Source organism: Kiloniellales bacterium (genome assembly GCA_030064845.1).
In the GTDB taxonomy this organism is placed as follows: Bacteria; Pseudomonadota; Alphaproteobacteria; order Kiloniellales; family JAKSDN01; genus JASJEC01.
The window spans coordinates 1-47,295 of sequence record JASJEC010000089.1 but is presented as its reverse complement, the minus strand read 5'-3'; the positions used below and the strand labels follow the sequence as shown (position 1 = coordinate 47,295).

Sequence of the window (47,295 nt, the reverse complement as noted above, 5' to 3'; positions counted from 1 at the left end):
ACATGAGCCACGGCGGCGGCGGGCGCGCGACCGCGCAGCTGGTCGCGGAGCTCTTCCTGCGCCACTTCGACAACGCGCTGCTGGACCAGGGCAACGACCAGGCCTGCTTCCAGGCGCCCAGCGGCCGCATGGTGATGACCACCGACGGCCATGTGGTTTCGCCGCTGTTCTTTCCCGGCGGCGATATCGGCGCGCTCGCCGTGCACGGCACGATCAACGACGTCGCCATGGCCGGCGCCCGGCCGCTCCATCTCTCCGCCGCCTTCATCCTGGAAGAGGGATTCCCCCTGGCCGAGCTGGAGCGGATCGTGATCAGCATGGCCGGGGCCGCAAAGGCAGCCGGCGTGGCCGTGGTGACCGGCGATACCAAGGTGGTCGAGGCGGGGAAGGGCGACGGCGTCTTCATCACCACCACGGGCGTCGGCGTGGTGCCCGACGGGATCGAGATCTCCGGCGATCGCGCCGAGCCGGGCGACGCGATCCTGGTCAGCGGCAGCATCGGCGACCACGGCATCGCCATCCTCTCGAAGCGCGAGAACCTGGAGTTCGAGACCGAGATCCGCTCGGACAGCGCGGCCCTGCACGGTCTGGTCGCCGCCATGGTCGAGGCGGTTCCCTCGATCCATTGCCTGCGCGACCCGACGCGCGGCGGCCTGGGCACGACGCTCAACGAATTGGCCCAGCAATCGGGCGTCGGCATGCGGATCCGCGAAGCCGACATCCCGATCAAGCCCGACGTGGCGGCCGCCTGCGAGCTGCTGGGGATCGATCCGCTCTACGTCGCCAACGAAGGCAAGCTGGTCGCGATCTGCCCCGCCGCGAAGGCCGAGCGCCTCCTGTCGGTCATGCGCGCTCACCCGCTGGGCCGCGACGCCTCGGTCATCGGCGAGGTGGTCGCGGACGAACACGCCTTCGTGCAGATGGAGACCGGCTTCGGCGGGCAGCGCATGGTCGACTGGTTGACCGGCGAGCAGCTGCCGCGGATCTGCTGAGAAATGGGCGCGCCTTCGTCGGCGGCAGACACCACGACGGCCGAGGGCTTTGCGGTCCGCATCCGCGGCCTGGTCCAGGGCGTGGGCTTCCGTCCCAGCGTCTGGCGCCTGGCCCGGGACCTGGGGCTGGCCGGCGAGGTGCGCAACGACGGCGACGGGGTCCTCGTCCGCGCCTGGGGTCCGGCCAGCGGGTTGCAGGGGTTGCTCGATCGCCTGCCGCGCGAGGCGCCGCCGCTGTCGCGGATCGACCGCATCGAGGTCGCGCCCCTGGATCAGGCGGCCGAGCGCGCCGACTTCATCATCGTCGAGAGCGCGGGCGGCGCCGTCCGCACTGGCGTGGTCCCCGATGCTGCGACCTGTCCGGCCTGTCTGTCCGAGGTCATGGACCGGGGCGACCGGCGCTATCGCTATCCCTTCGCCAACTGCACGCACTGTGGGCCGCGGCTTTCCATCCTTCGCGCCATTCCCTACGACCGCGCCAACACCAGCATGGCCGCCTTTCCCCTCTGCGCCGACTGCGCCGCGGAGTACGGCAGTCCGGCCGACCGGCGCTTTCATGCCCAGCCCAATGCCTGCGCCGTCTGCGGGCCCCGTCTGTGGCTCGAGGATGAAGAGGGTGCGCCGCTTCGCGATCCTGACGGGCGCGACGCGATCTCACACGCTCGGGACCTCATCGCCGCCGGCGCGATCGTCGCGGTCAAGGGGATCGGCGGCTTCCATCTTGCCTGTGACGCCGCCAACGAGGCCGCGGTCGCCCGGTTGCGGCAACGCAAGCGGCGCTTCGACAAGCCCTTCGCCCTGCTGGCTCGCGACCTGGCAATGGTCCGTGACTACGCGCGGCTAAGCGAGACCGAAGCGGCGCTGCTGCGGAGCGCTGCCGCGCCGATCGTCGTGCTCGATCGCCTGGAAAGCGCTGCGCCCCTTGCGGCAGGCATCGCGCCCGGTCAGAACGGTCTGGGCTTCATGCTGCCCTACACGCCGCTGCACCATCTGCTGGCCCAGGACCTCGCGCGGCCGATCGTGCTGACCTCGGGCAACCGCAGCGACGAGCCCCAGGCGATCGACAACCGCGACGCCCGGGCGCGGCTCGCCGGCATCGCCGACGCTTGGCTGCTGCACGACCGCGAGATCGTCAACCGGCTCGACGATTCGGTTGCGCGCGTGGCGGGCGGCGTGCCGCGCCTGCTGCGCCGGGCGCGCGGCTACGCGCCGGCGCCCTCGCCCCTGCCGCCGGGTTTCGAGGCGGCCCCGGCCGTCCTGGCGATGGGCGGCGAGCTGAAGAACAGCTTCTGCCTGCTGAAGGACGGCCAGGCCATTCTCTCGCCCCACATCGGCGACCTCGACGACCCTTTGACCCATGGGGATTACCGCCGGTCGTTGGACCTGTTCCGCGCGCTCTTCGAATTCCAGCCGGATCTGGTCGCGGTCGATCGGCACCCCCAATACCACGCGACCGAGTGGGGCCGCCGGCTGGCCGACCAGGAAGCCGTCCCGCTCGCCGAGGTGCAGCACCACCACGCCCACCTGGCGGCCTGCCTCGCCGAGCACGGCAGACCGCTCAACGGCGGCCCGGTGCTCGGCGTGATCCTCGACGGGTTGGGCTACGGCGCCGGGGAAGATCTCTGGGGCGGCGAGTTCCTGCTCGGGGACTACCTGGGTTTCCAACGCCTGGCGAACTTCGCCCCGGTCGCGCTGTTGGGCGGTGCCAAGGCCATGCGTGAGCCCTGGCGCAACACCTATGCTCATCTCCGGCAGTTCCTCGGCTGGGAGGAAGTCGAGCGGCGCTGGCCCGATCTGCCGATCGTGCGCTTCCTGGCGAAGAAGCCCCGGCACACGCTCGATCGCATGATCGAGCGCGGAATCAACGCGCCGCCGGCCTCTTCGGCCGGGCGCCTGTTCGACGCCGTCGCCGCCGCGCTCGGTCTGTGCCGCGCGCAGGCCAGCTTCGAAGGTCAGGCGGCGATCGAGCTCGAAGCGCTGGCCGAGACCGCGGCGTCGGAGCGGCGGGCCTACGGCTTCGCCACCGGCGGTTCGAAGGGCGCCGAGCTCGGCTGGGCGCCGCTCTGGGAGGCCCTGCTCGACGACCTCGCGGCGGGCGTGGCGCCGGCCCGTATCGCCGCCCGTTTCCACAACGGGCTGATCGACGCCCTGGCGCGGACGGCGGCCGGACTGGCGGCCAGCCGCGGCGTGACCTCTGCGGTCCTGTCCGGCGGGGTGTTCCAGAACCGCATTCTGCTCGAGGGCGTCACCGCCGGGCTCGAGGCCCGCGGCCTGCAAGTCCTCAGCCCCGTGCAGGTTCCGGCCAACGACGGCGGGCTGTCCCTCGGCCAGGCCTGTGTGTCGGCGGCCCGCAGGCTTCGTGATGGCATAGCGCTCGACGGCGCGAGGTAGAGGCGTAGTCTGTTAGCCCTGGACTGGCATTGGTTTTCGCAGGGCCTGCCCGACGCATCAGCTCTCCGAGGCAGAGTGGACCTCAGTGCCATGAAGGCGGAGATCGCTGCAAAAAATCGGCTGCCATTGCCCAAGCAGACACACTGCTGCCTCAGCCAGATCTGGCAAATCTAGCCATGACCGGCCTTGCACTCATCGCTTCAACGCAAGATTTCGTCACTTAGCTCCTGGGGTATAGGTGCGTTAAGATCGCGGAGAAGGGAGCCCGCGCATGGAACGCCGACTCGCCGCCATTCTGTCTGCCGATGTAATCGGTTACAGCCGCATGATGGGCGAAGACGAGGCTGTGGCAATCGGCGTGGTCCGCGACCTCAAAGAAAAGTACCTGGAGCCCACTGTCCGCGATCACGGGGGTGAAGTACTCAAGCGCATGGGAGATGGCTGGATGATTGCCTTCTCCTCCATATCTGCGGCTGTTCAATGCGCAATGGAGACACAGACTAAATTAGTTGGAGTTCCGAGAATTAGATTGCGCATCGGGGCACATATCGGCGAGATCATTTTCGATGAGAACGACTTCCATGGAGCTGGTGTCAATCTGGCGAAGCGTCTGGAAACGGAAGCGCCGCCCGGTGGGCTCATGATATCGCAAGACCTACACAGGCAACTGGGAAGTGACCTTGCGAGAGAGTTCACGGACGCAGGCAGCTTCAACCTCAAGAACATTGCGCTGCCTGTGAATGGGTTCCAATGGCGACCGCGACGTCATGATTCAGCGGGAGCCGGCAAGGTTCCTAGCATAGCAATTGAAAGCTTCGACTTCGCTCCTAACGAACCTGACACGCGAGCGGTCGTAGCGGATTTGCGGGGCCAATTGATCCTCCGCCTGTCGCGTCGCACTGGTATCACGGTTCTCGACGAAAGCTCGGGCAGGATTGACGACTCGGACTATATTCTGCGCGGAAGACTTCGCCTCAAGGGTACCCGTGGCCGCTTTACACTCACACTAATCTTGAGGAGTGAAGCTCGACCAGTGTGGTCTGAGACCTATCAGGGCGACAGCTCAGATATCTTCGAGTTCTGTGATCAGCTGGTCAGAAGAGCAGACTCAGACCTGCGGATACAGACAAATGCGTTTGATGGAGACCGGATCGCTCATGTGCCCGACCATGAGCTTAGTGTATCTGAATTGCGATCCAGGGCCGCGAATTTGTTCTACAAGGTAACAGTTGAAAGCTGGGGTCAGGCACTGGTGCTCTTGGATCGGGCCTTGCAGCTGAACCCGGACGACGCGATGGCATTGGCTATGCACAGCGAGGCGATAGTGGCCTTGGCGTCGGCCCGATACGAAGAGCTGTCGGATCGGCAGATCAGAAGTCTCCGGGAGAACCTGGATAAGGCGGTCGAGCATTCCCCGCGTAGCGACTATGTCTTTTACGTACGGGGGTTGTTCCGCACCTGCGCAGAAATGGATCTCCCTGGCGCGTCAAGAGATGCGGAAAGGGCCTTGGCCATCAGCCCTGACTTCTACTACAACCACTACTTGTGTGGCCTTATCCAGCTCGCCTCTGGTGATTACGGTAACGCTGTAAAGGATTTCAGCAGAGCTGTTTCCATAGGCCGATCAGATCCGTGGCTAGCTCTCCATTGTTACCTAAAGGCCATTAGTCTTCTCTGTGCTGGTGATCCGGAAAAAGCCATGGATTCAATCCAGCAGGCAATACAGTTGCGTCCGAATCAATGGGCCTTTCATCGGCTACTAGCAATCTGTTCTCAGGAAGGGGGGAATGCTGAGGCCGCCAAAGAAGCCGAGACACGTGCATCGACCTTGCCGCGAAACCCTTCGATTCTGGCCCATCGGCCGCCTTTGCCTTCCGATAAGGCTGACCTGTTAAGTAGACTGTCACCACGTGGTGGTTAGTTGCGAGGCTTGCCGCCAAGGGTCCAGCGCGAGAGTCGGGGGCCTGTTCAGCCGGTCGGCAGCAAGCCGGCAAGCACGCCCTCTTCGAAGGCGTCTTCGGTGGCGGCCAGGCGGTCGATCAAGCGCTCCGCGGCCGACGCGACCGGCGGCGACAGGCGGCTCCCGAAGCCGAAAGCGGCGCCGGTGATGCCGATGACCACCAAATGATCGGGCAGGCGCCCTAGCGCCCGGCCGAGCGCGACGGCTTCCGGCAGGCCCAGCCGATGGGTTGAATGCACGAAGGCGGCCCGCGCGAATTCCGGGTCGTCGAGGTCGGTGAACACGCGGACGGTGCCCGCCGCTCCGGCGTCCGCCACGGCGTCGATCACGATGCAGGCGCGCCGGGAGTGCCAGCGGTCGAGCAGTCCGGTGCCGTCGCCCTCGTGGACCAGCGCCGGCAGGCCGCGTGCGCGCAGGCCGTTGGCGACGAAGGGGCCGACCCCGTCGTCCTGCCGCTCGGCGTGTCCGACGCCGATGAAGATCCCGGGTTCAGGCGCGCTCAATATCGAGCTTGAGGAAATGCGTCGCGCAGGAAATGCAGGGATCATAGTTGCGGATCGCCTGTTCGCAGCGCCACTGCAGATCGTCATCGTTCAGCTCATGGAACCGCTCGACCGTGCTGACCAGGTCGAGCTCGATCTGCCGCTGGTTCTGCGACGTGGGCGGGACGATGGCCGCGGAGACGATGGCGCCGTCCTCGGCGACCTCGTAGCGGTGGTAGCAGATGCCGCGCGGCGCTTCGGTGATGCCGTGGCCGACCCCGGCGCGCAGGGGCGCGTCGACGAAGCTGGGATCGGGCGGCGCATAGGCGCCGGCGAGCCGGGCGGCTTCCCGGAAGGCGTAGATCGTCTCGACCTGGCGGGCCAGCAGGCTCTTGAAGGGGTTGCGGCAGCCGGGAACGAGTCCGGCCCGTTCCGCGAGACCCAGGATATCTGCAGGGAGGCGGTCGGCGTTGAGGTTGAAGCGCGCCAGCGGGCCGACGAAGTAGGGCTGCCCGTCGACGGTCGCGCCCTGGAAGGCGTTGGAGTGGGGGACCTGGCGCTCCTCGAAGTGTTCGGAGAAGTTCTCGACGCCAATGTCGAGGCCGGCCGAGGAGACGATGCGTCCCTCGGTGATCGGATAGTCGGTCTCGTGCCGCATGGCGACGAAGAGGTAGTCGACCTCGAGGTCGGGAAAGTCGAAACCGGAGAAGGTGTCGAGCGCAGCCACGGAGAGCGCCTCGCAGCGCTCCAGCTCGGGTACCAGGGCGCGCACCTCTTCGGCTGACGGCGCGCGGTAGAAGCCGCCGACCCGCGTGTTGACCGGGTGGACGCTGCGGCCGCCGATCACCTCCATCAGGCGGTTGCCCATCTTCTTCGCCGCGAGACCGTTCTCCACCAAGGTGCGGTTCGACCGGGCCAGCTCGATCGAGTCCTGGAATCCGAGGAAGTCCGGCGCGTGCAGCATGTGGGTGTGCAGTACGTGGCTCTGGATCCATTCCCCGCAGTAGATCAGGCGGCGCAGCTCACCGATCGGCCGGGGGATTCGCCAGCCGAGCGCGGCCTCCATGGCCTGGCAGGCGCCCATGATGTAGGCGATCGGGCAGATCCCGCAGATCCGGGAGGTGACGTCCGGGGCGTCACGGAACGAGCGGCCCCGCAGCAGGCCTTCGAAGTAGCGCGGCGGCTCGAAGATGCCGAACTCCGACTGCACCACCTTGTCGCCCTCGAGGCGGACCTTGAAGCGTCCCTCGCCCTCGACCCGAGCGAGGGCGTCGACCTGGATGGTGCGCGTTCTATCCGTCATGGTTGCGACGCTCCGAGGCGAAGGCGGGCGCGCCCGCGGCGAAACCGCCGAACAAGTCTCTGATGGTGCGCCGGTCGGCGCCGAGCTTGGCCAGCTCCGCCGCCAGTGCCGCGGTGTTGGCGCCCTCCTTGGGGCCGAAGCAGCCGTAGCAGCCGCGCCCGATCTTTGGGCAGAGGTTGCCGCAGCCGCCCTGGGTGACCGGTCCCAGGCAGGGGATGCCCTTGGTGACCGTGACACAGGCCGTGCCCGCCAGCTTGCACTCGGCGCACTGGCTGTAGTCGGGGATCGACGGCTTGCGGCCCTTGGTCAGGGCGGTGATCGCCTCGATCAGCTGGTGCTTGTCGATCGGGCAGCCGCGCAGCTCGTAGTCGACCTCGACGTGGTCGGCGATCGGCGTCGAGGTCTCCAGCGCGTCGATAAACTGCGGGCTGGGATAGACCGACGCCCTGAGGGCGTCGTGATTCAGGGTATTGCGCAGCGCCTGGATGCCGCCCGCGGTCGCACAGGCGCCGATGGTGATCAGGATCCGGCTGTCGCGGCGGATCTCCCGGATACGTTCCACCTCGTGGGCGGTCGAGATCGATCCTTCGACCAGCGAGATGTCGTAGGGGCCCGGGCGCGTGGTGCGCGTGGCCTCGAGGAAATAGGCGATGTCCACCGCCTCGGCGATGTCGAGCAGCTCGTCCTCGCAGTCCAGCAAGGTCAGCTGACAGCCGTCGCAACTCGAGAACTTCCAGACCGCCAGGCTGGGTTTCGTCATTACAACTCCCACACAGTCATGAGGTCACGGACCGCCGGGTAGGGAAAGACCGGCCCGTCCCGGCAGATCAGGTGCGGCCCCAGCTGGCAGTGCCCGCACCAGCCTATGCCGCATTTCATGTTGCGCTCCATGGAGACGTGGATGTCGTGCTGCGGCACGCCGGCCTCGGCCAGTGCCTGCGCCGTGAAGCGCATCATGATCTCCGGTCCGCAGACCATCGCGACGGTCTCTGCGGGATCGCGCAGCATGGTCGGGATCAGGTCGGTCACCAGGCCGACACGGCCGCTCCAGTGATCGGCGGACAAGTCGACCGTAACGCCGACGCGCAGATCGGCCGTGTTCGACCAGCCGAGCAGCTCCCGCGCGTACAAGATCTGGTCGGGCGAGCGCGTGCCGTAGACGAGGTCTATGCTTTTCAGCCGGTCCCGGTTGGCGAGCGCCCAGTAGAGGATCGGGCGCGTCGGGGCTAGGCCCAGGCCGCCGGCGACGATCATCAAGTGCTTGCCGACCGCGCGCTCGACGGGCCAGGCCGTGCCCAGGGGGCCGCGCACACCGATCCTCTGCCCCTCCGCCAGTTTGCAGACCGCACGGGACACGGCGCCGACGCCGCGGATCGTCTGGACCAGGGTATCGGTCGCCGCGGGATTGCCGGAGACGCTGATCGCGATCTCGCCGACGCCGTGGACGTAGAGCATGGTGAACTGCCCCGGGGCGAAAAGCAGGGGCTCGCCGTCCGCCGCCGCCATCTTGAGCGTGACGCAGTCCGCAAGCTCCTGCTGCCGGGCAAGGACCTCGAAGGCCCGCGGCAGCATCCCGGCTTCAGCTGTCGCCGCGCGCTGATCGACCAGCGTGTCGATGCTCATTGCGCGCGGCCCACCTCGGTGGGCGGCGCATAGAGGTCGAGCAGACGCATCCTGGTGGATTCGAGCCGTGCGGCGATCACCGGCAGGAAGCGTTGCATGACCTGGTAGCCCAGAGCGGGCACGGCATCGCACTTGTTGCGCAGGCAGGCGGCGTCAACACCGGTGACCCTGACATCGTCCACGGCTCGCATATCGAAGCGCCAGTGATAGGGCGGCAGCATCCACGAGACGCCGACGAGTTCGCCTGGATGGGCAGTCTCGACGGTCAGCCTGCCGCGCCCGGGCATGCGCAGTTCGAAAGCGACGTCTCCCGCGCGCAACAGATAGAAAGTGTTGGCCGGCTCGCCTTCCTTGCCCAGATAACTGCCGGCCGGGAAGTGCAGGTTGCTGGCGCAACCGACCAGCAGATCGGTGATCTCCTTGTCGATCCCGGCGAAAATCGGATGGGCTGCCAGGATATCGGCCATCGACTTCATCTTGCTGTCAGCCATCAGCTCTTCTCCTCAGCGCGCCCTGCGCCCTGATCCGCGCTCGCCAGGGCCGCGATTTCGCTCGTGATATCGATCCCGACCGGACACCACCCGATGCAGCGGCCGCAGCCGACGCAGCCGGACATGCCAAACTGGTCGTGCCAGTGGGCCAGCTTGTGGGTAATCCACTGCCGATAGCGCGAGGCGGTTTCGGTGCGAACGGCGCCACCGTGCAGGTAACTGAACTCCAGTGTGAAGCAGCTGTCCCAGCGGCGCCAGCGCTCGGCCTCTGCGCCGTCCAGGGAGGAACGCTCCTCGACCGTCCCGCAGAAGCAGGTCGGACAGACCATCGTGCAGTTGGCGCAACTCAGGCAACGTTCGGCGACCTCTGTCCAATGGGGATGCTCGTAGCTGCGCTTGAGCAGCCCCTCGACGCCTTCGGGCAAACCCCGCTTCTGGGTTTCCGCGCAGGCGCGCGACCCCTCGCGGGCGGCCCGCAGGTCGGCCTCGCTCGCGGGCTCTCCGGGCAGCTCGCTCAGGATATCGCGGCCGCGGTCGCTGCCCGCCGCGACAATGAAAACGTGGCGCCCGGGCTCGATCACCTCGTCGATCGCCAGATCGAAGCCGTCCTCCGCCCGCGGGCCGGTTCCCATGGAGGCGCAGAAGCAGGTGCCGGCAGGTCGCATGCAGTTCACGGTGATCAGCAGCAGAGCCTCCCGCCGCCGGCGGAAACGCCCGTCGACGAAGGGCCCGTCCTCGAACACGGTCGTCAGGGTGTCGAGGGCCGCCAAGTCGCAGGGGCGGACCCCGAAGACGGCCGAGGGTGGCGCCTCGACCGGCTCCTCCCGCGCCACCATGTCCTCGCCGACCGTGTAGAGGCGTTCCGCGGCCGGATAGACGATGCGCTTCAGGCCCTGCATGGGAAGCGTGTGGTCGAAGAAGGCGTCGCGGGGCCCTTCGACAAGCCGGACCGCGCCGGCCTCCGCCGCCTCGACGCGGCCGCGAGGCAGATCGGCGGCGGTGTCGATCGGGTCGAGCCCGAGCGCGCCGTCGCGCTCCCGCGCGCCCCAGATCCGATAGCCCCTGGCCTTCAGGACGCCAATCAGATCGTCGAGTCCGCGAACCGTGATGAGGATGGGTGTCAAGGCGGCGCGGTCCACTCCAACCTGTCCTCTTGCGCGGTTACCGAAGGGCGGCCACTACTTCGCACGGCGGTCGCATGCCGAATATGAGATAGATCAATGGCGGGTCATGCAAGAAGGATGTGCCGGGTGCCGAAAAGCGCGCCAACCCGAGACTCCGCTCTCACTCCACGGTTAAAATCCGCGTGGCCTCGAGCGGCGCGTCCGCCACGGCGAGGGCTCTGTGGTCGTTGCTGTTTAGCGTGACCGTCACCGCGACCTCGCCTTTGGGAAGCGCGCCGAGGTGGAACCATGGCCCGTAAACGCGGGCGACCTTCCGGCCGTTGACGTAGGCGTGGGCGTGGCCTTCGCCTGCCCGGTGCGGACCGCTTGCGTTCCCCGGCGAGAAGCGGAAGTTCGTCGTCTCGATTCGGAGGTTCCAACCGCTCATCCGGTCCGGGATGATCTCGATCTCGAGGGTCGGGGCTTCCGGGCCCGGGGGCAGGGAGAGCAGCTTGCCGTGGTCATGGCCGCCGTCGCCGGCCTGCATCGCCATGGACCTCGCGCCGGCTCCGTGGCCGTGGCCGTCGGCGCCGCGGTCGGGGCCCTGGTTCGTCGATAGCGCCGCCAGGGCGACGCCGCAGACGCCGACCAGCCCGATAGCGCTCGCGATCATGGTCTTATGCATGGGCCTTATCGGAACCCTCGGCGAGCGACACCGGCTCGGGCGGGAGGCGCCCGATGACGCCCTTGCGAAAGAACGAGGGACGCTCGGCCATGGGTGGAACGCCGTGGGGCGAGCGTGAGACCGCCTTGGCGGCGGCGATCACGTCAGTGACGGCGCCGCTCGCCGGCACGTCGCCGACAACATAGCTCCAGCGGCCGAGAGCGCGGAACGCCAAGGTCACCGGGCGGTCGCAGACCGCGAGACAATCCACCGCGCGAACCGCGACCGACGGGTCACCGGCGCAGGCTGCCGCCAGCGCGTCGTGGAGTCGCAGGCCGTCAGGGCTTCCCGGCGACGTCGAGCCGCAGGCGACGCAGATATCGACAACCACGCCTACGGGCCCATCGGCGCGCGCATGCGACGCGACTTCAGCCGCGTCCGTCGGCGTCATGCGGCCGCCGGCTCCTCGCCGGCCGAGAGCCGCTCCCAGGTGAACCCGGCGACCGCCCCGGTCAGCGACCAGGCTACGGCATGGATCACGAGCGAGGCGGCGGCGAAGTGCCCGGACAGCTCCGACGGCACCGCGCTGGTGAACTCCTGCGGGTGCGGCGCGCCAATGACGTGCGGCGCGACGATCAAGGCCAGGCCGGCCGCGATTGCTGTCGGCGTGGAGATCCGGAGCGCCAGGAAAAGACCGGCCGCCGTCGCGAGCATCGTCCCGAACCACCAGAACTGCCGCGCGCTCAACTCCGCGGCCGCTGAGCCCGGCAGTTCGGGGCTGAGGCCGAGCGCGGGTGCGAGACCGGTCGCCGCGAAGGCCGCCGCGCCCCATATCAGCCCGTTGCGGGCGTCGATCCGGGCGCCGGCCAGCACCATGGCGCCGAGCAGAACGAGCGCGAAGCCGAAGGTCGTGCCGACCGAGGTCACCGAGGTATAAAACGTCCGCTCGAGCCCGTCCGCCGGGCCCCATTCGTTTTCGCCGTGCTCGGCGTCAATTGGCAGGGCCAGCGGCTCGCGCGGAGCGGGCGCAGGCCTCAGAACTGCCGGCTCGATGCCCCACCCCGTGACTGCCGCTTGAGGACCGCCTTCGTAGGTTTCGGCTTCGAGGATCAGTGGCGTGGTCGTCACCGCCTGGAGCAGCGCCACCGTGAGGCCGGCGACAATCCCCGCCGCCAGCGCAGACTTCGCAAGTCGGGTCAGCATGCTCGCGCCCCTAGTGGCAGGGGAACGCCATCGTATGGCGCGTGTCGTGAGCCGCGTTGTGCAGCGTCGTGGCGTTGGCGAAGCCGGTCACGTAGACAATTGCCAAGCCCGCGAGGAGCGCGAAGACAGCGATCAGCCGTGGCGACTGTGCTACGGCGGCGCTTTGGGCGGTGTTTGTGGTAGCGGTGCTCATCGTTCTCCTCCGATCCGCACAAAACTTTCGCCGGGGCTCACCCGGCCGCGTCGATCAATCGAAGGGGGAAGATCCACGGACTGTCGACCGAGACGCTTAACGGTCGGCACCCGCCAGACGCTCACCCCGTCGCCCGGTTCGTCTGCGAAGCCGGTTTCCCGGCGTCGCGTCCGTCGGCAGGTCTCCTGGCTCGCGGATCGTCGGTTCGGCCAGCCTTCCCAGGGCGAACCCCAGTGGTCTCTTCGGCCCAACCTCGCCGCTTACAGTTGCGGGGGCAGCCACGGCTTCGGCCCCATTCTCGGCGAACCTCACCGTATTCCCTCTTCGTCCCGGTCGTTGCTTCCCGGGAACCGACGGGAGCTATTTCAGCCTTCGAAAACACTCCCTGTCAATACGCGCCCTCGCGGGTCGTGCCTGATTGAAGCACGTCCTCGCGCCCGGCATTGACTTTGGGCAAGTGGGACTCATCTCCCCGGCCAGCTATGGCCTTATCATGACGCCGCTGCTGCACCCCTTTCTGGTCAACGACCGCTTCTCTTCGACAAGAGTGCTTTTTTTGATCTCGCGCGACCGGGCGACCCGGCTTCGGCCGGTCACTCTTGGACATGACGCATTGTCAGGGCCGCGGCCGCGCCGCACAGGGCCATCAAGGACAGCACGGCGACTCCGGCCAGAAGGCTGAATGCCATGATCCCGCCTAGCACGGCTCCGAACACGATCAGGAGCAGGCCGATGATCGTATTGCTGAGCGCAACGTACTCGGCCTTACGATCTCCGCTGGCCAAGTCCACCACGTGGGTTTTGCGGCCGATTCGCACGCCCGAATGAGCGAGTCCCAGGACAAAGAGAACAGCCGCATAGAATCCGATGTAACCGGTCCAGGAGGGGGCTAAAGCCAGGGCGAAGACCACGGCGACGCCCAAAAGGCCTGCCATGGCCGCGGCCATGGCCATGGCCAAACGGCTCGATCGGTCGGACAAGGCCCCCCAGAACGCGGAGCTCAACGCGCTCGCCAAGCCCGAGGCAATCATGAGCCAGCCGAGACTGTCGAGGGATTGGCCGGTCTCTCGTTGTGCGATGGTGACGTAGAGGGGGCCGACCAAAGCGGTGGAAATCATGAGGGCGCGGGCGACGAGGAACTTGCGAAGCTCTTCGTCGGACATCAGAAGCCTGACTTGGTCGAGAACGAGATCGCCAAGGCTGCGCCCGCCATCGGTCGCGCCCGCATACTCATTGATCAAGGCGAAGCTGGCCGCCGCGGCAAACCAACAGAGGCCGGCGGCCACGACGATCGCATAGAGCAGCCTATCGGACGGTTCACCTTGAGGGCTGATCGCCAGATATGCCCCGACCGCAAGGGCGACGAGGCCCGACAAGCTCGCGGCGTAGCCACTGATGCGGCCGCGGCGTCCCTTGGAGACGGTTTTCCCCAAGGTGTCCTTGGCGGCGATCGACGCGACTCCTCGGGCCAGACTGAAGACCGTGATGAGTACGATGATGGACCAGCCCGCAGAGGCCCCGCGAAGCCCCATGAAGGCAACCAAACCCACAAGGATGATGCAGAGCCCTTCGACCAGACTGCTGGCGATCCAGAATCCCTTTCGCACGGCGAAGCGGCGAATGAATCCGCCGATGAGGATTTGCGGCAAGAGAGCCAGTGACTCGCGGATCGGAACCAAGAGACCGATAAAGAACGCCGGCGCGCCGACGCTGCCCAGGACCCAGGGCAAGACGACCTTGCTGTCGGCAAGCACGTCGCCCGTCTTGCTCAAGGCCTGGGCGGCCACGTGACAGAGGAAGCTCCTCGGCTGCTCGCGACACTGTTCTTCGGGTATGTCGCGGCATAAGCGCGCGTCGTCGTCACCCGTGGCAAGGTCATAGACGCGAAAGGCCAGTCCGTCTTCGGTCTGCTCTTGAACTGACGGTTCTCCGGTCATGCGCGCAACCTCGAGGCCCTTCTCCGGCCCGCTCGTCGTGTCGTCGGAGTCGCCAGCCTAAACGATCGGCGGATCGTCGGTCAGTTCGGAGGTCAGCCCGACCTCGTATTCGGCCTCGGGTTCGAAGGCTTCCAACGAGCGAGCGACGATTTGGGTGCCCTCGTGATGGGCAATGTGAAAGAGCGCATCGCCCTCGTGCACGAGCGGCAGGTTGGTTCTCCCGATCACGACGCCGTCGCTGCCGCTTGTCACCGCCATCTCGTTCTCGCCGAAAGGGTCGGCGATCACGCCAAGGAGCTCGCCTTGCCTGATCTGACTGCCGAGACCGACGACGGCGCGCAGCAGCCCGCTCTGAGGCGCCCGTACCCAGTTGCTGGAACGGATGACGAGCGGCTCGCGCGCCTTTCCTCTCGCTTTTCGCGTCGGCAGCATTTCCAGTGATCGCAGGACGCGCACAATGCCCTTGACCCCTGCGCGAATGCAGGGTTCCGCGAATCGCAAGGCCTCGCCGGCCTCGTAGACGATGACCGGCACACCGCTGCGAGACGCTGCCTCGCGCAGGCTACCCTCCCGGAAGCCAGTGTTGACCATCAGGGGAACGCCGAAAGCCCGCGCCAGCCGCTCGGTTTCCGGATCGTCAAGGTTGCCGCGAACCTGCGGAAAGTTGTCCCTGTGGATCGCGCCGGTATGCAGATCAATGCCGTGCGTCGAATTCTTGACAATTTCGCCCAGGAAGAGGTGTGCTAGACGGCCGGCCAAGGATCCTTTTGGAGAACCTGGGAAGCTGCGATTGAGATCGCGCCGGTCGGGCAAGTAGCGCGACAACGATAGGAAGCCGGGCACATTCACGATCGGCACCGCGATGAGCGTGCCGCGCAGTCGCGTGAGCGCGCTCAATCGCAAGAGGCGGCGGATGATTTCCACCCCGTTGATCTCGTCGCCGTGCAGGGCCGCGCAAACGAACAGCTTTGGGCCTGTTCTTCGACCGTGAATGACCTGGACAGGCGCCGTCAGCGGGGTGTGCGTCGAAAGGTCCGTGATGCGCATGTCGATCGTGGCCCTGGTCCCGGCGCGAACCTCCACGCCGCCGATGACGATCGGCGGCTGTGGTGGGTTCGATTGGCCCCGACGTGTCGACGATGCTGGTTCTTCGGGGCCTTTGTCGAAAATCGCACTGTCCGACTGAGCCGTCCGGCCCTTTTCCCGCGACGTCCTCATAGCATCGACATCAGCAGGGTCGCGATTCCGAGGAAGGAGAAGAAGCCGGCGATATCCGTGACCGTCGTCAGGATGATGGACGAGGATTGCGCGGGATCCTGACCCAACCGCTTCAAGGTGATCGGTACAAGCGCGCCGGCAAAACCGGCTGCAACCATCGCCAGCACCATCGATGTTGCGATGACGACAACCAGTCCGAGGGACCCGCTCCAGACCAAGACGCCGATGCCGCAGGTCAGGGCGATCGCCAAACCGTTTATGAAGCCGACGTTGACCTCTTTGAAAGTCACGGCGAACCAGTGCCTGACGGTGATCTCCCGGAGCGCGAGGCCACGCATCGTGACGGCAAGCGCTTGCGCCCCGGCATTGCCTGATTGCCCAGCGACGACCGGTAGCAGAACGGCCAAGGCCGTCACTTGCGCAATCGTCTCCTCGAACAGACCGACCACCGCAGCCGCCAGAAAGGCGGTCAGCAGGTTGACCTGCAGCCAGGGCAGGCGCTTGCGGACGGCAAAGGTGACGGGGGAAAGTGCCCTTTCGTCCCTGCTGGCGCCGACCATTGTCTGGAGCGCGCCGCTGGCGGCCTCCTCCAGCGCTCTCACCAGGCTCGAGTAGCGGACGACGCCGACCAGACGGCCATCGAGGTCGACGACCGGTATGTTCGGCAGCCGCGACGTCTCGAGCACTTCGACGACCTCGTCGCGCGGCGCCGTGGCCTGAACCGATACCTTGATGGGAGACGAGATCTCGCCCAAGGTCTGGTCCAGCGCCGCGGTCGCGACGTCGTGGATCGCCACTTGCCCCGACAAGCGGTTTTCGTCGTCGGCCAGAAACAGCGTGTGCAGACCGCGCAGCGTCGACTGGCGGAGACGGTCCAAGGCCGTGGCCACCGTCATATTCGGGCGGAACACGCCGATCCTGGTTTCCATGAGGCGGCCGGCGCTGTCGTCCGGATAAGTCATGAGTTCCCGCAGTTCGTCTTGCAGAGAGCTATCGAGCAGCCCGAGATAACGCTCGCGTTCGTCGACATCGAAGTGGCCGAGCAGCGTCAGCGCGGCGTTCGGGCTCATGTCCATGAGCAAGCGCCTGGCCAGCGGCTCGGGCAGGTGCCGCATCAGATCGGCGGCGAGATCCGGCGCCATCCAGGCCACGAAGGGCGCGACAACCTCAGCCGGCTGTACCGCGAGCGTCTCCGCGATCTCGGCGGGCGGCATGTCCTCCGCTTGTCTTGCCGCATCGAGCGGAAAATCCCTCAGATAGTGTCGGTTGAGTGCGACCGACGCTGCTTCGGCAGGACTAGCCATTCAAGTCTCCTGACCTTCAGAGAGCCTCGTAATCTCCGGCTCGGCGATGGCGATGCGCAACAAGCCCGACAAGGTCACCAGGAAAGCCTGCGCGAGATGCGTCAGCATCACGTTCATCCGCGCAGCTCCAAGGGGGCTTTGATCGTCGACCAGGCCCTCGCGCAAGCTTTCGAAGTGGAGAATGCCGATCAGACGGCGGCCTCGCTCGCAGACCGGCATGGTGAGGGCGGTTTCCCAGGCTCTTGACGAGACAGCCGCAGCAAGCGTCGCCTGTGGAGCCAACCACTCGACCTCGCGCCGCATGATCTCGCCGAGCGGCGCCTGGTCCTCCGCGCTCAGAAGGACGTCGACCGCCACGAGCCCAAGCAACCGCCGCTTTTCGTCGACAACGCAAACCGAGGAGCCGAGCCGGCGCGCCGACTGGCGGACCGCGCTCAGGCAAGCTCCAACCGTTATGTCCGGGCCGAAGGTGGCCTGCGGCGCATCCATCCAGGCGCCAACGGTGCCTGGGTCGTGAGAGAGGAACCGGCGCAGAGCCGCGGATTTCCTCTTGGGAGCAGCCGCCAGGATGGCTTCCAGAGCATCCTTGGGCAGAGCGCGCAAGACCACGGAGCGCGAGGGCGTAGCCATTTCCATCAGCAGGTCGACCGCCGCCTGTGGTGTGCTCTGGGCCAGGATCTGGGCCGCCCGGCCGGTCTGCAAGAGGTTCAAGACGGGCGCCGCTATGTCCTCGGGCACCTGCGCGATGAAGGCCGCCGCTTCCCTTGGCGGCAGTTGATCCAGCACTCGCGCCGCAGCGGCGGGGTGCGTCTTGAGGAACGCGATGCTGAGCTGCGTTGATCTATTCATCGCCGTGAGCCTCAGTGAAGAGCAGGGTGGTCGCGTCGCTGAAAGCCTTGGCGGGAACAATGGCCCGCCCATTTTCCGTCGCTAGAATGACGCTGACCGGCGTCAGCTCGAGGATCTCTCCCTCGATCTCGCCCATTCTGGCCTGTTGTCCCGGCTTGAAGTGTTGCTGCAGGTAGTGCGCGCCGATGAGATTGCCGACGAAGCTGCGCGCGCCGAGGGCGAAGGCCAGGGCCAAGCTACCCGCAAGGGCGCCCACCAAGATTCCGATCAGCGTGACCAGCAGCGTCACGTCGATGCCGACTTGGTTGATGCCGAGAACCAGCGCCGTCACGAGGATCGCCGACTGGACGCCGCGGCCGAACAATTCGGCGTGGGGGACGCCGGCCGAGGCTATTGTGGCGAAGGTCAGGTCCCGCGCCAGCGCGCTGATCAGCACGCCGACCAAGATGATCAGGCCGCCTGCCAGGAGAGTCGGCAGATAGGCCACGACGCGGTCCAACCAGGTAGAAAAGGCTTCCAGGCCCAGCATGCGCGCGGCGGCCGTCACAAAGAACAGAATAATCAACCAAAAGGTCAGGTTGCCGAGCAGCTTGACGCCGGTGTTCGAGAGCTTCAGGTGCCGTGCCCGCTCCGGGCCGAATCGACGATCGAAGAAGCCGTTGAGCCAAAGGGCCAAGCGGACGCCTGCCGAACGGAAGAGCCGCGCCGCCAGCCATCCCAGCAGCAAGATGAGTATGGCGCCGAGGAGAACCGGTAGGTAGTCGACAATTCCGCCCACGAGGCTCGAAGCGGCTTCGCTCACTTCCTTCGCCCAAATGGAGACCTCATCCATGTTGCCTTCTCCTCAAGCAATCGCCCCAAAAAGGGGGAGTCGGACCGCGGAGATCCAGGGTCGGAGCCGATTGCGGCCCAAGCTCGCGTCTAGCCTCTACCGCGCGTCCTTGTCTTGTTCGGCTTGGCGTTCTTTTCCAGGAACCCGATGATCTGGCCGGCGACGTCGATACCGGTCGCTTTCTCGACGCCTTCCAGCCCGGGCGACGAGTTGACCTCCATGACCACGGGACCGTGGTTCGACCGCAGCATATCCACGCCGCAGACGTTCAGGCCCATGATGTTGGCCGCGCGCACCGCCGTAGAGCGTTCCTCCGGCGTGATCTTGATCTTTTCCGCCTTGCCGCCGCGGTGCAGGTTGGATCGGAAGTCGCCTTCGGCGCCCTGCCGCATCATAGAAGCAACGACCCTGTCGCCGACCACCAGGCAGCGGATGTCCTTGCTGCCCGCCTCCTTGATGAACTCCTGCACCAGGATGTTAGCGCGCAGGCCACCGAAGGCCTGAATCATGCTCTTGGCCGCGCCGGGTGTCTCTCCCAGCACCACGCCGATCCCCTGCGTTCCCTCCAGCAGCTTGATGACAACCGGGGCGCCGCCGAGAATTTCCAGAATGTCTTCCGCCTGGCTCGTCGAGTGGGCAAACACCGAGACGGGCAGCCCGATGCCTTTTCTGGCCAGGAGCTGGAGGCTCCGCAGCTTGTCCCGCGACCGGCTGATCGCCACCGATTCATTCAGCGGATAGACGCCCATGACCTCGAACTGACGGAGGACCGCGGTGCCGAAGAAGGTGACCGATGCGCCGATACGCGGAATGACGGCGTCGAAGCCTTCGAGCTTCTCGCCCTTGTAACGGATTTCAGGCCGATGGGAGGCGATGTTAATGTAGACACGCAGCGTATCGATGATCTCGATCTGGTGGCCGCGCTGCTCGGCGGCTTCGACAAGCCGTTGATGCGAATAGAGATTCGGATTTCGAGCCATGAGCGCGATCTTCATCCGACTTTTCCTTTCCTTTTCTTCGCCTGCGGTCTGCTGCTCTTGAACGAGCTTCCGGGATCGACGATGAAGCGTCTGCGCAATGCCTGTCGTCCGAGGAGCATTCGAAATCCCATTTCGTCACGGTTGGTCAGAGTGACCTCGATGGGCCACTCCATCTCGCCGACGCGAAGCTGGACCTTGACCACGTAGCGGTGCTCCTGCTTGCCGTTCGATGACGTGACGACCCGCTCGTCGATGACCGGCGCCTCGCACAGGATTTCCGGCTGTCGCCGACGCTGAACGGGGTGCAGGTAGAAACGAACGAAGCGCTTCCCACCGCGTCTGAAAGGCTTCACCCGATAGGCATGGAGCGCGGACGTTCGAGCACCGGTGTCGATCTTTGCCTTGATCTGCTCAATGCCGAGGCCAGGTAGCGAGACCCATTCGCGCCATCCGACGATGGCTTTCTCTGATCTCGATCGACGTATTTTTGCATGCTGCCCGGGGGAAGAACCGGGCAGGCCTGGCTCAGGCATGGCCGACGAGGGGGGGCGCTTCCCCGAGGCATCGGTCGCTCACGCGCCTATAGCTGACGAAGGTGCGCTGGGACAAGACAACGAAGTAGGACTCGAGATCGATCAAGACATAGCCCAGTTCATAGAGTTCCTCGCCGATCGACCGGATCACGTCTTCAGTGACGCGCCTTCGCCGCGTCAAGGCGCGCAGGTGTTTCATCGAGACTCTGTAGCGCCCGCGTTCCTTGCCGCCGAACGGGCGCTCGTAGAGCCCCGCGAGTTCTTCGGCGACCTGCCGCTCCATGGATTTCTCTGTCATGACGCTTCCTCTCACTGCGCGCGCTCCCTGAAATCACAGAAAAACCCCTTCATGTCAATAAATTTTTGACTATAGCAAAAAAAACTATGATAATTGGGACCTGGTGGACGACCGGCCGTGGAAACCCTGCGGAGCTCGATGGCCCTGACGGTGGCGATCGACTCCGACAAGTTCAGCGGATGGTGCTGCTCTTCAGAATAGGGTTGTCGCTTTCTCGCAGGCCTCTTTGAGCCTACTTCTTGCCGTCCTGGCCTTCGGCGCTCTCTTTCGTGCGCGGGCTCGTGGGCATGGACAGCACCTGGCTTGACGGCGGCTCTGCCTCGGCCACATCCGTTGGCCCGCTTGCCGGAATAACGTGCACATCGCGCTGCGGGAAGGGGATCACGATGCCGGCTTCCCGGAAGGCGGCGTCGATGGCGAACCGCAGGTCGCTTGCTACCGACAGGTAGTTGTCCATGTCACGAATGTAGAATCGCAACTGGAAGAGTAGCGCGCTGTCGCCGAAGTCCATAAACATGACGTTGGGCTGCGGCCGGGCGCTGACGCTGCTGTGCGACTTGGCGCACTGGAGCAGCAGTTCACGGACCTTCGCCGTGTCCGATCCATAGGCCACGCCGATCGGTATCTCCACGCGACCGGATCGGTCCTTGTACATCCAGTTCGTCACCCGGCCGGCGATGAGCTCGGAGTTCGGGACGATTACCGAGGCGTTGGAGAAGGTCTGGATCTGGGTGCTGCGCACGCTGATGCGTTTGACGTAGCCCTGGTCCTGGCCGACCACGATCCAGTCGCCCACCTGGATCGGTCGCTCGACCAGCAGGATCAGACCCGAGACGAAGTTGCTGACCACGCTCTGCATGCCGAAGCCAATACCCACCGACAGCGCGCCTGCGATAAGGGCGAGTCCAGAGAGATCGATGCCCGCGGTATCGATGGCGATCAGCGCCGCAATCAACACGCCGGCATAGCCGATCCCGGTATTGACCGCGTTGCGCACGCCCGCGTCCATGCGCGTCTGCTGCAGGACGCGCACGTCCAGGAAGCGCTGAATGAAGCGGATGAGGGCGAGGAGGATGATGAAGACGACGATGCCGAAGAGGACGTCGGTCAGCGAGAAGCTGCGCCCGCCTATCGTGAACCCGGTCATCGCCCAGGCGATGCGCTCGAAGATGTTCTCCCAGCGGCCGCCCCAGAGTGGCACCAGGAAGGAGACCAGCGTGACGACCAGGCCGATGTCGAGAAGCAGCACCGACCAGACGTAGATCGGGTTGGCCTTCTCGCCCGGGTCCGGCGGCCTCTCGTCCTCGCGCGTGAAGACGGCGACGACATCGCGCGCCAATCCGTGGAGAACCAGGGCGACCAGGAAAATGCCTGCGCTCGCGGTCAGTCGCGACGCGATGTGTTCGGAGAGAACGCCGTAGCCGGCGAGCCCTGTGATCGGAATCGCCAGCGCGAGCGTCCCAACCAGCACGCGGCCGGCAAGCCACCAAGAGCTCCGCTGTGCCGAATCGTCCAGCGCTGGGCTCGACGGCTGGCCGGCCCGGATGGCTCGCGCTTCCTGCTCGGGGGTCCGCCAAAGCCGTCTGTCGAAAACGATTGCCAGGAACACCGCAGCGAGAGCGCCGTCGGCGACGAAATAGTACGTGTATTGTAGCGTCAGCGAGGGATCGAGATTCCGAAAGGGATAGGTGATCAGCTGATCGACGCCGATGATCACAGCGAGTTCGAAGGCCCGGCGAGACCAAAGGCGCGCCGCAAGGTCGCCGACCCGGAGGAGCCGCCAATGCGGCATTGAGGGGGACAGCATCGCGCGGGGCAAGCCGCGCAGCGCGCTCACCCAGATCACAGCGGCCAGGATTCCCTGCATGATATCCTGGAACAAACCGAACAAGAGCCCACGGCCGGCGAGCACACCGTAGGCGACCACGACGACCAGGATGGGGATGGCGGTCATTGCCGTCGCCTCGGCGAGCGCGGCGAAGACGCGCATGCGGTAGCTCGGCTCCTCGACACCTGGCCGGCGGCCGAAACTCAGCGACAACCAGCGCCGCAGATACCAGCCGAGGACCGCCGCGGCCAGCACGGCGAGGGTCGCGAATGCAAGGTAAGCCGCGCCGACCTTTTCGTTCACCTCCGGCGACTGATACCACACCGTGGGCGAGGCCAAGATCCGCGCGCCCAGCTCGACGAACTCGCCCGCGGCGCTCCCCCAGGTGTCGGCGGAAAGCAGCGATGGTGTGCGTACGAGAAGCTGCGCCTTGAGTAAGTCGACCCGCGCTTCGGCGATGGCACCGTCGAGCAGATTGGTCCGCTGAAAGAGGACATTGAGCGTCTTCAGCCGGCCTTCGGGGACGCTTTTCTGCTGGTCCAGTGCGCTGCGCTGCGCAGTGACCTCCGCCGACTCTGGCGGCTCACCCTCCTGCGGTGGCGGGCCCAGCGCGTCGATGAGGCCGGCGATTCGCTCGACCTCCAGCCCCAGGGGCCGCCGGGCCTCGTCGACCTCCTTGCGCACCTTGTCGACCCTCTGCTCGAGGCTGCCGAGCAGGGCAAGCGATCGAATCCCCTCCGCGATCTGCGCTTCGGCCCGGTCGAGGACGCGGCTCCAGCGCTCGAGTTGCTTCGCGGCGGCCTCCTCGGCGGGGCTTGCCGCGGGCCTATCCGCAGTTGTGCCGGGCGTGTTCTTGGCCACGGCGGCTTGAGCGGCCGGGGCGGGATCCTGCGCGGTCTGGGCGAAGGCCGGGAGGTCTGTCGCCAGAAGAGCGGCCAGCAGGACTGGAATCAGCAAGGCGCGCAGCATTGTATCGGTCTCCCACTCGCCGGAATACCCATCAGAGAACCAAAGAAGCTGGTATCAAGATCCCACGACGCAAGTCCGAGTCCAGGCAAGAGGAGTCGTCATAGACCCCGCGGCCTGGGGCCGGGGAATAGGCCCCTGTGGTGTTTCTGGCTCTGCCCGGCGTTTCAGGCGGCGTGACGCATACATAAAAAATATCGCTATAGCAAAAAAAATTTGTCTATAGAGCGATCTTGCATATATATCACGATCAGACAAATCCCAGACGCCCGTTGTGGGGTGAGCGGCTGAAGGCGTGCGGAAAGTGGCAGCGCGGTCACATTGAGCTGTTATCAAGAGCAATGAAGCAACCGGCGAGGGCATAGCACCCACGTGCCAGCCTGAAGAGAGATCCCAAGGAGAACAGGATTCGATGGAACTCACACTGGACACGCCACAGCGCGTGGCGATCGTGGTCGAGAAGAATAAGGCCGATACTTGGAGCGTGAGCGCCTACTTGGTTACCGTGGACGGGCGCCGCGAACGGCGCCAGCTGGGCGTGTTCGAAACACATGACGAGGCGGCCAAGGGGCTGAAGCGCTCATGGCAATATGCGTCGCTCGGGCCACGGGATGCGCCGACGGAATGCTGAGAGGGAGGCGCAGGTCGCCTGGCAGAAGCCCAGCACGAAAAAAAAGAGGGGCCGGCTCTCGAATGGCGCTGCCTGGCGCTAGTCGAACAATGGACGAATGGAGAGTGACGGAGACTTGCCGCACTTTGGGGCCTTCTTGGAGGAATGATATCGATTGCAGCCTTGGTTGCGGTGATAGCGGCCAGGGGCAGGGGTCTGCTTTGGCCGGTCGAAGGGAATCGGCTTCAGGGCGATAGCACCAAGATCGATTATCACGCAGCGGGCCAAAGACCTTTCGCGCACTTGAGGCTCCGCCCAACGGCAGAGGTTTTCTCTCTGCGTGCTTCGACAGGCATCGCCGACGCCCAGTGAAGCCGGATCAGCGGAGCGTAGCCGATCCTGACTTGTCAGTTCGTGACGAGCCCAAGACCGCTTTCCCGGGCTCCAGCCCCGGCGAAGCGAACGTCAGCATAAGCTTAGATTTCCGACCGCACAGGAATTCCGGAGATTTCAGATCATGGAAAGTCTCGCGTCACTGATGGCCGATCCGACAGCATGGGTTGCTCTCGCGACGCTGATCGTCATGGAGGTCGTGCTCGGCATCGACAATCTGATCTTCATATCGATCCTATCCAACAAGCTTCCGGAGGGGCAGCGCAGGCGTGCACGGCGCATGGGCATCATGGCGGCGCTTGTTCTCAGGCTGGGACTCCTGGGCATGGTCACCTTCATCATCCAGCTCACCGAGCCGATCTTCACGTTGTTCGAGCAGGCGTTTTCCTGGCGGGACATGATCCTGATCGTCGGCGGGCTATTCCTGGTATGGAAGGCAACGAAAGAGATCCACCACAGCGTGGATCCGGATCCGTCGGACACCGTTTTCGCGCCGGGCGCGGTGTCGGTCAGCTTCTCGGGAACGGTGGTTCAGATCCTGGCCCTGGACCTGGTATTTTCGATCGATAGCATCATCACGGCCGTCGGCATGACACCCCACGTACCGATCATGGTGGTGGCCGTCATCGCGGCTGTCCTTGCGATGTTGCTTGCGGCAGAGCCCTTGGCAGATTTCATCCACGCCAATCCGACGGTCGTGATGCTGGCCTTGGGCTTTCTGCTGTTGATCGGGACGACTTTGATCGCCGAGGGTTTCGGCGTTCACGTGCCGAAGGGCTACATCTACGCCGCGATGGCGTTCTCGGCTCTGGTGGAAGGGCTTAACATCCTCGCGCGCCGGGCCAGACGAAGAAAGAGAAGCGAGGTCGAGACATGACCGCCGCAGTGGCACCTGTCGCAGCGCTTCTTGTCAGCGTAGCTCTGCTTCTCATGGGCAACGGGTTGCAGGGCACGCTGCTTCCAGTTCGGGCTAGCCTCGAGGAGTTCAGCGCCCTGGACATTGGCGTGCTCGGTTCCTCGTACTTCGTCGGGTTCGCCGCCGGCTGTCTTCTTGGGCCCCACGTCGTAAGGCGTGCCGGGCACATCCGGAGCTTCGCGGCCATGGTCGCCATCGCGTCGTCGGTCGCCTTGCTGCACGCGCTCGTGGTCGACGCCTACGCGTGGTGGATTCTGCGGATGACCACGGGTTTCTGTTTCGCCGTGCTCTACATGGTGATCGAGAGCTGGCTCAACGAGCGGTCCACCAACGAGAACCGAGGACTGATCTTCTCGATCTATACGATCATCAACTTGACGGTCATCACCATAGGTCAGTTGATGCTGATGTTGGATGACCCTTGGAGCTTCCCGCTGTTTTCCCTGGCTTCTATCCTGGTTTCCTTGGCGGCTGTTCCGATCGCCCTAACGACGGCTCAAGCGCCGGCGCCGATCGAGGCGGTCAGGATCCGCTTCGCCTACCTCTACAAGCTCTCGCCGGTCGGCGTCATGGGGTGTTTTGCCGTCGGGCTCGCCAACGGCGCCTTCTGGTCGCTGGCACCAGTCTTCGCGCAGACGGAGGACTCGAGCACGGCCCGGGTCGCGCTCTTCATGAGCGTGGCGGTGATCGCGGGCGCCCTCGGACAATGGCCGCTCGGACGGCTGTCCGACAGAATGGACCGCCGCAAGGTGATCGTCCTCGCGGCGTTCGGCGCCGCGCTCGCCGGGGTCGGGATGACCGTCTTCAATCCCTTCTGGGACTGGGCGATCTTCGTCTTCATTTTCCTGTTCGGCCTCTTCGCTTTCCCCATGTACTCGCTCTCGGTCGCTCACATGAACGATTTTGTCGAGCCGAAAGGCTTTCTCGAAGCGGCGGGCGGCCTGCTCTTGGTCTTCGGCATCGGCGCGGTACTCGGCCCTCTCTTGGCCTCGACCACCATGCGCTTTATGGGCGTGGGAACTCTGTTCACCTACACGGCTGCCGTTCACGTCTTGATCGTGGTTTTCGTCATCTACCGCATGCGCAGAAGAGGTCCCGCATCGGAAGAAGAGCGCGTCGCCTTCGCGGACTCGATTCGGGTCGCGCAGACCGTCTCGACAGTCGACCCCTTGTCGCACGAATCATCCCAGACCGATTTGGATACAACCGCCGCCAACGCCGAGCCTACGCAGTCGGGAGCCGAGAAGATTCCAAAATCGCCCGACGACGGGGAGGATGCTGCACGGTGACGTGGACCGCGCTTGACTGATCGGCGGGCTGCCCCTAGCGAGCAGGCGCTTCGACGGAGGCGATTCCGCTCATCAAGCGGCCGAGGATGTCGGCGCCAGTGATCACGCGCTTTTCCCGTCCCCAGACGAGGATGACGTCGTTATCGATGACATTGTCGCCGGGACCGTCGGGGTGAACCTTCAAGAGCCCGATGACGTCGCCGAGGCGCCGCCCGGGATCGCGCACGATGATCGGCCGGTGGCAGTGGGCGAGGGGCCGAAAGCTGGCTGGCGCGAAGAGCGCACCGCGGAGAAAGGCGTCGGAGTTCAAGACGAACTGGGGTTCGTTCGACAGGTCCGTGACGACGATCCACTTGCGGCCGGAACGGTCGATCTGTTTGAGGAAGGGATCGGTGGCCGTTGCGCGGATCGCGGGGAAGACGGGGAGGCCGTTCTCGAGCGGCAGGCTGATCACGCTTCTCGGGTCGAGGATCTCGCCTTCCTCGGAGACCCTGAGGTCGTCCAGAGCGAGGAAGTTGAGGGCGCCCAGTCCCTCGAGTCGTTGGATCTCGGCGCCCTCGGCTTCGAAGTGTTTGTGGATCAGCTCGCGCATCTCGCGCTCGCGGTAGAGACGCACCCCCTGCCGCCCGAGCCACCGGTTGAGCACGGCAGCCGAGGGCTTGGCGAGGGGATAGAGCAGGACTCCATAGGCTCTCAACACGGGCGTCAGTGCGGAAACGATGCGCATGGCGTGGTTGGAGCAGTAAGCCTGGGGCAGGATTTCGCCGAAGATCGTGATCGCGAAGGTCGAGAACAGGAAAGCCGAGACGCCGGTCAGGACGGAATCCGACAGCAGCGTGAGCAGAACGTTGACCGCCACGTTGCCCCAGAGGATGGTCGTCAGGGTGAGATTGGGATCGCGCCTGAGAGCAAGCACCTTCAAAGCCTGTGGATCGCCGAGCGTGGCCTCGATCTCGAGCCTCATGCGGCCGACGCAAAAGACGGCGAGGTTCAATCCGGAGAACATGCCAGCCTGGCTCAGGCACAGTACGATTCCCGCCCAGGTGAGCAGATCCAACGTCGAAGGGGTCGTCATGGCTGGCGCTTCCTCCGCTTTTATAGAAGCTTAGGGTGCAACCCTGATATCAGCTCTCGATCGGTCTCATGACATCGCGCTTCCGAATCACTGCCAGGTGAGCCGGAGCGTATCGTCTTCCATCACCTCGACGCCGGTTCCTAGCCTCTCGCCTTCGCGGTTCATCAGATCCCGCAGCCAGCGGGCGTCCTTCGGCGAGGGGCGATTGAGCCGGAGGTTCCTGATCTGGAGCGGGACCATCTCGCAGCGGAGCAACGCGCCCGTCTCCGGGGCAAGGCTCGGGAAGTACATGAGGACCAGATCGTCCCGGAACTGCTCGTAGCCGCGGATGCCCTCGTAGTCGTTCAGGAAGTCGCCGCAGCCGTAGAAGATCGGGCGATCCTTGTAGACCTCGACGCCCTTGGGGTGGTGCGACGAGTGGCCGTAGACCAGGTCGACGCTGGCGTCGTCGATCAGGCGCCGGGCGAACGCGCGCTGCGCGCTCGGAATCTCGTAGCCCCAGTTGCCGCCCCAGTGGATCGAGACAATTGCGATATCCCGGGTCCGCTTCGCCGCCCTGACCTGGACCGCGATGGCTTCGGCGGCACTCGTCGAGAGGTCGTCCAAGTAGTTGACGCCCGGCCGGTCATCGGCCGCAGACCAGTCCCGGGGAACGCCGCCGGTCTCAGCGCCGAAGGAGAAGACCAGAACGCGGCGCTTGTCCGCCACCTCGAGGATTGCCGGCCTGCGCGCCTCGCGCGCGTCGCGGCCCGCGCCGGCGGTGCAGATCCCGGCCGCCTCCAGGGTCTCCAGGGTCTCGATCAGCCCCGCGCGGCCCCAGTCCAGCACGTGGTTGTTCGCCAGCACGCAGCAGTCGATCCCGGCCGCCGTGAGGCAGGGAAGGTTGTCTGGGCTCATACGGTAGCTGATGCCCTTGTCCGTGCAGTCTTCGCTTTTGGTAATGCTGGTCTCGAGGTTGACGATCCGCAGGTCGGGCGCGCGCCGCGACAGCTCGGGCAGGGCTTCGCCCCAGATGCCGGCGAAGCCCAACGGCCGATCGATCGGGCCGTTGGCCTTCTCGGCGAGCGCGACATAGGCCTCGGCCGAGGTGAGGTAGCGCTCGCAGATCCGCGAGTCGCCCGGGTGGGGCAGCACCTGGTCGATGCCGCGCCCGGTCATCACGTCGCCGCAGAGGAAGAGGGTGACGGCGTTCCGGTCGGCCGGGGACGCGCCGATTTCCGGTTCGGGCTTTACCAAGGCCGCCGCCGGGGACAGTGGGTTCGACAAGCCGGCGAGGGCGGGAGCGCCCGACAGCCGCAGAAGACGCCTTCGCCGCAGCCCGGCGAGAAAGGGCCCGGCCGCCCCGCGTTGCGAGGCTGCGCCGGCCGCGACCGCGTCACCGTCCCGCCGCTTCGTCCTCTCTCTCCCATGCCAGGATATCCTGGAGCAGGCTCTCGTACTTCCCCGCGGCCTTGGCGCCGAACAGCGGGTCGTCCTCGTCGGTCACCTGGCGATCAATGTCGGCCCAGTCCGCCTCGTCCAGAACCGCGCGCGCCGTCGGGAAAAAATGTTCCTGCTCCATCTTCATGTGCCGGCGCAGGTCGTCGATGAAGTTGCGCATCGCCGCGTCGAAGGCGCTCCTCGGGACCTCGACCTCGTCCCGCACGCGCGCGACCGCTTCCCGGAAGCGATGCACGTTCTCGCTGATCTCACTGTGCTCGCCTTCCAGGTCCCCGATCGCCTCGGCGGCGGCCGGATCCTTCTCTCGCAGCCTGCGGAAGATCAGGTCTTCCTTTGGATGGTGGCAGCGGTCGGGGAACTCCGTGAAGTACTCGGCGGCCGCCGTGAGCACGTCGTAGTCGGGCTGCTCACCGCGGTCGAAAATCTCCAGCTGGTGCTCCATCGCGTTCAACAAACGGGCGAGGTTCGCGTGCTCCTCGCCGAGCCTTCGCAGGACTTCCGCCATCTTCTCTCATCTCCCTCGTCTGCCGCCGGTGCAGGGATATGCGCCGCCGGGGGCAAGGTCCTGGCGCCTCTCCCTCGGCCGGCTCGGCACCGTCCGAACTTAAGCTTACGCACCGGCGTCCCGGCATGAATGATCCAGATCAAGAACGGCCCGCGCCTACCGGGCCGTGGTCACGACCCAAACCCGTGATTCTCTAGTAAAAACATATGGCTGGAAGATGAGGCCGAGAATCGCCATGAACCCGATTCTAGGTCGGGCGCAAGACCGGCTTCAACGGCCGCTCCGGCCAGTTTCGAAACTCAACCAGATCAGACGGTTGAACCAGGGTCTCGGACTCCAGGCCCGGGAGCGGCCGACGGCCCAAAAAGTTGCGCCGCGCATGCATTTGCCACCACCCCCCGCCGCCGCCCTTGTGCTACAAGTCTCTCCGGTATGAGGATTGTGGGCGGGGCGGGCAAAGCTGCCGCCCGGTCCGTTGAAGCATGGGAGGGGACATGGGTTGCGTTCGACGCGCGCGGCTGGGGGCTCTCGGCGTGGCCACGGCCTCGTTCCTGCTCTTCGCCTGCGAAGAGCAGAATACCTACGTCGCGCCGCCCGCGCCCGCGGTCACGGTGGCCAAGCCCCTGGTGACCGAGGTGACGGAGTACTTGGAGTTCACCGGCACGACCTCGGCCTATGCCCGGGTCGAGGTGCCGGCCCGGGTCCCCGGCGTCCTCCAGCGCGTCCATTTCGAGCCGGGCACACCGGTCAACCAGGGCGACCTGCTGTTCACCATCGATCCGGTCGAGTACGAGGCCCTGGTCAAGGCGGCCGAGGCGGAGCTCGCGCGCGCCGAGGCCCGCCAGGTCGAGACGGCGAAGACGCTGGAGCGCTCGGAGAGGCTGCTCAAGCGAGGCAACATCTCGCAGGCCAAGGTGGACGAAGCCCGGGCCGATTTCCTTGCGGCGAAGGCCGAGGTGCTGGTCCGCAAGGCCAACCTGACCCGCGACCAGATCAATCTCGGCTACACGCAGGTGACCGCGCCGATCTCCGGCCGGGTCGGGCGCAACCTGATCGACGTCGGCAACCTCGTCGGCAGGGGCGAGGCGACGATCCTGACCGACATCACGACCTTCAACCCGATGTACGTTTTCTTCGACATTAACGAGCGCGACCTTCTGCGGGTCATGGCGATGAGCCGATCCACGGACGCCGACGAGGGGCGCGCCGGCAAGCGGGAGGCGACTCCTCTCGAACTCGGACTGGCGACCGAGAGCGGCTACCCGCACATCGGCCAAACGGATTTCGCCGAATCCCAGGTCGATCCCAACACGGGAACGCTCCGGGTCCGCGGCGTGTTCGAGAATCCGGGCAAGCAGCCGATCTTGCTGCCGGGTCTCTTTGCCCGCATACGCCTGCCGATCGCCACGCGACCCGACATGCCTCTGGTCACCGAACGGGCGGTCGGTTTCGATCAATCCGGGCAGTATCTCCTGGTGGTCAATGACGAGAACGTTGTCGAGAAGCGCAACGTGACCTTGGGGCAACTGGTCGACGGCCTGCGCGTCGTCGAGGAGGGCATCGAGGCGGACGAGCGCGTGGTGGTGGTCGGTCTGCAGCGGGCGCGCGAGGGGCTCGAGGTCGAGCCCGAGGTGATCGACATGAAGAGCCTGTCGGCGCCCGCGATCGAGGCGGCAATCCAGGCTAATAGGGAACCCGAGCCGCCGAAGGAAAGCGCGCAGGAAGTCGATGCCGAGGCCGGCGCTGAGAGCGCCGACGACGCCGAGACTGCCGCTGGCGCGGCAACCGACTAGTCGGACGGGGCTGCGCGGATGTTCTCCAAGTTCTTCATCGAACGGCCGATCTTCTCGAGCGTGGTGTCGATCGTCATCGTCATCGCGGGGCTGGTGACCCTCGGGACCTTGCCGATTGCCCAATATCCCGAGATCACACCGCCGACGGTCGAGGTCAGTGCCGTCTATCCGGGCGCCAGCGCCAGCGTCATTGCGGAGACGGTGGCCGCGCCGATCGAGCAGGAAGTGAACGGCGTCGAGCGCATGATCTACATGTCCTCGACCAGCGCCAGCGACGGCTCCTACAACCTTACTGTGACCTTCGAGGTCGGCACGGACCTGGATCTCGCCCAGATCCTGACCCAGAACCGGGTCTCGCTCGCAGAGCCCCGCTTGCCCGAGGAAGTGAAGCGCGAGGGCATCAACACCAAGAAGAAGTCGACCAACATCGTCCTCTTGATCTCGCTGGTTTCACCCGACGGCCGCTACGACGAGCTCTTCCTCAGCAACTACGCGACCCTGCAGCTGCGCGACCGGTTGGCCCGGATCGACGGCATCGGCGAGGTCACGATCTTTCCGTCGAGCGACTACAGCATGCGGATCTGGCTGGATCCGCAGCGGCTCCGCTCGCTCGGCATCACGACCGCAGAGGTGGTCGGCGCGATCCGCGAGCAGAACGCGCAGGTCGCCGCAGGACAGATCGGCCAGCCGCCGGCGCCCGATTCGCAGACCCTTCAGCTGTCGGTCAACGTCCTGGGGCGCCTGTCCGATATCAGCCAGTTCGATGAGATCATCGTCAAGACCTCAGAAGACGGCCGGATCGTCCGTCTGAAAGACGTCGCGAGGATCGAGCTCGGCGGCCAGAACTACAACCTGACTTCGAGCCTGAGCGGAGCGCCGTCCTCCAGTGTCTTGATCTATCAGCTGCCGGGGGCGAACGCCCTTCAGGTGGCGCAGGAAGTGCGGGCGACCATGGAGGAGCTCTCGGCTCTCTTCCCTGCCGGCCTCGAGTACACGATCCCCTACGACACCACGCTCTTCGTCGAGGCCTCGATCGACGAGGTCTTCGTAACGCTGTTTCAGGCCGCCGCACTGGTCTTCCTGGTTCTGTTCATCTTCCTCCAGGACTGGCGCGCGACGCTGGTGCCCGCCGTGGCTATCCCGGTCTCCCTGATCGGCACCCTCGCGGTGATGGGCGCCTTGGGCTTCTCCCTCAACATGCTGACCCTCTTCGGGCTGGTGCTGGCGATCGGGGTCGTGGTCGACGATGCCATCGTCATCGTCGAGGCGACCTCCGTGCACATCGAAAAGGGCATGACGGCGAGAGAAGCCGCGATCAAGGCGATGTCGGAGGTCTCCGGCGCTGTGGTCGCCACGACCCTGGTGCTCTTGGCGGTCTTCGTGCCGGCCGCCTTTCTGCCGGGCATCACCGGCGAGATGTACCGGCAGTTCGCCCTGACCATCGCCGTCGCGACGGTGTTCAGTACGATCAACGCGCTGACCATGAGCCCGGCGCTCTCGGCGCTGCTGCTGCGGCCGCCGAAGGAGAAGAAGAACGCCTTCTTCCGGGGCTTCGACAAGGTCTTCGACAAGCTCGGCATGGGCTACACGTCGCTGTCGAAAATTCTGCTCCGGCGCGCGGCCTTCGTGATGCTGCTGTTCCTCGGCCTTCTCGGTCTGACAGGCTGGCAGTTCGGCCAGATACCGACGGGGTTCCTGCCCGAGGAGGATCAGGGCTATGTCATGGCGAGCGTCCAGCTTCCCGACGGCGCCTCCCTGGGGCGGACACAGCAGGTCCTGAAACAGATCGACGGTATGCTCGAGACCATGCCCGGCGTTGCGAACTGGGTTTCCCTCGGCGGCTTCTCTCTGATTGACGGAACCAACGCCTCCAACGCCGCGATCATCTTCGTCACCATGGATCCCTGGGAAGAACGGACCGATCCCAGCTTGAGCCAGGAGGCGATCCTGGCAAACCTGCAGGGCAAGCTGTTCTCTATTCAGGAGGCCATTGCCTTCGCCTTCCCGCCGCCGGCGATCAGCGGCCTCGGCGTCGCCGGCGGTTTCCAGTTCCAGCTTCAGGACCGCGGCGGTATCGGCTTGAACGAGCTCGAGAAGGCGACGCGAGAGTTGATCGCCGACGGCAATGCCCAGTCGGGCCTCACCAACCTCAACACGACCTTCCGGGCCGGCGTGCCGCAGCTCTTCGCCGAGGTGGACCGCGTCAAGGCGAAGACGCTGGGGATTTCCCTGGACGAGGTCTTCGGCACGCTCCAGGCTTATCTGGGCTCGGCCTATGTCAACGACTTCAACCGTTTTGGCCGGACCTGGCAGGTCAAGGTTCAGGCCGACCACCGCTTTCGATTGCAGCCGAGCGATATCCGACAGCTCGAGGTGCGCAACAGCGCCGGCCAGATGGTTCCTATCGGCACCCTGGTGGACGTCGACTTCGTGACCGGCCCGCAGACCATCCTGCGCTATAACCTCTACCCCGCCGCGTCGATCACCGGCGCGGCGGCGCCGGGCTTCAGCTCGGGCCAGGCGCTCCAGTTGATGGAAAACATGGCGACGGCCAAGCTGCCGCCCTCCATGGGTTTCGAGTGGACCGGCGTGTCGTTCCAGGAGAAGCAGGTCGGCAACGAGGCGATCATCATCTTTGCGCTGGCGATCCTGCTCGTCTTCCTGGTGCTGGCGGCGCAGTACGAGAGCTGGACGAGTCCGGCCGCCGTTATCCTGGTCGTTCCCCTTGCCGTCTTGGGCACGCTCGCCGCGCTGATCGCCCGCGAGTTCGACAACAACGTCTACACCCAGATCGGCATCGTCCTCCTGATCGGCCTGGCCAGCAAGAACGCGATCCTGATCGTCGAGTTCGCCCGGGCCGAACGGGAGAAGGGGCTCGGCATTGTCGAGGCCGCCGTGGAGGCCGCCAAACTGCGCTTCCGGCCGATCCTGATGACGGCGATCTCGTCGATCGCCGGCTTCATGCCCCTGGTCGTGGCTACCGGGGCCGGCGCCGCCAGCCGCCAGGCCGTGGGCACGGCGGTGATCGGCGGCATGATTGCGGCAACCATCATGTCGCTGCTGTTCACCCCGGTCTTCTACCGGGTCATGCAGGGGTTGGGCGAGCGCATCGGGCGCAGGCCGGAACAGGCCGCGGCCAAAGAGCCGGCAGAGTAGGGAGCTTGCCCTCGCTGGTGTGCCGTAAAAAATTCATGAAAATCATCCGCTTGTAATCCGACTCTCCGGCTTTCTCTCGGCCCGGCCGCGGCTTACTGCTGGGACTCTTCCCTGACCCCTTCGATGTACTTCTGAAGATCCCGCCTCAGGCGCCCCTGGCCGACCGATTGGGCCACGCCGCTGAACAGGCCGGCCACCTTGTCGGTGAAGGCGCTGTTGAAAAAGAACAGCGCGCTGCCGTTCTCCAGTGGCAGCAGCAGGGCGTAGGCCTGCAGGGATTGGTAGGTATGGCCGACGAAGAACTGCCGCTGGCTCAGCAGCACAAAATCCTCGCCCTCCTGGACCATTTGATGCGCCAGGACGAAGGCGGGCCGGCCCTCCACGTCCCGCCTGATCCAATAGAGGCGATTGGAGATGGAATCTGGCTGGCCCTTCGGGTACTCGGCCACCGCCCGGCCGAATTCCGGATAGTACTGTTCGAAAAACTCTTCGGACCGCTGCTCGATCATCTGCAGCTGGTCGGCCGGCTTCAGCCTGTCGCCGCCGTGGTCGTAATCGGCGATGCCGCTCAGGCCCTTGGCGAGATAGGCCTCGACCCGCCCGGCGAGCACGTCCTGGTAAGCCTTGGAGACCGCCGCCGCGGCCCCCGCGTCGCCAGGCTTGACGTCCTTGAGGGCGGCGCGGAGCGCGTCGACCTCCGGCTTCGAGAGATTGAAGGTGCCGTCCGCCCGGACTCGCAGGAGCCGGTTGATTTCCCTTCTCGCGGATTCGGGAAAGACGACCGCCGCGAGCTCTTCGCGGTAACCCTCCGGGCTGAGCACGCCGAAGGCTTCCGTCCCCGGATCGCTCTCGATGTTGACCCCGTTCCGCGCGTTCTCGGCCAAGTCCGCAAGGGGTTCATCCAGACGGGTGCCCACGGCTGCATAGAGCTGATCTTCGCGCGTCCGCTCCAGGTCGGTCGCGACGATCTCGCCCCTGATGAGGGCCTTCTTCTGTTCGTCACTGTAGCCCATGAGCTGGACGACTTCATCGAACGACAAGGACTTGGCAAGTAGCGGCGGCGCGAGCCCGATCCAGGCCACGGCCAGTCCCAGGCAGGCGACTGCCCTGTATGCGCTCATGGTCGTCTCTCCCGCTTACCTTCGTGGCTTGCTTTCCCTCTCATCGCCCTGGATTGCCTCTGGCGATTCAGTCAAACCCGGATCTGCTCTAAAGCCCGGCCTGTCGGCCGGTGTTACTGCTGGCCGACTTTCATGAACTCGAGGAAGTCCTCCATCGTGATATAGCCCTTGCCCTTCGTGTCGATCTCCCGGAACACCCGCGCGTCGTTGAACTCGATATCCGAGATCCTCCCATCGCCGTCCTGGTCGAGACGCTTGAAGGCCTCGGGGCTGAGCACGGTCTCGTCGATCATGACGTAGCCGTCCGCGTTGACGTCGATCAGGCCTAGAAGCTGGACGCTGGCGAAGCGGTACTCGAACTCGTCAATCCGGCCGTCGCCGTTCTGGTCGACGAGTTGAAAGCGTTCCTTGGCCTGGGTCAGCCTGTCCACCTTTGTCGGCGCCGCTGCCTGCTGCGTGGGCGCGCTACCTTGGGACGCAGTGCCCCCTATGTTCGAGGCCTGGCCTTGAGAGATCTCGATCTCCTGGCGCAGCCCGTCCGCCTCCGCGCGCAGGGTCTTGAGACGGTCTTCCGCCCGTTCCAGGTCCCGCTCGACCCGGGCCGCTTTCGCCTCCTGTTCCGCCAGGCGTGTCTCCACGGTGGCGAGCTCGCTCCGGCTGGTCTGGGTCTGCTTGGTCAGTTCCGCGTAGGTTTCCCGGGCCGCCTTGAGCTGGTTCTCGAATTGGGCGACCTGTTGCTCGGCGGTGCTCAACTTGCCGCCGATGGCATCGAGCGCGCCGCTCGACTTGATGTACTCGTCAAGCTTGGCCTGGGCCGATCCAAGCTCTTGCGCCAGCTTGCTTCGGTTCGCTTCGCTCGCCTCGAGCTCGTCGCTCAGACTGCCGTTCTGAACGAAGACGACCCCGGCGAGAGCCCATCCCGCCACGGCTGCGGCACCCGCGATCCCAAGAATGACCTTCGACATCAAGCGACCTCCAAATCCAGAAGATTGAACGCGGAAAGAACCGAGCGCTGATCAGGGCCAGAGCAGATCCAGGTTTCACTGAATCGCCAGAGGCGATCCATCAAACCCGGTGAATCTGCTCTAACGAGTTGAGATCGAGCGGATTCACATGTTTTGACGGAAACGCGAAGCGTTTCCGTCAAAACATGATCCGCTCTAGCGCGCATCGCTCTGCACCTTGGCCCCAGCGGGACGTTCGGCTGCGACCGCGGCGAGGGCGACCTGCTGTTCCGGCTCCTCTGCCCCCGAATCCACCATCACGCGCTTCGGCGCAAACCTGATCCCGTTCTCGGCAAAGGCCTCCTGGACGCGTCTGAAGACCTCGCGCCGCAAGACGAACTGCTCGCCGGGTTTGCACATGAACTTGACACGGATCACGAAGGCGCCGTCGTCGTCCATGCGGTTGACGCCCTGGGACTTGACCGGCTGCAGCAGGTTGGGACCGAAATCCGGGTCCTCCATCAATTGCTGCCCGACCTTCTTCACGACCTTGCGCAGCTTCTCCAGGTTGGTGTCCGACGGAACGCGCATCTCGAGCTTCATCAGCACCCAGTCTCGGCTGTAGTTCATCACCTTCTGCACTTCGCCGAAGGGGATCGTGTTGATCGGCCCGTTGTGGTGGCGCAGGCGGAAGGAGCGCACCGAGATGCGCTCGACCATGCCCTTGGCGATCCCGACATCGATGTACTCGCCGATACGAAAGGCGTCGTCCGCCAGGAAGAAGGCGCCGGAAATCACGTCCCGGACCAGGGTCTGCGCGCCGAAGCCGATGGCCAGGCCGACCACGCCGGCGCCGGCGATGAGGGGGCCGATGCTGACCCCCAGCGAGGAAAGCACGACCAGGGTGACGATCACGACCAAGGTGACCAGGATGAACTTGCGGAGCAGCGGCAGGAGGGTCTGGGCGCGGGTCAGCCCGGTGCCGCCCGCCTCGCCCTCGACCATCTGTTCCACGTCGATGGCCTCCTGCGGGGCGTAGTAGGTGATCGCGGTCTTGACGAAGCCCCAGATGGCCCAGGCCAGGATGACCGTGACGACGATCTCGAAGAGCGCGTCGGCGACCCGCTGGCTCATGCTCGCCGCGGCGACATCGTGCAGGTCGAAGCCCCAGACGTTCGCCATCAGGACCACCACCAGAAGCCCCAGGATCACCCGCATATTGCGGACCAGCACCGGCTCGAAGGCCTCTCCGGCCGTTCCTTGCGGAGCCTTCGGTGCTTGCTCCGGTTCGGTTCCGCTCTCAGCCGCGGCCTCGGGCGTGGCGCCCTCGTCTGGTTCCGAGGCAGAAGCCCCGCAGAGCCGCTGGATGCCTCGGCGCGCGAGCCAATCGACCAGCGGCAACCCCGGCAGCAGACAGAAGCTCACCATGAATGCCAGCCGCTGGGACTCGCCCGTCAGCAAACCGGTAACCACCGCAAGGAGCCAAAGTCCGAGGAAATAGCAGCTGGCCAGGATGTGCCAGTTGGCCGCCAGCACTTCCCTGGCGCGGCTCGCCGGGCCGGCGTCGTCAGGCAGGATGGCCGCCGCGACGGTCTCACGGTCGCGCCAGACAATAGCGATGATGGCGAGCATGACCGCGAGGCTGAGTGTCATGACGACGGCCAGCATCGGTCCTTCCGGCAGCTGGTACTGCCGGAGCAGATCGAACAGCTTGAGGACCACGACGATCATCGACGCAATGGCGACGATCCGATGGAATGCGACCCGTGCCGTGCCGTCGGCTAGCGGAAGCAGGCGCCGCGCCGGATCGTCGGGGGAGAGGAGGGTCCGGGTGACGGCGGTGATGACCCGGATCAGGATCACGCCCCAGAAGATCGCCGTAATCGCCGCATTGGTCGGCTCGTGGCGATCGTAGAGCGCGAAGAAGATGACAACGGCGGCCAGCGCGAAGACGCCGATCGCGACGAGGTTGGTCAGGAGGTCCAGCATGGCAACGCAGAACTGGTCCAGAGAGCCGCGGAATTCGCTGCTGAACTTGGTTCCACGAAGACGCCTGAAGAGCCGACGGAACAGCCATTCGACGACGGCGGCGCCGATGAAGATGGCGGCCATGAAAGCTAATACCGACCAGATGTAGCCGCTGGGCTGGTCGGCCGTGATCTTGCCGATCACGAAGCCCCCCAGCTCAACGACCTCGGGCAGTGCCTCCGCCATCAAGGTCGAGCGCCGGTAGAGGGCTGCGAGGCTGTCGTCCAGGCTGGTCTCGGAGGCCCCGTCGCCGCTGGCGGCCTGCGCCTGCGCCACCTTGTCCAGCTGGTCAATGAGCAGCGCGCGCACATCATCGTCGGACAGGCGGGAGACGAGGTCCCGCACCTCGGTCTCGGTCAATTGCTCGGGTAGGACGGGTGCCGGCTCGGCGGCTAGGGTCTCGGCGGCCCATCCGCCAGTCGCGGGGAGCAGGAGCAAAGCGAGAACAAGGGCAAGCGCTCGCAACGCCGGCCCTGCCGCCGAGTCTCGACTATGCATGTTCAAGCCTCCCCCGGCTCTTGGCGGCCGCGATCCAACCCGCGGCTCTTGACAGCGCAGCCTATCCCGAGCGCCGGATCACGACAACTTTACAGGTCCCCCATCTTGCTGAGATCAAGCGATCCGAGAAGGGCCGAGGGCAGATCACCTTACTTTCTTGCCAACAAATAATGGAAAAGCAATGTGTTAAAGAGAAATCCTCATACCTGAACCGGCTTGCCGATCCTGATCGCCTCGGCGTAGAGCGCCCCCACGGCGCAGGAGGCGAGGCGCGTTTGGGTCGAGTCCGCGCGGCTGGTCAGGACGATCGGGACCCGGGCGCCGAGTACGATCCCGGCCGCGTAGGCCCCGGAGAGGAAGGTCAGGTTCTTGACCAGCATGTTGCCGGCTTCGAGGTCGGGCGTAACGAGGATGTCGGCCTGCCCGGCAACCGGGGAGTCGATCTGCTTGATCCGGGCGGCGTCCGGGCTGATTGCGTTATCCATGGCGAGCGGGCCGTCGAGAATGCCTCCGGTGATCTGGCCTCGTTCCGCCATCTTGCAGAGCGCGGCCGCTTCGATGGTGGAGGGAATCCGGGGCGTCACGGTCTCGACCGCCGAAAGAATCGCCACGCGTGGCTCTTTCACCGCGAGCCCTGCCACGAGGTCGATCGCGTTCTGGATGATGTCCCGCTTAGCCTCGAGATCGGGAAAAATATTGATCGCCGCATCGGTGATGAACAAGGGCTTCGGATAGGTCGCTACGTCCATGCCGAAGACGTGGCTGATCCGCCTTGCGGTGCGCATGCCCGCATCCTTCTGCATGACCGCGCTCATCAGCTCATCGGTATGCAGGCTGCCCTTCATGAGAACCTCGCCACGGGCCTCCTTCAGAAGTGTGATACCCCGGGCCGCGGCGGCATGACTGTGCGCCTCGTCGACGATCTCGAAGCCCGAGATGTCCAGGTCATTCTCGGCGGCGGCCGCTTCGATGCGTGCCCTGGGGCCGACTAGGAGCGGTTCGATGATCTCGGCCTTGGTGGCTTCGATCACGCCCTCCAGTGAGCTCCGGTCACAGGGGTGGACCACGATGGTCGGAACGGGCTGTATGGACTTGGTCCGAGCGATCAGCCGCTCGTACTTCTCGCCCTTGCGATGCTCGTTCGAAGCGGCATCAGTCATGGTGGATGCTCCCTGGGCTAACCTTTGGTTGCTGCGGTTGGGCCGGACGCGTCAGCTTCGGGCGCGCGGCGCCGCGCGGCGTTGTCTCGGCCGTGCCGTGGCGGTCGGCTTCTCGACTCTGGACGCCGCCGCCTTGGGGGACGCGCCGTCGGTCCCCTCTCCCTCGAGGCCAAAGCGCTCGGCCAACTGGCGCAGCTGGCTTTGCCGCGTCGGGCTCGGCTGACCGGCGGCGGTCGATACGCTGGTTACCTTGTCGAAAATATCGCGCCGCGCGCCGGCGTCGCCCGGCAGGAGCTTCGGCAGAGCTTCCAATGCCGCGTCCTCGTCCAGCAGCAGCATGAGGAACTGGTCGCGCACCAGCTGCTTGAACTCGACCAGCGACAACTGCTCGCGCTCGGGGGTCTGCTCGTGTATTCGCCGCAGGGCCTCGAAGCCCCGCTCGTCGATCCGGCCTTCCGGCAGTCCCGCAAAGATCAGCGAGCGAATGGCGGCCTCGCGCTTGCCGCCCGAAGCAATACGCTGCTTCAAGTCCTTGATCTTTTTGTGGACCAGGGCCTCATGGGCGGGGTCGCGTGGAGCGCCGCGCCGCTGGTGCTCGGCGCCGCTCGATTTCAGGCCGACGAGGGCCTGGAGCAGGTCTGAACCGTAGATCGAGAAGAATAGCTGCTCCTGCAACTGGTCCCGCAGCTCGCCGAAGTTATCCAGGCTCGCCACGATGCTGTTCGACATCTGCTTCTCGAAAGCACGGAAGGGGTTATCGTCTTTCGCCGGCTGCCGGTAGGTCCGGACGCTCTCAGCGGCCGCCTTGGTCCACGCCATCCAGGGATTGCTGTCGGAGAACAGCGTGTACTGCAGGCGGGCTGGGTTCAAGGTGCGCAACCATTCGGCGCTTTCTTCGGTCACGCTGGCGCGCAACCAGGGCGAGACGAACTGGCGGTAGAGGCCCTGGTTGATGTCGGAGACGCGCGCCACAGCCTCAAAGGCGCGGTCATCTTCTTTGTCCTTATCGCCCAACGCCCAGATATCGTCCAGAGTCCTCTTCTCGAAGGTGACGATGTAGTCGCCGTAGGCCAGATCGCGGTTCTGATCCTCTTCCGTCTTCTCGCGCACCACAGCCTCGTAGAGGCCAGGCGGCAGCACGTCGATCAGGTCCATGTTCTGGGTGAACTGGTCGTGCTCCTTCCGGCCGACGCGGCTCGACACGAAGATTCCCAGGTGTCCGATGTCGTGATGCAGCGCGTAGATGATCGTCTGGCCGTATGCGCGGATCTCGTCTACGTCGTTGTAGAGGTCCAGGATCCAGCCCAGCGCCTGCTGCGGCGGCGTGATGTTATCGCCGTGCGAACAGAAAATGATGATCGGGGACTTGATGTTGCGGGGATCGATGGCCACGCCGTCGGAGGTCTGGATCTCGCCGCGCATCAGCTTGTTGCCGACGAAGAGCTCGTCGGTGATGAACTGCATCTCCTCCGCGGTCAGCAGGACGTGTCCGCCCCACCAGCGTTCGAACTCCAGGTAGCGCGGCACCTCGGTATCGATCTTCGACCAGACATTGTACTGCTTGGTCCACAGCGTATTCGCCGGCTTCAGGTTCTCCATATTCTGGACCAGGTAGGCGCCGTCGAAGATGCCGTTGCCGAGGTCGTTCATCATGCTGGTAAGCCAGGTGCCGCCCAACAGGCCGCCGACGTAGCGCATGGGGTTCTTGCCGCGCACGCCGGCCCAGTAGGATAGAGGCGAACCGGCAACCAGCAGTGGCCCGACCGAGTCCGGGGCCAAGGCAGCCAGCATGATCATGGCCCAGCCGGCCTGGCAGTTTGCGATCACGCAGGGCTTGCCGTCGGCCTCCGGGTGGCGTGCCGCGACCTCTTCGATAAAGGCGAGCTCGGCGCGGCCGACGTCCTCGATCGTCTGGCCCGGCATGGGATCGGTCAGGAAGCCGATGAAGTAGCACGGGTGGCCGGCGTTCAGGATGGCGCCGACCTGGCTGTCCGGCTTGAAGCCGCCGATGCCGGGACCATGGCCCGCGCGCGGATCGACGACGATGAAAGGGCGCTTGGTGTCGTCGACCGTGACGCCTTTGGGGGCCTTGATCCGCACCAGACCGTAGTTGCAGGGACGCGGCTGATCGCGCCCGTCCATGACCAGCTCGAAATCGTAGGCCAATACGTGCTGGACGGGTTTCGACGCATGTTCCAGGTACTGGTTGCCGCGTTGCCGCAGGACATCCCAGAACAGGATGTTGCGCTGCCAGTTATCGACGGTGTAATTCCAGAATGACAGCCAGGGCGACTCGAATCCGGCGTCCAAACCTTGTCCTGCGCGATTCTCCTGACCGTCTAGCTTTTGCTTGGGCATGCCCTTGCTCCCGAACCCGATGAACTGTCGTTGAAGTACCACCGCGGCGCTTCTGTTGCAATGCAACATACACCCCCGGCAAGCGGATCGAGACATGATCTGGATCAAGGGAGGGATGAAAATTTTGTGACACCCGCTGGCGGAGCCAGCTACTCTAGGTTTCGCCCATCAGCGGCCGGGTAGCTTCGAGATACCCGAGAATCCAGGACGGGTCGGTGGTTCAGGGGTCGGTGGTTCGGGGTTAGACAACAACAACGGGCTGTTGCCGGACGTGGGGAAGGATCGTGTCTTCAGAGTTATGGCGCATAAATGTCTTAATGCAACAATCGAGAACATCGCTTTAATAAATTGAATTATTGAGATTTGTTGAACTGAGGAGGAAGAAAATGGTCAACGTGCTGCCGTTTCAGAGAACCAGCCTCTTGATCAGCGGAATCGACGACTACCTCGACAGAGTGGCAGATTCCATGTTGGTTCTCGAGCAGACGCTCATGCATTACGTCGACCAAGGAGCCGATGAGCATCTAGAGCAGAGGCTTAAGCAAATTCGTGAAATAGAGTCACGCGCGGATGAGCTCCGTCGGGAAATTGCAAACGTAATGTACACACAAATGCTTATGCCCGATACGAGGGGCGACATACTCACCCTCTTGGACGAGATCGACAACGTGCTGGACGACTGTGTTCGCCTCGTTGTCGGGCTCGCGATCGAGCGTCCGGAAGTTCCGAAGGATGTGAACGACGACACCAAGATTATCGTCGCCAACGTTGTGAAGTCAGTAGAGGCCATGGTGGAAGGCGCTCGCACCTATTTCAAGGATCCGCGCGCCGTAAGGAATCACACTCAAAAGATCGGCTTTTACGAGGAAGAGGCGACGACCCTTAGCCTGCAACTGGGGGTTCGCGTGTTTGACTCGGACCTGCCGTTGGAGAGAAAGCGGCAACTGGGCGACTGGATCGTAAGTTTCCGCCAGATTGCTTCGAAGGCTAACGATGTCGGAGACCGCATGGCGATTTTCGCCGTAAAGCGATCGCTTTGAACCGCGCGCCTTATCTCTTGGTCGGGGTGAGCTGACGGTGTGGGGTTAGATCATGGAAATCGTCGTTTTTCTTTTCCTTTCCAGTGGTTTGTTCCTGGGATGGTCGCTTGGCTCAAACGACGCGGCTAACATCTTCGGGACCGCCGTTGGGAGCCGGATGATCACCTTCCTAACGGCGGCGGTGATATGCGCGGTCTTCGTCGTCTTGGGCGCCGTGATCGGCGGTGCAGGGGCGGCCCATGGACTGGGCAAACTGGGCGCGGTAAACGCGCTGGCCGGCTCTTTCATGGTGGCGCTCTCTGCGGCGGTAACGGTCTACGGCATGACCAAGCTCGGCCTGCCGGTGTCGACCACGCAGGCCGTGGTCGGCGGCATCATAGGCTGGAATCTCTTCGGCGGCTTTCTCACCGACATGCAGAGCCTCACGAAGATCGTCGGGACCTGGGTCATTTGCCCGATACTTGGCGCGATCTTCGCGGCACTGCTCTACAAGGCCACGGTTGCGCTATTGCGGTGGGCAAAGATCCACATGGTTCGCTTGGATGTCCTGACTCGCATGGCACTGCTGCTGACCGGGGCCTTCGGAGCTTACAGCCTCGGTGCGAATAACATCGGAAACGTGATGGGGGTCTTCGTGTCCTCCTCGCCCTTCGAGGACGTGGATGTCGGAGGTCTCTTCACGCTCACGTCGATCCAACAGCTGTTCTTGATCGGCGGCCTCGCGATCGCCGTCGGCGTGTTCTATTCCAAGCCAGTCATGATGACGGTGGGCGACAGCATCATGCCGGTCGACCCGGTCGGCGCCTGGGTCGTGGTGATGGCCCAGTCGCTCGTGCTGTTCATCTTCTCTTCCAACGAGCTGTTGAGTTTCGTTGTCAGCCTCGGTTTTCCGCCCTATCCCTTGATCCCGGTGTCGAGCTCGCAGGCGGTGATCGGCGCTGTGATTGGGATCGGCTTGACCTATGGCCTGGCAGGGGCCCGGCAGATCAAATGGCGCGTCTTGGCGAACATCGGCTCTGGCTGGGTCATGACGCCAATCATCGCCGCTGCGATCAGCTTCTTCTTTCTCTTCTTTCTACAGAACGTCTTTCAGCAGCAAGTCTATAAGGCGATCCGCTATCAGCTCTCCGACGCCGTGATCGAACGTCTCGCGGGTGCTGGACTCGCGACCAAGCCGTTCGAGGACTTGCGCGGGCAGGAGCTTGTCTCCGCGACCGCCTTCAGGGACGCGCTGCGCGAACGCGCGAAGCTCTCGGCAGAGGACGAAAAGCAGGTGATCGCCTCGGCCGAGATCTATGCAATGGCGGTCACCCCGGAAGGTCTTGCCGAGTTGGATCGAAATTACCTGGGGCCAACAAGACTGAAGGCCGTTGAAGCCCTGGCCGGTCGGCGATTCGAACACAAGTGGCAGCTTCGGGTGGCTCTCGGGGAACTGTCCGAGGACTGGAAGGCCAAAGACGCGAGTCCACGCACCAAGGAGTACAACAAGGAACTCGCCGAGACGTACGACTATCTATTCCGAGAACTCGCGAGCGAAGAAGAATGAGACGATCCGGCGGCGAAGTCAGCATCGCGGGCGATCCCGGATCTATGGACAATCGATGTGTTTGGTTCCTATGGTTGGAAGAGGTTGTGGGGCGGCGCTTCTGTTGCAATGCAACATACACCCCCGGCAAGAGGATCGGGGCATGATCTGGATCAAGGGAGGAATGGAAATCTTTTGACACCGAATAGTGCTGCCGGTCTATTCTCGGCTCGGCGGCGCAGGGGGGTCCGGAAATTCCGGATTTCCGGAAATAGGAACTCGGTCCTGCCGCGAGGGTTATGGAACAATTTCAGGCAGATCCAAGGGGAAGTGGAAGCATGGCGAAAAAGAAGAGCAAAGAGAAGAAGACCAAAGAGCAGACGGCGGAGGCCGGGTCCGAGGCGCCGAAGAAGAGGATATCCGCCAAGGAGTTCGACAAGGAGCTCGAGAGTCTGCAGGTCGAGCTCTGCAAGCTCCAGTCCTGGGTCGTGAAGCAAGGCTTGCGGGTCGTCGTCGTGTTCGAGGGCCGCGATGCGGCCGGCAAGGGCGGGGTCATCAAGCGGATTACCGAACGGGTCAGCCCCCGGGTCTTTCGAGTCGTCGCCCTGCCGGCGCCGACCGAGCGCGAAAAGAGCCAGCTCTATATGCAGCGCTACCTGCCGCACTTCCCCGCCGCTGGCGAGATCGCTCTCTTCGACCGCAGTTGGTACAACCGTGCCGGCGTGGAGCGGGTCATGGGCTTCTGCACCGACGATCAGTACGAACGCTTTTTGCGCATTGCTCCCATGTTCGAGCGGGAGATCATCGAGGACGGCATCATCCTGATTAAGTACTTCTTTGACGTCAGCCAGGAGGTCCAGGAAGAGCGCTTCAAGTCCCGCGCCACGGATCCGCGCAAGCACTGGAAGCTGAGTCCCATGGACCTCGAATCCTGGGCCAGGTGGTGGGACTACACCAAGGCCTACGACGTCATGATTAAAGCGACCGACACGGACTACGCGCCCTGGTACAAGGTTGCGGCAGACGACAAGCGCTCGGCGCGCTTGAACTGCATTTCCCACCTGCTGAGTCAGATCCCCTACAAAAAGGTGCCCTTCGAGTTGCCGCCCCTGCCCAAGCGCCGCAAGCGCGGCCCGGACATCCCGGATCACGTGCTGTTCACGCACAGCGTGCCCGAGCTGTTCTGAAGGCGGCCTACCGGCGGCCCAGGGAGCGAGTCGAATGCTCAAATTCGCTCCAGGGCCGCCCGGTGACCATCGGGGTTGGCCCTGCGGGCTTCACCTGGAGGGACGTACCTCGGCGAGGGGTCGCTTGCCGAACGTCTTGCGCCGGCCAGTCAGGCCTACCCTTCGACGCACGGTGCGAATGCCAGTGTGTACCGGTCGAGTAGTTATTCGCCATCCCGGATCACGAAGTACGCGGCTATGTCGTTTCGATTTGCAAAGCTGAGCCCTTCGTCAGGTCCCATGACCATGAGCGCCCGGTTACAGGCTTAAAAATAGTGCCTGTAGCGACGGCCAACCCCATTAAGATCCAGAGGAGACCAAGAGCTAACGACCGCCGCGAAGACCCTTTGGCCAAATGGTGCGCAGCGCAAACACTCACGCGGTCAGCGAAATCCCGGACAGTGCCTCGTAGAGGAGCAGCAAGACCGAGAAACCGACTATTCCGGTGGTAAAGTACAAGAAGCTCTTGCCACCGGTTACAGTCGGTAGTTCGTAGACAAAGGCGACGATCAGGATTGCGCCGGCGACGAGGGAGAAGGTCAGCGCGAAGACGAGGTCCGAGACGCTGGTAACACCGCCCAATAGCCAACCGGCCAGCACAGCACCGGCGAGCAGGTAGCGAATCGAGCGGTCGTAGAGCCGAGGGACGCTTTTCTGCACCGCGTGGTCGACTCCGGCCATGTGGATCGCCATCGCCAGGGCGAAGATGATGACCGGTTCGTAGCGGTGGTCGGGCTGCTCCCCGATGAGATAACCGATCAGCGCGCCGTAGATGGCGAGCGGCAGTATGCGAAGATAGAGAACCCAGCGGTCCTGGCGTTCCTCTTCGCTCTGGGCCTCCTCCCGGCCGGATTCGCTTCCGACCTTCGCCAAGCCGAGGAAAAGGGTGAAGCCCACGAGCGCCAGCAGGTAGACGTGGTGCTGCAGAAAGCCGGCGAGATCCGCGCCCGCGACGGACTCGAGGGCTTGCTGCTTCTTTGAGAGATGGGGAAGGATGTCCAGGAAGACGTAGGACAAGGCGACGCCGGGGGCCAAACTGCGCCAGGGCTCGCGCTCGAGGAAATGCAT

Annotated in this window: 39 protein-coding genes and 1 riboswitch; of the genes, 11 read left to right on the top strand and 28 right to left on the bottom strand. The window is 64.7% G+C overall.

The genetic code is table 11. The features are described 5' to 3' along the window. The first annotated feature begins 2 nt into the window (after positions 1 to 2). The 3 genes from hypE to QNJ67_21715 all read left to right on the top strand — a co-directional run bounded on the left by hypE (position 3) and on the right by QNJ67_21715 (position 5,304). Positions 3 to 992, top strand: a complete 990-nt coding sequence (hypE, locus tag QNJ67_21725) for a hydrogenase expression/formation protein HypE (GenBank protein ID MDJ0611608.1) — start codon at positions 3 to 5, stop codon at positions 990 to 992. A gap of 3 nt (positions 993 to 995) precedes the next feature. Next, positions 996 to 3,383, top strand: a complete 2,388-nt coding sequence (gene hypF, locus QNJ67_21720; protein MDJ0611607.1) for a carbamoyltransferase HypF — start codon at positions 996 to 998, stop codon at positions 3,381 to 3,383. A gap of 271 nt (positions 3,384 to 3,654) precedes the next feature. Further along, a complete protein-coding gene (locus tag QNJ67_21715; protein MDJ0611606.1) occupies positions 3,655 to 5,304 on the top strand; it encodes an adenylate/guanylate cyclase domain-containing protein in 1,650 nt (549 codons plus the stop codon). Between the two features lie 47 nt (positions 5,305 to 5,351). Here the strand turns inward: QNJ67_21715 and QNJ67_21710 are convergent, their stop codons facing one another. From QNJ67_21710 to QNJ67_21620, 19 genes are all read right to left on the bottom strand, one after another. Beyond that, the gene (locus QNJ67_21710; protein MDJ0611605.1) at positions 5,352 to 5,846 is read right to left on the bottom strand and encodes a hydrogenase maturation protease; all 495 of its coding nucleotides are present in this window, start codon (positions 5,844 to 5,846) and stop codon (positions 5,352 to 5,354) included. Next, entirely contained in the window at positions 5,833 to 7,128 is a 1,296-nt protein-coding gene (locus QNJ67_21705; protein ID MDJ0611604.1) for a nickel-dependent hydrogenase large subunit, read from the bottom strand. Before QNJ67_21705 ends, QNJ67_21710 begins: the two co-directional genes overlap by 14 nt. Continuing rightward, a complete protein-coding gene (locus QNJ67_21700) occupies positions 7,118 to 7,888 on the bottom strand; it encodes an oxidoreductase (GenBank protein ID MDJ0611603.1) in 771 nt (256 codons plus the stop codon). Before QNJ67_21700 ends, QNJ67_21705 begins: the two co-directional genes overlap by 11 nt. Next, a complete protein-coding gene (locus QNJ67_21695) occupies positions 7,888 to 8,751 on the bottom strand; it encodes an FAD/NAD(P)-binding protein (GenBank protein MDJ0611602.1) in 864 nt (287 codons plus the stop codon). The genes QNJ67_21700 and QNJ67_21695 overlap by 1 nt, the downstream gene beginning before the upstream one ends. Then, on the bottom strand, positions 8,748 to 9,242 hold the full coding sequence (locus tag QNJ67_21690; GenBank protein MDJ0611601.1) for a cyclic nucleotide-binding domain-containing protein: 495 nt from the start codon (positions 9,240 to 9,242) through the stop codon (positions 8,748 to 8,750). The genes QNJ67_21695 and QNJ67_21690 overlap by 4 nt, the downstream gene beginning before the upstream one ends. Next, a complete protein-coding gene (locus QNJ67_21685) occupies positions 9,242 to 10,366 on the bottom strand; it encodes a 4Fe-4S dicluster domain-containing protein (GenBank protein ID MDJ0611600.1) in 1,125 nt (374 codons plus the stop codon). The genes QNJ67_21690 and QNJ67_21685 overlap by 1 nt, the downstream gene beginning before the upstream one ends. Positions 10,367 to 10,526: 160 nt before the next feature. After that, complete coding sequence (locus QNJ67_21680; GenBank protein ID MDJ0611599.1) at positions 10,527 to 11,030, bottom strand: hypothetical protein; 504 nt, start codon at positions 11,028 to 11,030, stop codon at positions 10,527 to 10,529. Further along, positions 11,023 to 11,460, bottom strand: coding sequence for a DUF1636 domain-containing protein (locus tag QNJ67_21675; GenBank protein ID MDJ0611598.1), 438 nt, complete (start codon positions 11,458 to 11,460; stop codon positions 11,023 to 11,025). The genes QNJ67_21680 and QNJ67_21675 overlap by 8 nt, the downstream gene beginning before the upstream one ends. Further along, the gene (locus tag QNJ67_21670; protein MDJ0611597.1) at positions 11,457 to 12,212 is read right to left on the bottom strand and encodes a CbtA family protein; all 756 of its coding nucleotides are present in this window, start codon (positions 12,210 to 12,212) and stop codon (positions 11,457 to 11,459) included. The genes QNJ67_21675 and QNJ67_21670 overlap by 4 nt, the downstream gene beginning before the upstream one ends. A 10-nt stretch (positions 12,213 to 12,222) precedes the next feature. Then, on the bottom strand, positions 12,223 to 12,405 hold the full coding sequence (locus tag QNJ67_21665; GenBank protein MDJ0611596.1) for a CbtB-domain containing protein: 183 nt from the start codon (positions 12,403 to 12,405) through the stop codon (positions 12,223 to 12,225). A 157-nt stretch (positions 12,406 to 12,562) separates the two neighbouring features. After that, a riboswitch (cobalamin riboswitch) is annotated at positions 12,563 to 12,775 on the bottom strand. Positions 12,776 to 12,998: 223 nt separating this feature from the next. Next, on the bottom strand, positions 12,999 to 14,342 hold the full coding sequence (locus QNJ67_21660; GenBank protein MDJ0611595.1) for an MFS transporter: 1,344 nt from the start codon (positions 14,340 to 14,342) through the stop codon (positions 12,999 to 13,001). A 57-nt stretch (positions 14,343 to 14,399) separates the two neighbouring features. Beyond that, on the bottom strand, positions 14,400 to 15,389 hold the full coding sequence (locus tag QNJ67_21655; protein ID MDJ0611594.1) for a succinylglutamate desuccinylase/aspartoacylase family protein: 990 nt from the start codon (positions 15,387 to 15,389) through the stop codon (positions 14,400 to 14,402). 167 nt (positions 15,390 to 15,556) lie between these two features. After that, the gene (locus tag QNJ67_21650) at positions 15,557 to 16,864 is read right to left on the bottom strand and encodes a magnesium transporter (GenBank protein ID MDJ0611593.1); all 1,308 of its coding nucleotides are present in this window, start codon (positions 16,862 to 16,864) and stop codon (positions 15,557 to 15,559) included. Then, a complete protein-coding gene (locus tag QNJ67_21645) occupies positions 16,865 to 17,713 on the bottom strand; it encodes a hypothetical protein (protein ID MDJ0611592.1) in 849 nt (282 codons plus the stop codon). It lies immediately after the preceding gene. Beyond that, a complete protein-coding gene (locus QNJ67_21640) occupies positions 17,706 to 18,545 on the bottom strand; it encodes a hypothetical protein (GenBank protein MDJ0611591.1) in 840 nt (279 codons plus the stop codon). Before QNJ67_21640 ends, QNJ67_21645 begins: the two co-directional genes overlap by 8 nt. 89 nt (positions 18,546 to 18,634) lie before the next feature. Beyond that, entirely contained in the window at positions 18,635 to 19,540 is a 906-nt protein-coding gene (rimK, locus tag QNJ67_21635) for a 30S ribosomal protein S6--L-glutamate ligase (GenBank protein ID MDJ0611590.1), read from the bottom strand. Beyond that, entirely contained in the window at positions 19,537 to 20,058 is a 522-nt protein-coding gene (locus QNJ67_21630; protein MDJ0611589.1) for an ATP-dependent zinc protease, read from the bottom strand. The genes rimK and QNJ67_21630 overlap by 4 nt, the downstream gene beginning before the upstream one ends. Further along, entirely contained in the window at positions 20,051 to 20,356 is a 306-nt protein-coding gene (locus QNJ67_21625; protein ID MDJ0611588.1) for a hypothetical protein, read from the bottom strand. Before QNJ67_21625 ends, QNJ67_21630 begins: the two co-directional genes overlap by 8 nt. Positions 20,357 to 20,588: 232 nt before the next feature. After that, entirely contained in the window at positions 20,589 to 23,153 is a 2,565-nt protein-coding gene (locus tag QNJ67_21620) for a DUF3772 domain-containing protein (protein MDJ0611587.1), read from the bottom strand. A gap of 409 nt (positions 23,154 to 23,562) precedes the next feature. On the opposite strand from QNJ67_21620, the gene QNJ67_21615 reads away from it, so the two are divergent. The 3 genes from QNJ67_21615 (at position 23,563) to QNJ67_21605 (ending at position 26,358) form a co-directional block, all read left to right on the top strand. Then, a complete protein-coding gene (locus tag QNJ67_21615; GenBank protein ID MDJ0611586.1) occupies positions 23,563 to 23,781 on the top strand; it encodes a hypothetical protein in 219 nt (72 codons plus the stop codon). A 496-nt stretch (positions 23,782 to 24,277) separates the two neighbouring features. Continuing rightward, positions 24,278 to 25,030 carry a TerC family protein gene (locus QNJ67_21610; GenBank protein ID MDJ0611585.1) on the top strand — a complete coding sequence of 251 codons (753 nt, stop codon included), beginning with the start codon at positions 24,278 to 24,280 and terminating at the stop codon, positions 25,028 to 25,030. Continuing rightward, complete coding sequence (locus QNJ67_21605; protein ID MDJ0611584.1) at positions 25,027 to 26,358, top strand: MFS transporter; 1,332 nt, start codon at positions 25,027 to 25,029, stop codon at positions 26,356 to 26,358. Before QNJ67_21610 ends, QNJ67_21605 begins: the two co-directional genes overlap by 4 nt. A gap of 34 nt (positions 26,359 to 26,392) precedes the next feature. Here QNJ67_21605 and QNJ67_21600 read toward each other — a convergent pair whose 3' ends face one another. The 3 genes from QNJ67_21600 to QNJ67_21590 form a co-directional block, all read right to left on the bottom strand. Continuing rightward, a complete protein-coding gene (locus QNJ67_21600; protein MDJ0611583.1) occupies positions 26,393 to 27,433 on the bottom strand; it encodes a CNNM domain-containing protein in 1,041 nt (346 codons plus the stop codon). Between the two features lie 87 nt (positions 27,434 to 27,520). Further along, positions 27,521 to 28,669: a CapA family protein gene (locus tag QNJ67_21595; GenBank protein ID MDJ0611582.1), complete on the bottom strand. Its 1,149-nt coding sequence runs from the start codon at positions 28,667 to 28,669 to the stop codon at positions 27,521 to 27,523. 139 nt (positions 28,670 to 28,808) lie between these two features. Continuing rightward, entirely contained in the window at positions 28,809 to 29,378 is a 570-nt protein-coding gene (locus tag QNJ67_21590; GenBank protein ID MDJ0611581.1) for a hemerythrin domain-containing protein, read from the bottom strand. A gap of 494 nt (positions 29,379 to 29,872) precedes the next feature. Between QNJ67_21590 and QNJ67_21585 the strand changes: the two genes are divergently transcribed. Together QNJ67_21585 and QNJ67_21580 are read left to right on the top strand one after the other, a co-directional pair. Then, positions 29,873 to 31,171, top strand: a complete 1,299-nt coding sequence (locus tag QNJ67_21585) for an efflux RND transporter periplasmic adaptor subunit (protein ID MDJ0611580.1) — start codon at positions 29,873 to 29,875, stop codon at positions 31,169 to 31,171. A gap of 18 nt (positions 31,172 to 31,189) precedes the next feature. After that, a complete protein-coding gene (locus QNJ67_21580) occupies positions 31,190 to 34,327 on the top strand; it encodes a multidrug efflux RND transporter permease subunit (protein ID MDJ0611579.1) in 3,138 nt (1,045 codons plus the stop codon). A gap of 92 nt (positions 34,328 to 34,419) precedes the next feature. Here QNJ67_21580 and QNJ67_21575 read toward each other — a convergent pair whose 3' ends face one another. The 5 genes from QNJ67_21575 to QNJ67_21555 form a co-directional block, all read right to left on the bottom strand. After that, a complete protein-coding gene (locus QNJ67_21575) occupies positions 34,420 to 35,448 on the bottom strand; it encodes a hypothetical protein (protein MDJ0611578.1) in 1,029 nt (342 codons plus the stop codon). A gap of 113 nt (positions 35,449 to 35,561) precedes the next feature. Beyond that, the gene (locus QNJ67_21570) at positions 35,562 to 36,413 is read right to left on the bottom strand and encodes an EF-hand domain-containing protein (GenBank protein MDJ0611577.1); all 852 of its coding nucleotides are present in this window, start codon (positions 36,411 to 36,413) and stop codon (positions 35,562 to 35,564) included. Between the two features lie 195 nt (positions 36,414 to 36,608). Next, the gene (locus tag QNJ67_21565) at positions 36,609 to 38,780 is read right to left on the bottom strand and encodes a mechanosensitive ion channel family protein (protein ID MDJ0611576.1); all 2,172 of its coding nucleotides are present in this window, start codon (positions 38,778 to 38,780) and stop codon (positions 36,609 to 36,611) included. A 338-nt stretch (positions 38,781 to 39,118) separates the two neighbouring features. After that, entirely contained in the window at positions 39,119 to 40,078 is a 960-nt protein-coding gene (locus tag QNJ67_21560) for a phosphate acetyltransferase (protein MDJ0611575.1), read from the bottom strand. A 51-nt stretch (positions 40,079 to 40,129) separates the two neighbouring features. Continuing rightward, positions 40,130 to 42,436 (bottom strand): DUF3141 domain-containing protein, encoded by a 2,307-nt coding sequence (locus QNJ67_21555; protein ID MDJ0611574.1) that lies wholly within the window; start codon positions 42,434 to 42,436, stop codon positions 40,130 to 40,132. A 386-nt stretch (positions 42,437 to 42,822) separates the two neighbouring features. Here QNJ67_21555 and QNJ67_21550 point away from each other — a divergent pair, with 386 nt between their 5' ends. The 3 genes from QNJ67_21550 to ppk2 all read left to right on the top strand — a co-directional run bounded on the left by QNJ67_21550 (position 42,823) and on the right by ppk2 (position 46,188). Next, positions 42,823 to 43,476 (top strand): DUF47 family protein, encoded by a 654-nt coding sequence (locus QNJ67_21550; protein MDJ0611573.1) that lies wholly within the window; start codon positions 42,823 to 42,825, stop codon positions 43,474 to 43,476. 52 nt (positions 43,477 to 43,528) lie between these two features. Beyond that, complete coding sequence (locus QNJ67_21545; protein MDJ0611572.1) at positions 43,529 to 45,022, top strand: inorganic phosphate transporter; 1,494 nt, start codon at positions 43,529 to 43,531, stop codon at positions 45,020 to 45,022. Positions 45,023 to 45,339: 317 nt separating this feature from the next. Then, positions 45,340 to 46,188, top strand: a complete 849-nt coding sequence (gene ppk2, locus QNJ67_21540) for a polyphosphate kinase 2 (GenBank protein MDJ0611571.1) — start codon at positions 45,340 to 45,342, stop codon at positions 46,186 to 46,188. Positions 46,189 to 46,602: 414 nt separating this feature from the next. On the opposite strand, the gene QNJ67_21535 is transcribed toward ppk2, so the two are convergent. After that, positions 46,603 to 47,295 (bottom strand): hypothetical protein (locus tag QNJ67_21535; protein MDJ0611570.1); only part of this gene is annotated, 693 nt, incomplete at its 5' end.

Coding starts and splice junctions, on each gene's coding strand:
- hypE (MDJ0611608.1), top strand. CDS start 3: ATGAGCCACGGCGGCGGCGGGCGCGCGACCGCGCAGCTGGTCGCGGAG.
- hypF (MDJ0611607.1), top strand. CDS start 996: ATGGGCGCGCCTTCGTCGGCGGCAGACACCACGACGGCCGAGGGCTTT.
- QNJ67_21715 (MDJ0611606.1), top strand. CDS start 3,655: ATGGAACGCCGACTCGCCGCCATTCTGTCTGCCGATGTAATCGGTTAC.
- QNJ67_21705 (MDJ0611604.1), bottom strand. CDS start 7,128: ATGACGGATAGAACGCGCACCATCCAGGTCGACGCCCTCGCTCGGGTC.
- QNJ67_21700 (MDJ0611603.1), bottom strand. CDS start 7,888: ATGACGAAACCCAGCCTGGCGGTCTGGAAGTTCTCGAGTTGCGACGGC.
- QNJ67_21695 (MDJ0611602.1), bottom strand. CDS start 8,751: ATGAGCATCGACACGCTGGTCGATCAGCGCGCGGCGACAGCTGAAGCC.
- QNJ67_21690 (MDJ0611601.1), bottom strand. CDS start 9,242: ATGGCTGACAGCAAGATGAAGTCGATGGCCGATATCCTGGCAGCCCAT.
- QNJ67_21680 (MDJ0611599.1), bottom strand. CDS start 11,030: ATGCATAAGACCATGATCGCGAGCGCTATCGGGCTGGTCGGCGTCTGC.
- QNJ67_21675 (MDJ0611598.1), bottom strand. CDS start 11,460: ATGACGCCGACGGACGCGGCTGAAGTCGCGTCGCATGCGCGCGCCGAT.
- QNJ67_21670 (MDJ0611597.1), bottom strand. CDS start 12,212: ATGCTGACCCGACTTGCGAAGTCTGCGCTGGCGGCGGGGATTGTCGCC.
- QNJ67_21665 (MDJ0611596.1), bottom strand. CDS start 12,405: ATGAGCACCGCTACCACAAACACCGCCCAAAGCGCCGCCGTAGCACAG.
- QNJ67_21660 (MDJ0611595.1), bottom strand. CDS start 14,342: ATGACCGGAGAACCGTCAGTTCAAGAGCAGACCGAAGACGGACTGGCC.
- QNJ67_21655 (MDJ0611594.1), bottom strand. CDS start 15,389: ATGCGCATCACGGACCTTTCGACGCACACCCCGCTGACGGCGCCTGTC.
- QNJ67_21650 (MDJ0611593.1), bottom strand. CDS start 16,864: ATGGCTAGTCCTGCCGAAGCAGCGTCGGTCGCACTCAACCGACACTAT.
- QNJ67_21645 (MDJ0611592.1), bottom strand. CDS start 17,713: ATGAATAGATCAACGCAGCTCAGCATCGCGTTCCTCAAGACGCACCCC.
- QNJ67_21640 (MDJ0611591.1), bottom strand. CDS start 18,545: ATGGATGAGGTCTCCATTTGGGCGAAGGAAGTGAGCGAAGCCGCTTCG.
- rimK (MDJ0611590.1), bottom strand. CDS start 19,540: ATGAAGATCGCGCTCATGGCTCGAAATCCGAATCTCTATTCGCATCAA.
- QNJ67_21630 (MDJ0611589.1), bottom strand. CDS start 20,058: ATGCCTGAGCCAGGCCTGCCCGGTTCTTCCCCCGGGCAGCATGCAAAA.
- QNJ67_21625 (MDJ0611588.1), bottom strand. CDS start 20,356: ATGACAGAGAAATCCATGGAGCGGCAGGTCGCCGAAGAACTCGCGGGG.
- QNJ67_21620 (MDJ0611587.1), bottom strand. CDS start 23,153: ATGCTGCGCGCCTTGCTGATTCCAGTCCTGCTGGCCGCTCTTCTGGCG.
- QNJ67_21615 (MDJ0611586.1), top strand. CDS start 23,563: ATGGAACTCACACTGGACACGCCACAGCGCGTGGCGATCGTGGTCGAG.
- QNJ67_21610 (MDJ0611585.1), top strand. CDS start 24,278: ATGGAAAGTCTCGCGTCACTGATGGCCGATCCGACAGCATGGGTTGCT.
- QNJ67_21605 (MDJ0611584.1), top strand. CDS start 25,027: ATGACCGCCGCAGTGGCACCTGTCGCAGCGCTTCTTGTCAGCGTAGCT.
- QNJ67_21600 (MDJ0611583.1), bottom strand. CDS start 27,433: ATGACGACCCCTTCGACGTTGGATCTGCTCACCTGGGCGGGAATCGTA.
- QNJ67_21590 (MDJ0611581.1), bottom strand. CDS start 29,378: ATGGCGGAAGTCCTGCGAAGGCTCGGCGAGGAGCACGCGAACCTCGCC.
- QNJ67_21585 (MDJ0611580.1), top strand. CDS start 29,873: ATGGGTTGCGTTCGACGCGCGCGGCTGGGGGCTCTCGGCGTGGCCACG.
- QNJ67_21580 (MDJ0611579.1), top strand. CDS start 31,190: ATGTTCTCCAAGTTCTTCATCGAACGGCCGATCTTCTCGAGCGTGGTG.
- QNJ67_21575 (MDJ0611578.1), bottom strand. CDS start 35,448: ATGAGCGCATACAGGGCAGTCGCCTGCCTGGGACTGGCCGTGGCCTGG.
- QNJ67_21570 (MDJ0611577.1), bottom strand. CDS start 36,413: ATGTCGAAGGTCATTCTTGGGATCGCGGGTGCCGCAGCCGTGGCGGGA.
- QNJ67_21560 (MDJ0611575.1), bottom strand. CDS start 40,078: ATGACTGATGCCGCTTCGAACGAGCATCGCAAGGGCGAGAAGTACGAG.
- QNJ67_21555 (MDJ0611574.1), bottom strand. CDS start 42,436: ATGCCCAAGCAAAAGCTAGACGGTCAGGAGAATCGCGCAGGACAAGGT.
- QNJ67_21550 (MDJ0611573.1), top strand. CDS start 42,823: ATGGTCAACGTGCTGCCGTTTCAGAGAACCAGCCTCTTGATCAGCGGA.
- QNJ67_21545 (MDJ0611572.1), top strand. CDS start 43,529: ATGGAAATCGTCGTTTTTCTTTTCCTTTCCAGTGGTTTGTTCCTGGGA.
- ppk2 (MDJ0611571.1), top strand. CDS start 45,340: ATGGCGAAAAAGAAGAGCAAAGAGAAGAAGACCAAAGAGCAGACGGCG.